The organism is Campylobacter sp. RKI_CA19_01128 (genome assembly GCF_025771175.1).
GTDB lineage: Bacteria > Campylobacterota > Campylobacteria > Campylobacterales > Campylobacteraceae > Campylobacter_D.
In genome coordinates, this window is sequence record NZ_JAKMPU010000005.1 from 1 (window position 1) to 57,671 (window position 57,671).

Consider the following 57,671-nt stretch of genomic DNA (forward strand, 5'->3'; position numbering starts at 1 on the left):
ATTGATTGCTTTTGCCATAGCACCAAGCTCATCATTTGTTTTAACATCTATCATAGCAGAATCTTTAGTTTTATGATTGATGAAGTCAAAGAAAGAACTAAGACCATTTTGTATAGCTTGTAAAGGTGATAACAATCTTGATGAAATAAAATAAACAATAAGACATGATAAAATTAAAATCACAATAGATGTTATAATTTGATCAAATACATCTTCAATAACTAATTTATCTAAATCATCTTGTTTTTGAATTGCACACGCTACATAGTTAACATGAGCATTTGAATTATTAATATTTGCACAAACTCCAAATCTTTTTTCTCTACTATTTATCCCAGTATATTCAAAAGTCTTATAATCACCTACTACTTTATGGTGATTTTTAATCTCATCGATGTTTGGGTATGATTTTAATATTAAAGACTTATCGTTAGATGCAAAAGGTATTGAACTAGTATTGTCAAAAACAAATACACTTCCTGGTAATTTTTCAAATGTTTTTTGTAGAGATGTTAAAAGTAAATCAACACCCAAAACAGCTATAAGTTTTCCATTTTTTTCAATAGGTACAGAATAAGTAAAACTAGGGAATTTTGTTACTGAATCTTCGTACACATCACTTACAAAAACACCTTTATTTTTTAATGCTCCCTTGTACCAATCTCGCGTAGTCGCATTATATTGAGGATCATCATAATAACTTATACCACCACCTCTTTTTCTAAAAGGTATTCCTTTCTTATCTGATTCTGCATCACTAACAAGCATGGTTCCATCAGGAAAACCAAGATATACTGCTAAAGTATTTGAACCGTCTTTAAATACTTTCAAATCCTTAGCAAAATATTCCCCTAATTTATCAAAATTTTCTGTCTGATATTTTGGTAATGAATCTATATATTTTTTTATAGATAATAGAATTTCAACATAACTTTCAATATAAGTTTCCACTTGAGCAGTAGTTACTAATAAATAATCTTTATTTGCATTTTTACTATTTATAATAAGATTTTCTCTACTTGAATAAAAAGCCATTGCCGTTACTATAAACAAAGCTAAAGCAACTATAATCCCTGTAGTATAAGAAAGTTTATTTTTTACACTAATAAAACTATTTTTAAAAAGCATTTATTTTCCTTGAATTTTATTATCATTATATTAATAATTCTATCAAAAAATTATAATAATAATTTTAAAAATTCATAAAAAAACAAAATATTTTTTAAAAATGTAAAATAAAGTGATAGATGTAGAAATTTTTTAGTAAAATAGCAGTGAAGCAAGACTTCACTGCTATAAAATTATAGTTTACTTTCGTTTTTGCTTAGATAATCAGCAACACCTTTAGGGTCAGCTTTCATACCTTCATCACCTTTGTTCCAGCCAGCTGGGCAAACTTCACCATGTTCATTAGTAAATAACATAGTATCAACCATTCTAATCATCTCATCAATGTTTCTTCCAAGTGGTAAGTCATTGATCACTGCATGACGAATTGTTCCATCAGCATCAAGCAAGAAAGAACCTCTTAAAGCAACTGCCTCTTCAAATAAAACATCAAAATTTCTAGCAATTTGTTTAGTTAAATCAGCTACTAAAGGAAATTTAACTTGACCTATACCACCTTGATTTACTGGCATATTTTTCCATGCAAAGTGAGAAAATTCATTATCGCAAGATACGCCGATTACTTCAATACCTCTATCTTTAAAATCTTGATATCTTTTATCAAAAGCAATGATTTCAGATGGGCAAACAAAAGTAAAGTCTTTTGGATAGAAAAATACTACCGCGCCTTTTGGTCCTATATTTTTATAAAGATTAAAATCTTCAACTATTTGGTTATTTCCTAATACAGCTGGCGCTGTAAAATCAATAGCTTTTTTAGTAACTATCATTTTTTATCTCCTAATTAATAAATTTTATTTGTAACAAAATAATATCATTTGTAAATTTAAAAATTTATTAATTGTGTAAAATTATCCATAATTTAATTTTATTATCAAAATTAATAGATTTTAAGAATAAAATTAACACAATTTTGATAATCTTGCATTTAACATTAATATTAAGGAGTAAAAAATGGCAGTTAAAATTACTGATATTTGTATAGCATGTGGTTCTTGTATAGATGAATGCCCAGTAAGTGCGATCGTAGATGATGCAAATAATCCTGAGGGCGAAGACAGATATTATGTTTATGCAGATAAATGTGTTGAGTGTGTAGGACACAATGATCAACCAGCCTGTGCAAGTGCTTGCCCAACTGATGGCTGTATTGTATGGAGTGATGTAGTAGGTGGTCAACCAAGTCGTGATAACATCGGTAGTGATTTAAGAGACGGTTCAACTCCAGTATTTGCTTAATAAATTTAATGTAAGTATCTTGATTTCAAGTTACTTACAAACCCTTCAATAACTCTAAACTTTTATATAAATTTAAAGCATTTTTTGGTATAATTAGCTCTTTTATAAATATAAAACTTATTTAAATTAAGGGGACGATTTTGGAAAAAACACTTTCTATTATTAAACCTGATGCAGTAAAAAAAGGTGTTATTGGTCAAATTTTAACACGCTTTGAAAACAATGGTCTAAGAATAGCAGCAACAAAAAAAATACAGCTTTCAGAAAAAGAAGCGCAAGAATTTTATGCTGTACACAAAGACAGACCTTTTTTTAAAGATTTAGTTGAATTTATGATCAGTGGTCCGGTTGTGGTTTCTGTTTTAGAAGGCGAAAATGCAGTGTTAAAAAACAGAGAATTAATGGGTGCTACAAATCCAAAAGAAGCAGCTCCTGGTACTATTAGAGCAGATTTTGCAGATAGTATTGATGCAAATGCAGTTCATGGAAGTGATAGCTTAGAAAATGCAAAAATTGAAATAGAATTTTTCTTTTCAAAAACTGAAATTTTATAATGAAAATTGCCTTTGCAAAACTTAGCTCTGTGGCTTATCCTTTTAAGCTAGATCTTGATAATATAGTTTTTGAAGGAACTATTACAAAAGTTAATCCAAAATTAGCAAAAATAAAAGCTAATTTCAAAGGATTTACTTATAGAAACTGTGATCGATGTGGCGATGAAATGGAGCTTGAAATCGATCAAAATATAGAGCTTTTTGCAAGCGATGGAATTTTTAAAGATGAAAATAATACTTTAAGTGATACTATGGAGTTTTTTGACTCTCATATAGATTTAATAGAACTTGCCACAAGTGAGTTACAATCTTATTTAAGTGATTATTTTTATTGTAATAAATGTTTAAATTAATAAAGGAGTAAAAAATGGCAGTACCTAAGAGAAGAGTGAGTAAAACTCGTGCAGCAAAACGCAGAACTCATTATAAAGTTACCTTACCTATGCCTATAAAAGACAAAGATGGTAGCTATAAAATGCCTCACCGTGTAAATCCAGTAACTAAGGAATATTAATAACGATGACAAGCATTGCTATTGATGCAATGGGTGGTGATTTTGGGGAAAAACCTATCATAGAAGGTGTGATTCAAGCTCTAAAAGAGCGTGAATTTAAAGCTATCTTGGTAGGGGATCCTCAAAAACTAAAAACCTTGATTCCTCAAGAATTAAACTCATACATAGAATACGAAGAAGCTTTTGATGTGTTTGCTATGGATGAAAATTCCACAGATGCACTAAAAAGAAAAGATAGTACTATTTACAAAGCCATTGATTTAGTAAGAAATCAAAAAGCAAAAGCTGTTGTTTCTGCTGGGCATAGTGGAGCTACTATGAGTTTAGCTACATTAAGGCTTGGAAGATTAGCAAATATTGCTAGACCTGCAATTGCTACTTTAATGCCAAATATCCATTCAAGAACACTTGTACTAGATGTTGGAGCAAATGTTGATTGTAAAAGTGAGCATTTATTTCAATTTGCTATTATGGGCGAAGCCTATGCTAAAGAGATTTTAAAAATTGCTAAACCTAGAGTTGCTTTACTATCAAATGGCGAAGAAGAATGTAAGGGAAATGAGCTTACCAAAGAAACTCATCAACTCTTAAAACAACTTCCAAATTTTGTCGGAAATGCCGAAGGTAGAGATATCTTTAATGGTACTATAGATGTATTAGTATGTGATGGATTTAATGGGAATATTTTGCTTAAAACAGGAGAAGGTGTAGCAAGTGTTATCACAAAGCTTCTAAAACAAGAAATTCAAAAATCTTTTTTAGCAAAACTAGGCTATCTTTTAGCAAAACCAGCTTTTAATGAACTAAAAACTCATATTGACTATGAAGAATACGGTGGAGCTCCGCTTTTGGGTGTAAAAGAATGTGTCATTATAAGTCATGGAAAAAGTGGTCCAAAAGCTATAAAAAATGCTATTTTTCAAGCATTAAATTTCACACAATCAAATATAAATCAAACTATAGAAAAAGAACTTTCTAATTATGAAATCAACTAAAGCTTCCTTAAAAAGTATAGCTTCTTATATCCCTACAAAAACTCTGAGTAATTTTGACTTAGAAAAAATGGTTCAAACTAGTAATGAATGGATATTAAGAAGAACTGGTATAGAACAAAGACACATAGCAAATGATGATGAGAATACAAGCGATCTTGGTACTAAAGCAGCTATTAAAGCCATACAAAGAGCTAATTTAAATCCTCAAGATATAGATGCGATCATCGTAGCTACTTTAAGCCCTGATTATTTTACCATGCCATCAACTGCATGTAAAATCGCTCATAATTTGGGCTTAAAAAATATCACCGCTTTTGATATTTCTGCCGCATGCTCAGGATTTATTTATCTTTTAGAGCTTGCAAAATCTATGGTTGAAAGTGGTGCTAAAAAAAATGTATTAATCATAGGGGCTGAAAAAATTAGTTCTATTATGGATTATACTGATAGAAGCATTTGCGTGCTATTTGGTGATGGAGCTGGGGCTGGAGTTGTGTCATTAGATGATAATTTTCCTATTATAGATACTCATACTGCAAGTGATGGGGAATTTGGAGATTTATTAATGACTCAAAGAGCTCAAAAAAGTAGTATCTGCTCTCCACTTTCCATGCAAATGAAAGGAAATGAGGTATTTAAAATCGCAGTGAATACTCTAAGTAATGATGTTATTGAAATTCTTGCAAAAAACGATATAAAAAGCGAAGAAATTGATCTTTTTATACCTCATCAAGCTAATTTAAGAATTATCAAGGCTGTACAAGAAAAATTAAACTTCAAAGACGAACAATGCGTAGTTACTGTCCAAAAATATGGCAATACCTCAGCCGCTTCAATTCCTATGGCAATGAATGATGCTTACGAACAAGGTCGTTTAAAACAAGGTTCATTAATATTGCTTGATGCTTTTGGTGGAGGCTTTACTTGGGGTTCAGCATTGCTTCGTTTTGGTGGATAAAATAACAAATAAGTAAAAACTTATTTGTTATTAAAAGCCCCAATTTGATCTAATACTGACTTTCTAGTTTGATTATCTGAAGAATCTACGCGGATATAAAATTCAACTCTATTGTTTATTTCATCTTCTTTGTTTGCACTCAAAGGATAATTTTCACCAAAACTAACCACTATAAGTTGAGCTGGATTAATTCCTCTAGCAATCAAATAATCAGCCACAACTTGAGCTCTTTTACTTGCTAAATCAAAATTTCTTTTAGGATCTTTATCACTTGCATCAGTATAACCTCTAAGTTCTATTTGAGCTTGTTTTGGCATTCTTTTTAAAACTTCACTAATACGTTTTAGAAAATCTTGCACATCAGCTGAATCAATTTGTGTACTACCCCTAGCAAATTCAACCCTTGCAGGCAAATTTAAAACTATATTATTTTCTCTTTGATCTAACGCTGCTTTTAATTTTTCTATATTTTCTTGTTGGGTGATACTTAATTTTTTAAGCTTTTCAAGCTCTTCAACATTTGCATTAGATGGCGCACTATATTTATTATGCACTTCACTTTCTTTTTCTAAAGGATTTGAAGCAGTAAATTCAAAAATTTTAACAAATTCAGTTTTTAAAGCCTCAGTTTTAGCGGGGTTACTTTCAGAAATCGCCCAAAGAGCAATAAACAGGGCCAAAAGCAAACTTAAAAAGTCTGCATAAGGCACAGCCCATTTTTCACCTGCTGGACATTCTGGACATTTATGTTTTTTTCCCATTTTTTAACTCTTACTTATCAAATTGAGAAATTCTAGGCTCACCTTGTCCAAGGTAATTAAACAATTTAGCCTCTAAATCTCTAGGGTTAGCTCCCTCTGCAATACTTACTATAGCATGTGAGATAACTATCCTTTCTTTAATGAGCTCATGAGCATTAGCTTTGATTTTATGACCCCAAGGTCCAAATAAAGCATAAGCACCAAAAATCCCAGTTACCGTTGCAGTAAATGCTCCTGCAATACCTGCTGCCATAGCTTGAGGATCATCTAAAAGTTGTAAAGCAAGCATAAGCCCCATAACCGCACCAACAAGTCCCATTGTAGGACAAGTCTCACCAAAACGGATCCAGTATTCTGCCGTTTCTTTGTAATATTCTTCCATTTCCTCTATTTGGATTTCCATACTTTCTTTAATCTCTTCTACGCTCTTACCATCAACCATCATCATCATGGTTTCTTTTAAAAACTCATTATCAATTTCATTAGTTTTTGACTCTAAAGCCAAAAGTCCATCTCTTCTTGCTATGATAGAGTATTCTACAAGTTCAGCTATCCTTTGACTTAAATTTACCCCTGCACCTTTAAAGGCGAGTTTTAATTCTTTATAAGCTGCTTTAACAAATTTTTTATGAGTTGCTGTCATCGCACAAAAAGCCGCAGTTGGAACCACGATCAAAAATGAACTTAAGTGCAAAACATGTAAAGGGTTACCACCCTCTAAAATATCCCCCACAGAAATACTAACAACAGCTAATACCATCCCAAGTATGGTTGAAAGATCCATTAATTATTCTCCTTATTTTAATGCGCCCCAATTTTTGGCAATACTTGATGAAGTTTTTAATTTAACTTTTAATTTTACAATATTTTCCATAATATCACTAGCATTTTTTGCAAATTCCTCACAAAGTTCATCTTTTACTTCAAAAATAAGCTCATCATGGATTTGTAAAATCAAGCGTTTGTTCTCATCTAAATCTTTTGCAATTTCTATCATTGCAAGTTTTATTATATCGGCAGCAGAACCTTGAAGTGTAGAGTTAATACTCTCTCTTTCATACATCGCCACATGCATAGGCTTTGCATTTTCAAAGTCAAAATAACGCTTACGACCTAGCAAAGTCTTTATAAAACCATTTTGCTTAGCTTCATTTTTTACCTTTTCAAAATAAGTTTTTATACTAGTAAAATTCTCAAAATATTTTTCAATATATTCTTTAGCTAACTTTGCTTCTATTTTTAAATTTTGACTCAAAGTCTTATAACCCATACCATAAATAAGACCAAAATTTATGCTTTTAGCAATACTTCTTGTCTCATAATCACTACGGTTAAAAATCATAATAGCAGTTTTTGCATGAATATCCTCATCATTTGAAAATGCTTCTAATAATTTCTCATCTTCACTAAAATGCGCTAGCATTCTAAGCTCAATTTGTGAATAATCAAGCGAGATAAAACTAAATCCTTCTTTTGCTACAAAACAGGATTTATAATCTTTAGCATATTGACCATGTGCAGGGATATTTTGCAAATTTGGATCTTTTGATGAAAGGCGTCCAGTTGCAGTACCAGTTTGTAAAAAGCTAGAATAAATTCTTGAGTTTTCATCTTTTTTAGCTAATTTTAACAAAGGTTCGCAATAAGTAGAAACTAATTTTGCAAGCTCTCTATAAGCTAAAATTTCTTTCACAATCGGATGTTCATCTAAAATAGCATTTAAAACCTTTTCATCAGTAGAATAACCTGTTTTACTTTTTTTACCACTTGGTAGCTTTAGTTTTTCAAATAAAATATCCCCTACTTGTTTAGGAGAATTAATATTAAATTTTTCACCCGCTAAATCATATATTTTTTCACTAAGTATTTTTATATCTTGATTAAAACTTTGCATTAGGCTTTCAAGCTTTTGAGTATCAAGTATAATGCCATTATTTTCCATCATAATAAGCACTTTGATAAATTCAAACTCACTTTTTTGCGCAAGCTCAAACAAAGGCTTTTCTAAATTTTTTAAAAAATACAAATAAAATCTTAAAGTAACATAAGCATCCTCGGCTGCATATTTACAAGCTTTTTCTACATCCACTCCTGCAAAGCTTTCTCCTTTTTTTACCAAGTCTTCAAAATGCAAAGTCTCATAATCAAACAATCTTTTTGCTAAATCATCCATATTTACACGCAAACTTGGCTCTTTAAGCCATGCAAGTATCATAGTATCAGCATAGTTTTTTGGAGGAAGTAAATTAAAATTGTTTTTTATAATCTCAAAATCATATTTAAGATTATGTCCTATAACCGTGCTTTGATAGATTTTTTCTATACCCTTTTTAGCCACTTGCATAGAAATTTGCTTACAAACTCCTAAATAATCATGCGCAAGTGGCACATAAAAGGCTTCACTTTCATGAAAACAAAAACTAAACCCTACTATCTTAGCTTCTTTAGTATCTAAGCCCGTAGTTTCAGTGTCAAAAGCAACAATGCTTTGATCATCAATTTTTTCTAAAATGTCAAATAATTCTTTCTCATCTAAGATTAATCTTGCATTAAATCCTAAATTTTTATCTTTATTAGTAGGATTGGTGCGTAGTTTTTTTAACAAAGCATTTAATTCATAATGCTCCAAAATATCCATAATCTTAAGCAAGGGCTCATCTTTTGGATACTCACAATTTAAAAGCATATCTTTTACATCTAAATTTTCATACAAAGAAGCAAGTTTTTTACTCAAAAAGGCATTTTCTTTGCCCTCAAGCAACAAATTACGACTTCTTTCATTACGCACTAGTGTTAAGTTTTCATAAATTCCCTCAATACTTTCAAACTCATCAAGTAAATTCTTAGCACCCTTAGCACCAATTCCTTTTACCCCTGGGATATTATCTGAACTATCTCCACATAGAGCTAAAAAATCTCTTATCTGGCTAGGTTTTACCCCGTATTTTTCCAAACATCCTGCTTCATTATAATCATTTTTTGAAATAGGACTATAAATACTAACTTTATCATCTTTTATAAGTTGATACAAATCTTTATCTTGAGTAATAATTCTTATAAAAATATCCTTATTTTCACACTCTTTAACCAAAGATGCGATGATATCATCAGCCTCATATCCTTCGCAAGAAAAACTTGAAAAACCCATTTTTTCTATCATTTGAATGCAAATTGGAATTTGAGCTAATAAATCAGGTGGAGGTGGAGTGCGGTTAATTTTATAATTTGGATCAATTTCACTTCTAAAAGTTTTTCCTTTACTATCAAGAGCAAAAATAATCATATCACTAGGATGATCATTTTTCAAACTATAAATAAAATTAGCAAAACCGCTTATCATATTACTAGCTTCGCCTTTTGAATTTTTCAAACCCTTTAAAGCATAAAAAAGTCTAAAGAAAAAGCCAAAAGTATCAATTATGGTTAAAGTTTTCATTTTTTTCCTATATTAAAAAATAATAATAATTATCACCCAAAATTATTTAAAAGTCGGTAAAAAGCATTAAATTTCCATTTTAAGCATTTTAGATAAAATTATCATTTTGAAATTTCAAATAAAGGTTTAATCTTGCAAACAAAATCAATCGCGGATGAAAATTTTCAAACTCCACAAGGAAAAAAGGCTTTTAAAAAGGCTGTGTTTTCATGTTGGCTAGGAACTGCTATGGAATATGCAGATTTTGCACTTTATGGCTTAGCTGCAGCTACTGTTTTTTCAGAAGTTTTCTTTCCTGAGCAAACTCCTGTTATAGCATTATTGCTTAGTTTTGTTACTTATGGTATAGGTTTTATTGCTAGACCTATTGGAGCTTTATTTTTTGGATATTTAGGAGATAAATACGGAAGAAAAAATGTATTGATGAGCACCATTGCATTAATGGGTATTTCAACTACTTTAATTGGTTTTATACCAAGTTATGCAGTAATTGGAATTTGGGCTCCTATATGTTTGGTTATTTTGCGTTTTATGCAAGGCTTTGGCGCAGGCGCTGAGCTTTCAGGTGGAACTGTCATGCTTGGAGAATATGCTCCTAGTAAACATAGAGGTTTAATCTCTTCTATCATCGCTCTTGGATCAAATAGTGGAACCTTACTTGCAGCTTTTGTGTGGCTTTTAGTTACAAGCATGGATGATGCTAGTTTTAAAGAATGGGGATGGAGAATTCCTTTTATAGGAAGTATCTTCATAGCACTTTTTGCTGTTTATATGCGTTTAAATGTAAAAGAAACTCCTGTTTTTGAAAAACAAAAAGAATTAATGCTAAAAATTCGTCATGAAAATGAAGCACATATGAAAAAAGATGAAAGAACTTTTTGGCAAAAAAGTCGTGCATTTTGGACTATGGTGGGCATAAGGATAGGAGAAAATGGACCATCTTATCTTGCACAAGGCTTTATAGTAGGTTATGTAACTAAAATTTTACTTCTTGATAAATCAGTAGCCACAACTGCTGTTGTTATAGCTTCTTTGGTGGGATTTTTGGTTATACCTTTAGCAGGATATTTAAGTGATAAATTTGGAAGACGCATTACCTATAGAACCTTTTGCTTGCTTTTAATGCTTTATGCCTTCCCTGCTTTTATGCTACTTGATAGTAAAAATGAAATTATTGTAATTTTAACTATCATCGTAGGTATGTCTTTGGCATCTTTAGGAATTTTTGGCGTGCAAGCTGCGTGGGGTGTGGAGCTTTTTGGAGCAAAAAATCGTTATACTAAAATGGCGCTAGCAAAAGAATTTGGCTCTATACTTTCAGGAGGAACTGCTCCCATGATAGCTTCAGCTTTGCTTGCTTATTATGGCACTTGGTGGCCAATAGCCTTGTATTTTGTTATCACTGCAGGAATTGGTTTTATCACAACTTTCTTTGCGCCAGAAACTAGAGGCAGGGATTTAAATTTAATAGAAGATGCGATATGATACGCCTTATTTTAGACACTGATATAGGCAATGGCGTAGCAGGAGCTAATACCGATGATGGTTTAGCCCTTGGGCTTATTTTAGCCTCTAAAGAAATCAAACTTGAAATGATTAGCACTTTAAGTGGTAATGTACAAGCTTTAACCGCTTATAGCGTTGCTAAAGATTTATTAAATAAGCTTAATCTAGACATACCTTTGTATCTAGGTGCTCATGAAGCTTTATGTGAAGATAATCATTTTTGGAGACAAAGACTAGATAAAAGCGTAGAAGAGTTTAAGCTTACTCATCTTTGGGATCATATAAAACCTATAAAAATCTTAGAAAACATAAACCCAAATGCTTGTATGAAAATGGGTGAGCTTATTATACAAAACCCAGGTGAAATTTCAATTTGCGCTATAGGACCTTTAACAAATATAGCCATAGCTATGAAGCTTTTTAAAGACTTTGATAAAAATGTGAAAGAAATTTTTATCATGGGTGGAAGTTTTGATATGCCTTATCATATCAAAGATACAAATTTTGGCTTTGATCCTGAAGCTGCTAGTATAGTTTTAAACTCAAGAGCTAAAATCACACTTGTTCCTTATAATGCAACAATGCAAACTATGCTCACACATGAAGATTTAGATGCTTTAGAAAACCAAAATCCTCTTTGTGATTTTTTAGTACAGACTTTAAGAGTTTGGATTGATTATGCAAGCAAAACAAGAGGTACAAATGGCACATGGATACATGATGCATTAACTATTGCTTATATGCTTGATCCTAATTTAGCAAATTTTGATGAGTATTTAGTAAATGTCATTTGTGATAGTGCTTTTGCTAGAGGAAGTACGATAAGGTGTTTTAAAGATGCAAAAATGCCTATGAAAAATCATGAATTAAAAAACACTATAAAAGTTTTAAAAGATATTGATAATGCTAGACTTTTAAATCTTTTAAAATCAAGACTTTTAAATGGAATTTGCTATGAAAATTACAAAAGCATAACGACTTAATTTACCCAAGGCTATAAAAATACTTGCTTTTAAAAAAGAATACTTAGCAAATCCAAGCCCTAGCGCAAAAAGATCTCCCACTATGGGTAAAAAAGTAAAAAAAGCACACAAAGAGCCAAATTTTTTAAAATTTGCATTGATTTTTTCTAATTTACGTAAAGAGTTTTTAAAATATTTTTCTAAAATTTGACTCTCTCCAAAATAAGCTAACGCATAAGTACTTAAACTACCCAAAGTATTCCCCAAACTTGCTACAAATAAAACCATATAAGCATTAAAATCTAATTTTACAAAAGCAAGCACAAAAGCTTCACTTGCCATAGGCAAAAGCGTGCTAGAGAGAAAACATACTACAAAAAGTCCTATATAGCTTATATCATTATATAAAAAATCAAACATTACAAATTTTCTTAGTATTTATTTTCTAAACTATCATTTTAAAGAATTTTTAATAATAATTATCTTAGAATGTAAAGTCATTTGGCAATTTTTTAAAAGGAAAAACTATGGAAAGGAAAAAAATTTCTAAACTAAATTTAGAATACTCATTTAACAAAGCTTCTTTTTCTTGGCGTTAAGCCTACTGCTACATTTTTAATCATTTTTTATTTTACATTTTTAGTTTTAGTTAATCATTTTTGATTTTAAATTATTAATCATTTTAAGGAAATACTATGAAAAAATATTATGGAAAATTTGGTGGACAATTTGTGCCAAATGAAGTAAAAATAGCATTAGATGAAGTAGAAAAAGCTTTTTTAAAACTCAAAAAAGATAAAGATTTTAACACAGAATTAAAAGAACTCTTAGTTAATTATGTAGGAAGACCTACGCCTTTATACCATGCTAAAAATTTAAGCAAGCTTTATAATCATGAAATTTATTTAAAAAGAGAAGACTTAACTCACACAGGAGCTCATAAGATCAACAATGCCATAGCTCAAGCCTTAATGGCAAAGAAAATGAATAAGAAAAAAATTATTGCAGAAACTGGAGCAGGACAACACGGGCTTGCAACCGCTACCGCAGCAGCACTTTTAGGACTTGAGTGTGAGATATTTATGGGGGCTATTGATGTAAAAAGACAAGCCTTAAATGTCTATAAAATGGAGCTTTTAGGAGCAAAAGTTCACGCAGTAGAAAGTGGAAGTAAAACTTTAAGTGATGCGGTAGATGAGGCTTTAAAGTTTTGGGTTAAAAATACCAAAGAAGTATTTTATGTAGTAGGAAGTGCAGTGGGACCTTATCCTTATCCACAAATTGTTACGCATTTTCAAAGTATTATAGGTAAAGAATGTAAAATGCAACTTAGAAAATTAAATAAAAAAGTAGATTACATCATAGCAGCAGCTGGAGGTGGTAGCAATGCTGCTGGAATTTTTCATGCATTTTTAAAAGATGAAAAAGTTAAGCTCATAGGTGTTGAAGCAGCAGGTTTAGGAAAAGATACACCTTATCATGCAGCTACACTTACTAAAGGTAAAGAGGGTATTATCCATGGTATGAAAACTAAGGTTTTACAAGATGATAAAGGCAATATTGCTCATACTTTTAGCATCTCTGCTGGGCTTGATTACCCTGGCATAGGTCCTTTGCACGCATATTTACAAGAAAGTAAAAGAGCAAGTTATCATGCTATTAGTGATGATGAGTGCATTAATGCTTTAAAATTATTATGCAAAGAAGAAGGTATTATACCTGCTATTGAAAGCTCACATGCATTAGCTTATCTAGAAAAACTTTGTCCAACTTTAAAGAAAAAAAGCGTGATAGTTGTAAATCTTTCAGGAAGAGGCGATAAAGATATGCAAAGTATTTATGAGTATAAAAAAGGTGAAATTTATGGTTGAAGGATAACTTCAACCAATTTATTTTTTTGTGCTTTTTAGCTCTAAATTTAGATAATACCCCGTATAAGAACCACTTTTTTCATGATTTTTAACAAGTTCTTCAACGCTACCTTTAGCTATAACCTTACCACCTTTAACTCCACCTTCAGGTCCCATATCGATGATATAATCAGCATTTTTAATCACATCTAAATTATGCTCTATCACAAACACACTATTTCCAAGATCAACTAAATGTTGCAAAACTAAAATAAGTTTATTAACATCTTCAAAATGAAGTCCTGTTGTAGGCTCATCTAAAATATAAAGAGTTTTTCCTGTATCGCTTCTGCTTAATTCTTTGGCTAGCTTAATACGCTGAGCCTCCCCACCACTTAAAGTAGTTGCATTTTGTCCTAAGGTAAGATAATCAAGCCCAACTTTTACCAAAGTATCAAGCTTTTGTTTTATCTTTGGCACAGAAGTAAAAAACTCACTTGCTTCGATAATACTCATATTTAAAACATCAGCTATGCTTTTACCTTTATATTTAATCTCTAAAGTTGCATCATTATATCTTTTACCATTACAAACATCACAAGTTACCATCACATCAGGCAAAAAATGCATTTCGATTTTAATCTCACCATCGCCGCTACACTTTTCACATCTTCCACCTTTAACATTAAAAGAAAAACGCCCTGCTTTATATCCTCGCATTTTAGCTTCTTTGGTGGCTGCAAAAAGATTACGAATTTCATCCATAGCACCTGTATAAGTAGCAGGATTTGAACGTGGGGTTCTTCCTATAGGACTTTGATCAAGATAAATCACCTTATCAAGTTTTTCTAAACCTTCTATTTTAGCCCCACTTAGTTTTTTAACTTTTTTAGCGCGGTTAAGCTCTTCTTTTGCAAATGGAAGCAAAGTTTGTAAAATCAATGAGCTTTTACCACTTCCTGAAACGCCTGTAATTGCCACAAGATTGCGTAATGGAAAATCTACACTTAAATTTTGAATATTATTAATACTCACATCTTTTAAACTAATAAAATCTTTTTGTTCTCTATTTTTTTGATGAGCAATTTGCTTTTTGCCACTCATATAAAGGGCGGTTTGGCTTTTGCTTTTTAACAATTCTTTATAAGTCCCGCTAAATACAACCTCACCACCAAATTTACCAGCATTTGGACCAATATCTACGATAAAATCTGCCTCTTCTATAGTCATTTTATCATGCTCAACCACGATTAAAGTATTACCCTTTTGCTGAAGATTTCTTAAAGTTTTAATGAGTTTTGCCGTATCTCGCTCATGTAAACCAATACTAGGCTCGTCTAAAACATACATCACTCCACTTAAACCACTACCAATTTGAGATGCTATACGAATTCTTTGAGCCTCACCCCCGCTAATGGTTCTTGCATCACGCCCTAAAGATAAATACCCAAGTCCTACATCATAAAGAAAAAACAATCTTTCATTAATTTCTTTAAAAATAGGCTTAGCTATCAATCTTTCTTGTTCACTTAAATACGTAAAATTAACTTCTTTTGAAAAAAATGCAGTGGTATTTTCTATGCTCATATCTAAAATTTCACCCAAATTTTTCTCAGCTACTTTTACAGCTAAACTCTCAGCTCTTAAACGATGACCATTGCAATCTTTGCAAGTTTTTTCGCTCATATACTCGCTTAAATCTTTTTCATCTTTTAGCATTTCATAGGCATATTTAACCGCACCTTCAAATTTACGACTTAAGCGATGTCTTTTCCATAAAAAGTTAATTTCCTTAACATTACCATAAAGCACTAGACGCTTTTCTTCTTCGCTTAGCTCATTATATGGAATTTTTACCCTGATATCATTTTGCTCACAAAAGGCCATTAAAAACTTATAATAATAACTTTTATTAAACCCATATAAAAGCTTTATAGCTCCTGCTTCTAAGCTTAATTCTTCATTGATAAGTTTTTTCATATCTAGCGTATATCTTATACCAAGACCATCACAACTTGGACAAGCACCTTTTGGAGAATTAAAAGAAAAACTCAAAGGCTCAAGCAAAGGAAAAGAAATTTTACAATCAAAACAAGCATTATGCTCACTATAATGAAAATGTTTTGCTATGTTTAATTCTTCATTATTTAAAACTTCAATTTCCACTTCACCAAAGCTCTCGCTAAGCCCTTTTTCTATATCACTTGCAAGTCTTGCTAGCATATCATCTTGCACTTGGAGTCTATCTATTACAAGTTTTATTGTATGTTTTTTGGTTTTAGCAAGCTCAATATCCTCATCAAGACGCGTTAAAACCCCATCAATTTGCGCTCTAACATAGCCTTTTGCGACTAAATTTTCCAAAAGATCTGCAAAAGTTCCTTTTTTTTCTTTAATCAACGGCGCATAAATGATGATTTTAGCTCCTTTTGGAAGCTTTAAGATTTCACCTACGATATCTGCTGCACTCATAGATGAGATTTTTTGGCCACATTGATGACAATGTTGTGAGCCAATCCTTGCATATAAAAGTCTTAAATAATCATAAATTTCAGTAATAGTCCCAACAGTTGATCGAGGATTTTTAGAAGTTGTTTTTTGATCAATAGCAATAGCAGGAGTTAAACCTTCTATTTTATCAACATTTGGTTTACCCACTTTATCTAAAAACTGCCTTGCATAAGCACTTAAACTTTCAATATAGCGACGTTGTCCTTCTGCATAAAGCGTACCAAAAGCTAAAGTGGATTTACCACTTCCACTAAGTCCTGTAAAAACTATGAGTTTATTTTTAGGAATTTCTAGGTTGATATTTTTAAGGTTATTCTCTTTAGCACCAATGATATTTATTTTGTCATTATTCATAAAAATCCTCTTTTTACCTAATCAAGCATATTTTTTAGCAAAATCTTTCATAAATTCACTTAATTTTTGCACCTTTTCAATACTGATAGAATTATAAATACTAGCGCGAATTCCACCTAAAATTTTATGCCCCTTAAGACCTATCATACCATTTTCTTCAGCTTCTTTTACAAAAACTGGTTCTAAGTTTTTATCACAAGCTATGTTAAAACTAACATTCATTAGCGATCTATCTTCTTTTTTGGCATGACCTTTATAAAAACCATTACTCTCATCAATCACATCGTATAAAATTTTAGCCTTTTGTATGTTTTGCTCATTGATTTTATCTAAGCCACCTTGATTTAAAAGCCATTTCATTTCAAGATTAAACATATATATAGCAAAGGTTGCAGGTGTATTAAATAAAGAACTATTTTCAGCATAAACACTGTATTTTAGCATACTAGGTATATTTTTGTTTTTACTACGCTCTACCATATCTTTGCGGATAAATGCACAAGCAAGTCCTGAAATTCCTGCATTTTTTTGCACTCCACCAAAAAGCATAGCAACATTAGAAAAATCTATCTTTTTAGAGAAAAAATCACTAGAAGCATCAATTATCAAAGGACTTTTAGTCTTTGGATAGTTTTTATATTGGGTTCCATAAATGGTATTGTTAGAGCATATATAAGCATAATCTGCATTATCACTAAATTCAAATTGTGGGATATGATCAAACTCACTTTCTTGGCTACTTGCTACTATTTTTGTATTTACTCCTAAAATTTCAGCCTCTTTAATAGCCTTTTTAGTCCAAACTCCCGTATTAGCAAATTCACAAACTCCACCCATATATAAATTCATAGGTATCATAGCAAATTGCAAACTAGCTCCACCTTGCATTAAAAGCACTTCATAATCATCATTTACATCATAAAGTTCTTTTGCCATTTTAATAGCTTCAAAATGCACTTCTTCAAAAACCTTTCCACGATGAGAAACTTCCATAATAGAAAAGCCTTTACCATGATAATCAAACAAATGCTCCTGTGCTTCTTTTAAAACCTCATCAGGCAGATTTGAAGGACCTGCACTAAAATTCATTACTCTCATTTTGTCTCCTTTTTATAGTATTTGGGCTTCTTTACTCTCATTTATTGAGCAAAGTTTTATAATATCTCCTTTTTTTAGTTTTTCAAGAGAGATATTTTTGCCATCTTTTTGTAAATTTATCAAATTTTTACTTTTATCAAAGAAATTTTTATGCTGAGTTAAAAGCTCTTCAAAATTATTAAGTTTGTTTTCATAATTTAATAATTTTAAATTTAAAACGCTCTTTAGTTGACTTTGTAAAAAATCAAGCTTTTGTTTTCTAAGAAAAAAAGCATTTTCTAAAGATTTCGCTTTGGCTAAATTTTGCAAATGATCGATTTTATTTTGATAAAACTTAAGATGATTTAACATTTGGTTTTTAAAACGCATAGCAAGCTCATCAAGTCCTTGTTCTAAGCTGAGTTTATTTGGAAAAATCATATCAATAGCCGCACTTGGAGTTGGTGCTCTTAAATCTGCTACAAAATCACTAATAACATAATCAATCTCATGTCCAATAGCAGAAACAACAGGCGTTTTTAAAGAAAAAATACATCTTGCAAGTTCTTCATCATTAAAACAAAACAAATCTTCTCTACTTCCGCCACCTCTTGCTAAAATAATCGCATCTAAATTAAACTCATCAGCTTTTTTTAAAGCATTTATCAAAGAATTTGGAGCGCTTTGTCCTTGAGTGAGTGCATTAAAAATAGTTATTTTACAAAGATTGTATTTCTTTTGTGAAATTAACTTTAGCATATCTTGCAAAGCAGCTGAAGTAAAAGAAGTGATTATACCTATTTTTTTAGGAAATTTAACAATGCTTTTTTTAGCATTTGTATCAAACAAACCTTCTTTTTCAAGCTTTTCTTTTAGGGCTAAAAATTTAGCTTCTAAATCCCCAAGGCTTGTTTTTTGCATACTTTTAGCGATAAATTGATACCTACCACTTGCTTCATACAAACTCACATAACCTCTTAGATCAAGCATATCACCAACCTTAGGTTTAGCCTGGACAAATTGATTAAAGCCTTTAAACATCACGCAAGCTATGCTTGATTTTTCATCTTTTAAATCAAAATACCAATGTCCTGAACTATGAATGGTAATTTTAGAAATTTCTCCACTAAGCTCTATATCATCAAGATGAAATTCTAATAAGCTTTTAGCTTTTAGATTAAGTTCTGAAACTTTCATTTTTTTCTTGCAATAAACATAGAGCAAACACCAAAACTAAAGCTTTTATACTCTAGCATTTCAAAGTGCACACTCAATTCTTTAATAAATTCTTCTTTACTTAAAAAATCTTCTATAGAATTTGGTAAATACTCATAAGCACTATAATTTTTACTAATAAATCCACCCACTTTTGGCAAAATATTTTTTAAGTAAAAATCTCTACAAGCAGCTATAAAACCACCCTGCTCTCTTTTGGTAAATTCAAGCACAAGTAAAATCCCATCCTTTTTTAACACTCTTGCAAATTCTTTTATAGCTTCTTTCCTATCTACCACATTGCGTATGCCATAACTTATACTTATGATGTCTGCACTTTCATTTTCGAGTGGAAGTTCTTGTGCTTTTGCTTGTACAAAAGTCGCATCAGGAATTTTTTTCCTAGCCACTTCAAGCATGCCCGCACTTGGATCAACCCCTTTTATACTAATGATATTTTTATTTGCTCTTAAGGCTTGATTTTGCCATTCTATAATCATATCGCCCGTACCACAAGCTACATCGATAATATCAAGTTCATTATTAGAAAATTTAAAAACATCCAAACAAGCTTTTTTTCTCCAACTCACATCACTTCCAAAACTTAAAATTCTATTAGCCTTATCATAAGTTGGTGCTATATCATCAAACATTTTAACTATTTTTTCTTGTTTTTGCATGTTTTTCCTAACTATATATTTTTAATTTTTTGATGCTTTTTTCAATTTGTTTTATTATATTTTCATCATAAGAATTTTGGTCTAAATGCCTATATTTAAAATAATTTTTCAACTTTTTAATGCTTTTTTCTTCAAACATAGTTGCAAAATAGCATAATAAAAATTTTATTTTTTCTAATTCTTCTTCAAGATTTGTTTGAGATTTTACAATTTTTTTCTTTAAAAAAACTAATTCTTTTCTTAGTTTAAAAGCTATTAAAGACTTTAAAATTTGATTTTTTCCTTGATAAAATTCATAATCATTTTTTAAAATAAAATCCATATCAAGAAAAATATCATTGATTTTTTCATCACTTAAAATAAAAATATATTTTTCTAATTCAAACTCATGGTATTTTTTCATATTAATTTGATTTATCAAAAATGAAAATTGTTGTTTTAGCTTATTTTGAATATTTTTTTCAAAAAGAGTATCAAAAACATCAAGACAAAAACAAATTTGCTTAAGGCTTATAAAACATTGTTCCAAGTTTTTTTCACTTGATTTTTTTAAAAAATTTAATCTGTCATTTTTTAAGTTTTTTAAAAGAACGAAAAGTAAAATTTTACCAGCTGAAAAACTTTGAATTTGATTTGGAAAATGCAAGTTAATATCTTTTTGTTTATCTAAAATTTTAATACATCTAACACTATCAAAAATTTTAGAAAGATCCCCATATAATGCTAAATTTTTACTATAAAAATTCTCATCATCTGTAATTTCTTTATAATTTTTAAAAAAATGAGGTAAATCAAACCGCTTTGCTTCTTCAACGGTGGAAAAAATCACTTTTAAAATGACTAAATTTTTTAAATTATTTTTAAATTTATAAAGGAAAAATTGGGTATTATCAATCTCAAAACTAATTCTTGTTTTTTTTATTATACTGGTTATAGCATTTTTACTTTTTTGATGTTTAAATTCTTTTTTAGATATTTTATGAGTTTTTTTATCTAAAATATCATGTAATTTATAAAATGTAAATTGATAATAATCTTGATTGATTTTTTTATATTTGATATCACAAAAAGGATTTATACGTGTAAAAAATACACGTATTTTATCCTTAGAATAAGCAAGTTTTTCTTCTTTTAAAATTTTGATAAAATCATCGTTTTCAATTAAAAAGCGTCTTTGTACTTCACAAATCATTTTACTTGCAAAATTTACAACCATTCACATAAGCAAACACGCCAAGATAGTCAATAATATTACCAATCTTTTTCTCAAGATCTTCTTGGTATTTATTAATCCCACTATCTTCATAGCGCACATCTTCTATGTGATTGCATTTACTACAAATTACATGAATATGTGGATATTCATAAATGTCATAACAAGTTTTTTGATTTGGAGTATTAATTTCTACTACCAAACCTTGTTCTTTTAAGGTATTTAAATTTTTATATACCGTAGCTAATGAGATAGAAGGATATTCTTCTTTAATACTTTCATACAAAGATTCTATATTAGGATGCTCGTGGCGTTTTAAAATTTTTAAAATACAAAGTCTTTGTGGAGTAGCTTTTAAATCACAGTTTTTAAGCATTTGAATAAGTTCCATAGTCTATTCTCCAAATATTTTTATTTATAGTATAACTCTTTTTTTATAAAAAAATGATTATATTAAAAGATATTTTTTATCTTTTAATAAATTTTAATTTTTTGACACAATGAATCAATATCAAGCTCTAAAAATTTTTCCACTTCACTTGTTTTGCCATGGGTTATAAATTGATCTTCAAATTCAAAACTTACTAGTTTTATATGATAAAGATTTTCTTTTTGTAAAAAATTTGTAATCAAACTTCCCACTCCACCTATTTTAGCACTATCTGAAAAAACAAACCAAGTTTTTGTATCTTTTGCCAACTCTTTTAAAAGCTCTTCATCTAAAGGCTTTGCAAAAATCAAATCTATTAAGCTCGCATAATCTAATCCAAGTTTATCTAAAGCTAATTTTGCCTTAGCCACACCTTGACCAAAACCTAAAAATACTTTATCGCTTTGTACTTTAGATAAAATTTGAGCTTTAGCAAGTTTTATCTCACATGGATTAAAATCATCATTTAATAAAAAATTACCCCTAGGATAGCGAAAAGCAAAAACGCCTTGATGAAAATATGCATATTCCATAATATTTTCCATCATAGCCTCATCTCTTGGAGCTGCTAGAGTAATATTTGGTATAGCACTTAAAAAGCTAATATCAAAAACACCCTGATGAGTTTCTCCATCTTCTCCTACAATTCCTGCTCTATCCATAGCTATAACTACATTTAAATTCATAATAGCACAATCATGAATTACTTGATCATAAGCTCTTTGCATAAAAGTACTATAAATTGCTATAAAAGGTTTAAAACCTTCTTTTGCCATAGCCGCCATAGAAGTAACTGCATGTTGTTCTGCAATTGCGACATCCCAAAAACGTTCAGGATATTTCTCTATTAATTTATCAAGTCCAGTACCACTTGGCATAGCAGCAGTTACACCCACTATATTTTCATATTTTTGAGCTAAATTCAGTAGGGTATTTGAAAAAATTTCTGTGGCGCTTTTTTTACTTATATTTGCCTTTAAACTCTCCCCGCTACTTCTATCAAAAGCACCTACTCCATGCCATTTAGCATTTTTTCCCTCGGCTAATGTATAACCCTTGCCTTTGATAGTTTGCGCATGCACAACGCAAGGTTTTTTCATAGCTTTTGCTTGATTGAGCGCATTAATAACCTCATTTAAATTATGTCCATCAATGGGACCAATATACTCAAGCCCTAATTCTTCAAATAAAAGTCCAGGTGTGATAAGTCTTAAGCCCTCTTCAAAACGCTTTGCCATATAAGAAGCGCCTTGAGGAAAGTACTCTAAAAGATTTTCTATGCGTTTTTTAAATTTTTGATAAAACTGCGTTGCCATTGCCTGAGAAAGGTATTTTGAAATAGCTCCAATTGGCCTTGAAATACTCATTTCATTATCATTTAAAATGATCACGCAAGGGTATTCTCTATCACCAAGTTCATTTAAAGCTTCATAAGCCATACCTGCACTTAGCGCTCCATCGCCTATTAATACAACAGGCAAACGATCTTCATTTTTTAATCTTATAGCCTTGCAAGCTCCAACTGCTAAAGATATAGAAGTGCTTGAATGTCCTGCTACAAAATAATCTCCCTCATCAGGCTTTGTATAACCACTTAAACCATTAAACTGTCTTAGAGTATGAAAATTATTTATTTTACCACTTAAAAGCTTGTGTGGATAAGATTGGTGTGAAACATCAAAAATAAAAGGATCTTTTTTTACATCAAAAACATAATGCATAGCTATACTAAGCTCAACTACGCCTAAATTTGAACTTAAATGTCCACCATTTTTACTCACTGTGTCTATAATAACTTCACGCAAATTGTTAACTAAATTTTCTAACTCTTTAATTTGCATATTTTTAATATTTAAGTTATTTAAGTCTATCATTCATTAACCATATTTTTGATTTTTTGCAAACGATTATTAAGGTTTGATTCTATATTGCCTGCATCACTTAATATTAAAATACTCCCTTTATTAATCGCATCATCAAGGCTAAATTTGATATTACTTTGCTCTTGTTCTAAATGTGATTTTACATATTCAAAATCATCAGGGCTAAGTTTTAATTCTATTTTAGTAGCATTTTTAAGCTCATTCATAAGCTCTTTTGCTAAATTTAATGCTATAAGTGAGGAATTTTCCTCAAGTTCTTTTGCAATCACTTCTTTTGCGATGATTACAGCTGTATCGGCTAATTCTTTTTCATTTTTAGATAAAAACTCATTTAAATTTTGCACTGTATTTTCAAGTTTTTCTACACTTTTTAAGTATTTTTCTTTTAAAGCTTCTAATTCACTTTCAAAATTTTTTTGAGCTTGCTCATAACCTTCTTTGGTAAATTTTTCTTTTGCATGTTCTAATTCTGTATTTAAGCGATTGTTAAATTCAGCCTCTTGGCTTTCTATTTGCATTTGTAATTTAATAATATTTCCTGACATTTCATCAGTTTTTTTAAGCAAATCTTCTACAAAATCAGGTTGGATTTGTGGTTGTGGAGCTTGTGGGGTAGTTTCTACTGTTTGATTTTCCACTGCTTGCTGAGTAGTATTTTGAGCCAGAGGAGTTTGATTTATAGTTTGAGTTTCTTCTTGTTTTTGCTCTTCATTAGAAGACATTTCACTCATAACTTTAAAATGATATCCCTCAACTACATGAGCAGAAATATTTTCAGGTGAAATTACATTAGTTAATTTAGCCATAATCTTACTCTATCATCTCATCAGCCTCACCCACTTGGATAAGACCTTGTTCTGCAAGTTTTTGCACCACTTCTACAACTTTTCTTTGAGCCTCTTCAACATCTTTTACACGTACAGCACCCAAAAAGCCCATTTCTTCTACAAAAGCTTCAGCAGCACGCGTTGACATATTTGCCATAAATTTTTGTTTTAAATCCTCGCTTGCACCCTTTAAACCTATCATCAAATCGCGTTTATCAGCAGCTTTTAAAACTTCTCTAATCGCATTAGTACTAAGTTGAGAAATATCATCAAAAGTAAACATTAAATCTTTAATGGTTGTAGCAAGTTTTTCATCACTTTGCTCAATATAAGAAAGTGTTGTTTTGGATGCTTTTTGACCCAAGCGATTAAGCACTTCAGCAACCGCTCTTGGACCACCCACTTCAACTTTATAAGAAGTAAGACTTTCAAGTTTACTTTCAAGCACCGCAGATACTCTTTTGATAATTGAAGGTGAAATATCCCCAAGATTTGCCATTCTTATTACAACCTCAGCCCTTAACTCATCGCTAAAATACTCCAAAGTTTCAGCAGCTTGAGTAGTATCCATATGAGCTAAAATCAAAGCTATAGTTTGCGGGTGCTCTTTAATGATAAAGTCAGCAAGCTGTTGTGGTTTGATTTGAGAAAGATAAGCAAAATTTTGATTATTTTCCATACTTTTGGTAAGTTTTTCCAAAATTTTATTGGCAATTTCAGGGCCAAAAGTTCTAAATAAAATTTCTTTTGCATATTCCAAACCGCCACTTTTTAGATATTGGTTTGATTGTAATAAAGTATAAAATTCCTCTAAAACTGCAGTAGCAACTGGTTTGTCAACATTTTTTGCTAAAGCGATATAGCGAGAAATTTCAGTGATGACATTAATATCCATATGAGAAAATAAAACTGTCGTTACATCTTCTCCAAGTTGAATTAAAAAAATTGCGACCTTTTCTGGCATAGAAAGGTCATCATAGACCATTTTTTGTTCTTCACTAAGCTTTATCATCAGATATCCTTCTCACCAAATTCAGCTTCATTTTCAACAAGTTTTTGTAACAATAATGCCACTTCTTCACCTTTTTCATTAGCCACTGCTCTTAATTTTTCGAGCAAGACATCATATTGAAGCGCATCTTCATCAAAATTATCCCCAAAGCCAAGTTGCTCTTCAACTTTCTTACGTGCTGCGTTGAATTTTTCAATAGCATCTTCAGCCTCGTCAATGATTTGCCCGTCTTTTCCTTCCATCTCTTCTTCAAGCTTGATATCTGCAAGCATTTTTTGTGAAAATGGCACAATAACTTTTTTATAAAAGATGAAAAGTAAAATCGCAGCAAAGACATACTTAACAGGTGGGATAAATGGCTCAACAAATCTTGAATAGAAAGTTTGAACCTTATTTTCAACTTTGGCTGTTCTATGAAATTCCAAATTATTTACTTCAACCGCATCACCTCTAGCAAGATTAAAACCTATAGCACCTTTAGTGAGATTTTCAATAGCTTGAATTTCTTTATCGCTCAAAGGAATATATTCATTAGTAATATTCCCCTGATCATCAGTAATTACTTTGTATTTTCCATCTACTACAACGGCTGCAGAAATTCTTTTAACAGTCGCAAATTGCTTAGTGGTATTGGTGATTTTTTTAGAAATTTCATTATTAGTTGTGGTTTGGTTTTTAGTGTAAACCTCGCGTGCATCTTTATCATCTAAACCTTCTACAGGACCGATGTTTGAAACAGCACCTGGTACACCTTGAATTTCTTTATCTTTATAGCCTTCTCTATGCTCTTCCAAGGTTTGCTCACTACGCACAACGGTATTTGGATCATATACTTCACTTTGTGATTCTTCTTTAGAAAAATCATAATCAATACTAACCTTTGCTACTACCCTATCATAACCACCTGCAAATGGAGCAATAGAAGCAACAATTTTTTGCTCTAATTCATATTCTTGATCTCTTTTATATTTAATTTGAGCAGCGATTAAATCACTTTCAAAAGCACCCTCATCATCTAAAGGAATACCTTTTTGATCCATAATTTTTACATTTTCAGGGGTGAGTTTTGTCACTGAAGAAGCAATTAAGTTCTTAATCCCCATAATTTGCTTTTTATTAAGCTTTAAGCCTTCTTTTATCGTCAAAGCTACTGAAGCAGTTGGTGGGACTTGTTGTTGAGTAAAAAGTGTATCTTTAGCAAAAGCAATATGCACTGTGGCGCTATGAATAGGCTCTAAACTTTCAATTGTTCTAGCAAGTTCACCTTCTAATGCTCTTTGGTATTTTACCTTTTGCTCAGCTTCTGTTGCGCCAAATTCTTGTTTATCAAAAAGCTCAAAACCTACTTTATTATCTTTTGGCAATAACCCTGCAGAAGCAATAGCCAAACGCTGTTTATACACTTGTTCATTAGGTACTAAAATAGTTCCCTCATCACGCAAAATATAAGGAACCCCGCTTTTTTCAAGTTGCGTTACTATCATCGCTGAATCACTAGTATTAGCATTTTCAAACAATACTGAATATCCAGCCTCACTAGCTACTGTAGAGCCGCTTCTAAAAAGGGTTAAAAATACTAAAAATCCAACTACAACAACAATAGAAGCAGCAATGATAATACGCTGTCTTAAACTTAAATTTTGATAAAGCTGACCTACTTGGTGCAGTATAGTTTTATAATCCATTTATTTCCTACAAACTAAAAATTTTTAGAAAACTCTTCAAAAAACCTTGAATTTTCATACTCTGTACCTATACTTATACGCACAGCATTTAAACCATAACTTTGTAAATTTCTTATTATTATACCGTTTTTAAGCAGTTTTTTAGATAAATCTGTGCTATTTTTTTCATCAAAAAAATAAGTAATAAAATTTGTATAGCTTGGAATGTATCGAATTTTATAATTTTTAGCAAAATCTTCATAAAGTTTCATTTGTGAAAAATTATTTTCCAAAGTTTTTTGCACAAACTCATCATCATCTAACACGGCAACAGCAGCTTTTAAACTCAAATTAGTCACATTAAAAGGTGCTCTTAATTTATAAAACGCATTGATAATTTCCTTGCAAGCTATACCATAACCTACTCTCATGCCACCCAAACCATAAAGCTTAGAAAAGGTTCCTAGATATACTGTATTTTGAAATTTATGGATTAATTCCTTAGGATTGATATGTTTTTTGCTATCTTTAAATGAAGCAAATTCATTATAAGCTCCATCAATGGCTACCAAACAATCCTCATCAATTTTTTCTAAAAACTCAAAAACCTCACTTGCGTCTAAACACTCACCTAAAGGATTATTAGGCAAGCATAAAAAGATTACTTTGATTTCATTTTTATGCTTTTGATATAACTCATACAACTCATTTAAATCATGGGTTAAGTTTGGGGTTTTATAAACCTTAACTCCTAGTTGTTTTGCATAAATTTCATACATAGCAAAGCTAACCCCGCATTGCAAATAAGCCTTAGAATGATCAAGTTTTGCATGCACTATATATTCTATGATTTGATCACTCCCACTACCTATGATGAGATTTTCTTTTAAAATATCATATTTTTGTGCTAAAGCTTGTTTTAATTCACTCATAGTATCATCAGGATATAAATGAGCTAAATGTGCATTATTTATAATGGCTTCTTTAGCTTTTTTGCTTGTACCATAAGGATTTTCATTACTCGCTAGTTTAATAACTTCTTTTAAACCATATTCTTTAGCAATTAAATCCATATCCTTGCCACTTTCATAAGTTTTAATAGCTTCTAAAAAAGGATTAAATTTCATTACTTTCTCCTGATAAATACGATCCAAGCCATTTTATATGCTCAGCTTTTTTTAATACTCTTTGGACATTTTCATCATCAATATGTCCTTCAAAATCTATATAAAAACTATGTACAAATTCTCTTGTTTTTATAGGGCGTGATTCAAGTTTTGTTAAATTTATCCCCTCTTTTTTAAACTCATATAATAAATCACTAAGCCCACCTGGTTTATGTGCAGCAAGTGCTAAAATAGAAGTTTTACAATGAGGCATTTGAGGTATTTTTATATCACTTAAAATCAAAAACCTAGTGCGATTTGCCAAATTATCCTCAATCGTTTCAAATAATATAGGCACATTATAAAGTTTTGCTGCAATTTTAGAGCAAATCGCAGCTGAAGTAACATCTTGCGAAGCTAAATAAGCTGCATGAGCTGTGGATTTGCTTGCTACAAATTCCACTTCGCTTAAATCATGACTTTCTAAAAAATTTCTACATTGATTATAACCTTGTGGATGAGAATATATGCGTTTAATATCTTTTAAATTTTCACTCATACTTACAAAAGAATGATGAATGTCCATATAAATTTCAGCAAAAATCTTTACATCTTCATATTTTCCAAGACAATCAAGCGTCACACCCACTGCACCTGCTGTATTATTTTCTATAGGCACTACTCCATATTTTGCTTCTTTGTGAGCTAATTCTTTAAAAACATCTTCTATATTTGCAAGTGGAGTATAACGACTCATAGCACCAAAACGCGTTCTTGCTACTTGATGCGTATAGCTTCCCTCAGGTCCTAAATAAGCTATGCTTTGAGGCATTTCTAAATTTCTTGATACAGCAAAAATTTCTTGATAAATTGCTTCGATTGCATTTTGATCTAATAAACCATGATTATAATTTTTAAGTCTATTTATAATAGCTCTTTCACGCTCAGGTCTATAAATACTCCCACCTAAATTTTGCTTAATAACTCCTATATCTTTAACATGAAGCATTCTTTCATTAAGTAAAGCCAAAATTTTATCATCGATAGTATCGATTTTATTGCGTAATTTTTCTATCTCTTTCATTTAAACCTCGATATGTAGTAATCCTTAATACTATCATATACAAAATTAAGTTTAGTTGTATCAAGACCTTGAGTGTTAGAAATTTTACCGCTTAAAACTAAGGCTGTTTGCATGCCAAGCTCATAAGCACCAAGCAAATCGCCTTTAAAATCATCACTAATGATTAAAGTCTTTTCAAAACTTACATTACGATCTTGTTGTTTTAATAAATTTAAAGCACTTTCATAAAAAGCCTTACTAGGTTTTCCTATCACTTTATAATCAAACTCGCATGCATTTTTAAGCATAGACATAATACTTCCAACACCTGGATAAAGCCTTGAGTTTTTCTTATAAATACTACTTTCATGCATTGCTATAGCTTGCACACCATTTTTAAGATACTCTATCATACTAGCAAAATCTTGAAATTTAAAATCATCATAACTTGCTAGTAAAAATGCTTTTGGGTTTTTATAATCAAGCTCATAGCCTAACTCTTGAAGTGAATCTAAAAATTCTTTTGCTCCAAAAGCTGCTATTTTACAAGGCTTTAAATGATCTTTTAAAACACAAAAAGGATCAATATAAACTTTTTCATTAATTTCAAAACCCAAATTTTGCAAATAATTTAAAAAATCTAATTTTTTGGTATTATTGGTAATAATCACATAAGGAATTTTTTCTTTATTTAAAGATTTAATGAGTTCTAAAGCACCATCTATAGGACTTTTATCATGATCTGAAATCAAAGTCCCTTGTACATCTAAAAATAACATTTCAATCCTTTAAAAAATCAAGCTCTAAAGCAATTTGATCCTCATAACTTTCTCTTTTTCTAATCATTCTTACCGTGCCATTTTCACAAGCTAGCTCGCATACTCTATTGCGAGTATTATAATTACTACTCATACTAAAACCATATGCACCTGCACTTTTAACTATGATCAAATCTCCTGCTTTTGTTTTAGCTAATTTTCTATCTTTAGCTAAAAAATCTCCACTCTCACAAATCCCACCAACAATATCACAAAGGCTTTCTTCTTTATTTTCGCTCAAAAGCTTAATTTCATGATAAGCACTATATAAACTTGGACGCAATAAATCATTCATCGCCCCATCAACAATCACAAAACGCTTTTTATCATTAAATTTTTCATATAATACTTTAGTAACAAATTCACCTGCATTTGCCACTAGAAATCTACCAGGTTCCATACCTATACACACATCAAGACCTTGTAAACTTGCTAAAATTCCTTGAGCATAATCATATAAATTTGGTTCTTGTTCATCTTTATAACAAACTCCTAAACCCCCACCTATATCAAAGAATTTAATATTAATTTTTAAAGCCAAAAGTTCTTTTACTAATTTTGCAACAATCGCAGAAGCTTCATGAATACTGCTTATATCAAGAATTTGCGAGCCTATGTGAAAATGCACTCCAACTGGCTCTAAAAATTGTGAGTTTTTAGCATAAAGATACATTTTTTTAGCACTTTCTATATCTACGCCAAATTTATTTTCATGCAAACCTGTAGAAATGTAAGGATGTGTTTTAGCATCTACATTTGGATTTACTCTTATGCTTATACGGGCTGTCTTTTGATTTTCTTTAGCAATTTGTTCCAAAAGAAGCATTTCTTCATAGCTTTCTAAATTTACATAAAGTATGTTTTGTTCTAAAGCATATTTTAACTCATCAGCACTTTTACCTACCCCACTAAAAATAATTTTATAATTTTTAGCTCCTGCTTTTAAAGCTCTATAAATCTCGCCTGCGCTAACACAATCAAACCCACTATCTAAAGAAGCTAAAAGTTTTAAAACACTTAAATTAGAATTTGCTTTAACTGCATAAAAAATTTGTGATTTTCTTGCTTTAAATGCATCTTTTAACATTGTAAAACGTTCTTTGATTTTATCAAAATCATAAATATAAAATGGTGTGTTATATTCTTTTGCTAGTTTTAAATAATCCATAAAAACCTCACTTGTAGTTATTTGTGTTTAAAATAATAAAAACTTCCTATACTCATTAAAATAAATACTGGCAGCATTATACCAAGCTCTGGAAGTAAAATTTCATTTTCACTCAATCTTGTTAATAAAAACAATAAACCCCAAACTAAAAGTATGCACACAAAAAACACAAAAGCTAAAAGTGCAAGATTAAAAAATCTTGCAGTTAAAGGAAAATAATAATACACAATAAGCATCAAAAATGGTGCAAAAAATGGTGTAAGAATTAAAGAATATAAACTTGTTCTAAGTGTATTAGTAGAAATATTTTGTTTTGCAAAAATCACCATACTTTCTAGTGCGTCTAAAATAGAATAAGAAGGATTACTCTCTACTAAAGAAATTCTTTCTAAAATTTTTGGAGAAAAATCTTCTAAACCTTTAATATTTTTAAATTCTTCTATACTTAAACCCTCTTTTGAAACAATCAAATTTTGCGGTACATTAGTAGCTTTAGCATCATTTAAATCCCAAGAATCTCCATTAAATTTAGCAGTTTTTGCATGGATTATGCTTTGAATGTCTAAATTTTTTACATCAAAGATTTTTACATTATATAGGGTTTGAGAACTTGTTTTTTGTATATAAATGAATTTATCATTATATTTAATCAAAACTTCCCCACCCTCTCTATCTACAACGCCACGCTTAAGAATATTACTTTTATATTCATCTGCATAAGCAAAGGAGCTAAAATTAAGTCCTACATAAACACAACAAAAAAACATAGCCCATAAAAAAGGATAAAAAATCACTTGATTTTTACTTAAACCCAAAGCATATAAGCTAACAAATTCATTCGAGCGTATCATATTAAAAATACATAAAACCAAAGCAAGGACTATAGCTAAAGGTAGTATATAAGAAGCTGCTGAGCATGTTAAGAAAAATATATATAAAAGCTCTAAATTTGCACTTTTTGGTAGTCTATTGAAATTGAGCAAAAAATCAATCGCTACAAAGAAAAAAGTCAAAGAAAAAAATAAAATAAAAAATGATTTTAAATACAAAGATGAAATATAGCGAAAAAATATACTCATCGTTTAACTTTTTAAAGAATATTTTGAAGCGATTTTTTCTATATCAGAATTTAAAAGCTCAAATAAGGCTTTTTTACTATGTTCTAAAACCTTAGTTAAGCTTTCTTGCTCTTCTTGTTTAAATTTCCCCAAAACATGAGAAATTACATCTTGTCCTTTTCCTACTCCTATACGTACTCTCTCATAAGCATTACCACAAAGATTATCTATACTTTTAAGTCCATTATGTCCACCACTTGATCCACCTATTTTAAATTTCAATGCACCTAAATTTAAATCTATATCATCATGGATTACAATAATTCTATCACATTTATAGTATTCACTAACAGCTTTTACGCTTTCTCCGGATAAATTCATATAAGTGGAAGGTTTTAAAAAAAGAGTAGAAGAGCTTTTAAAAAGCTCTCCTTTAAATTTAGCATTTGAAAGCTTTGTTGTTTGCAAATCTTTCAAAATTAAGTCAATTAGCATAAACCCTACATTATGACGGGTTTGGGCGTATTGTTCTCCTATATTACCAAGTCCTACGACTAAGGTCATTTTATCTTGCTTTTTCTACGCCAACTACAGCTACTCTATCAGCATCAACCATAGTTACACCCTCAGGTACAACCACATCGCGGATTAAAAGTGCATCACCAACATCAAGTTTAGTTACATCTAATTCAAAATAATTTGGTAAGTTTTCAGCTGCACATTTTACTTTCAATCTTCTTTTTGATTGGATTAAAACACCTTTATTTTTAAGACCCATAGCTGTTCCTACGATCTTTACAGGAACCATATATTTAGAAATAACACCTTTTTGCGCTACTTTTAAATCTACGTGTTTTAATTCTGCAGTTACAGGATCTTTTTGATAATCAACTACCACAACATTTAATACTTTGTCTGCTACTTTTACATCAAAAGCTAAAGTAGTTTTTTTGCGTACTTCTTTAATAAATTCATTTACTTTAAAAGCAGCATTGATGTTTTCTAATCCTTTTCCGTAGATGTTTGCGATTAGATAACCATCTCTTTTTAAAGCTTTAGCAGCTTTTCTACCGATACTCTCTCTAACGATACCTTCTAACATCTGTTTCCTTTCTAAAAAAATAAACGCTAATTATAGCTAAATAAGTTTATAAAGATTTTAAAATATCTTCATAAGCTATGCAAAATTGCTCCAAACCATCATCAAGCAAATCTTTACAAGCTTTACTTAAAGCATCTTTTGAAATATTTGCATTCAGTTTTTTCTCTATACACTCATCTTTCAAAGGCTCTTTAAATACGATTTGCTTACCTTTAAAAGCCTTAATAGCATCTAGTGGTGCAGTATTAATAGCTTTATCATAGAGTAATTCTTTAATATAATAATCTTTTTCTAAATCATCACCCTTAACACCCGTGCTTGCAAACAAGGCTCTAATATTTGCTTCATTTTGTTTAATGATATAATTATAAGCCTTTGTTGCAGTAAGAATTCCTATATAATTTTTATCTAAAACTTGATTATTTAATAATCTATCAAAACGGCTTACAAAAATACTAATAACCGCTTGAGGCTCTTTTTTGGCTGCGGTATTATTTTTTCTAAATTCTTTTAAACCTAAATTTAAAGCTTCAAAGCATTTTTTAGTTTGCTCAAAATCAAAAATCAAAGTAGCATTTACACTAATACCATTTTTCATTAATTCTTGCATTACTTCATAAGAAGCTTCTGTGGCAGGAATTTTCATCATCACATTTTCTTTTGCAATTTGCGTGTATAATCTTTTTGCCTCAGCCAAAGATAAGCTAGTATTATCTTTTAATCTCGGGTCAATTTCAATACTAATAAAACCATCATTATTTTCATAATAATTAATAGCTAATTTATCTGCAGCCTTAGCAATATCTTCTACCGCAAGATACTCATATAAGGCTTTTTTATCTTTGAGATTTGATTTTTTGATTTTTTCTTTATAAATAGCTGAGTTTAAAATCGCATTTTTAAAAATAGCAGGATTTGAAGTAGCACCATTGATTGTTCTTGAGTATATTAAATCCAAAAATTCATGATCTAAAAATTCATTTTCTATAAAATCACACCATAGTGAAAATTTTTTCATTGTATTACCTTTATTATTTCTTTTAAATCTTTTTTATCTATACAAATATCTGCATGAGATCTTAAAATTTCTTTGGCACAAAAAGCTATTTTTAATCCACATTCTTTAAACATAGAAATATCATTAGCTCCATCGCCCACACACATAATTTCTTCTGTTTTTAAATTTAAAAATTTCTTAAGTCTTTGTAGTATAATACCTTTTGAGTTGTTAAACATAATTTCTCCACCAACTTTTCCCGTTAAAACACCATTTTTACTATGCAAAAAGTTAGCAAAACCAAAATCAAAATGAAGTTTATTTTGTATTAAGTCAATTCCCTCATGAAATCCACCACTAAAAACAATAATTTTTATATTTTTATTTTTTAAATACTCGCATAATTCTTTAGCGCCATTCATCAAAGGTAAATTTTCACAGCACTTTCTTACTTGATCAACTGGCATTCCCTCAAGCAAGGCTACTCTAGCACTTAAGCTTTCAAAAAAATCAAGCTCACCATTCATTGCTTTATCGGTGATACTTTTAACAGCATCACCGACATTATACTCTTGTGCTAAAATGTCGATGGTTTCTCCATCCATTAGCGTAGAGTCAAAGTCAAAGGCACAAAGCTTTATCATTAAAATTCACGCTTTAATAAAGCTTCGGCTTTTAATATAGTTAAAATATTTTCCTCTCTTTTACCTATACCAAAAATCATACCTTTTTCTTTTAGTAAAGTTTCAGGTGGCGGATCAATTCTGCTTCTGTGAATTTTGATAGCCTCTGTTAATCTATCTATCACAAAACCCGCATTACCTGCAGGAGTTTGATTTCCATTTGCTACGCCTTTTAAAACAATATATCTAGTTTGAGGTGTCATTTTAGAACTACCTTGATTAAATCTTTTTGCAAGATCTATCAAAGGCATAACATTACCCCTCATATTAAACACACCTAAAACATAATCAGGTACACTTGGAACCCTAGTATATTCTATAGGTTTAATAATTTCTTGAATATTAAGAATAGGAATAGCATATTCCTCATCTCCTACTACAAAACCAACAAGCTGAATAATATCCTCTTCTTTATCCACATCTGGTTCTGCAATTTGCGCTTGTTGTTTTTGCAAAACCTGGCTTAATTTATCATTCATCTTCTTATCCTAGTTTTAAATTTTTTCTAACTACATTTTCTAAGTACTCTGGAGAGTAAGGCTTAGTAATATACTCAGTCATTCCTACTTCCACACCTCTTAGACGGTCTGATTTACTAGTTCTTGAAGTTACCGCAACAAGTGGAAGGTTTTTGTATTTAGAATATTTTCTAATTTCACCTGCTAGGGTATAACCATCCATTCTTGGCATTTCAATATCAATCAGCACTGCATCAATATCATGCTCACCTGATTTAATTGTATTTAATGCCTCAACACCGTTAGTTGCTTCTATAATACTCACACCTAGTGGTTCTAGTGATTTTTGCATGATATTTCTATCCATCTTAGAATCATCCACTATAAGTACTGTATAATCACTTGGTTTTTCTTTCACAACTTTTTTAGCTTGCGCTTCAATTTGTGCTTTAATATCTACTTTGATCTCTTTAGCTATATCCATCATAGCAGCAACATCAATAATCAAAGTAACTCTACCATCACCACGAATCGTCGCTCCTGCTATACCTTGGATGTTTTGTAAATATTCACCCATAGACTTAATAACGATTTCTTCTTGACCTACTAAAGTATCTACTATAATACCAAGCTTACTTTCTGCTACACCTATAACAACTACATAAGTTTGATCAGTATTTTCAAGCACTTGTTTTACACCAAATACATCTGAAAGTCTTACTAAAGATAAAACCTCATCTCTTAAGCGAAGTACGTTTTTACCTTCAATGGTATAAATATCATCAATTGGCACCCTAACTGTCTCAAGAACACTTGCAAGAGGAATAGCATAAAACTCTTCTTGTGTACCTACAAGCAATGATTGAATAATTGCTAAAGTAAGTGGGATTTTAAGCTTCATCACAGTGCCTTTACCAAGTTCACTGTCAATCTCAATCACACCATTTAGTTTTTCAATATTAGTTTTAACAACGTCCATTCCAACGCCACGACCTGAAACATTAGTAATTTTAGCAGCAGTTGAAAAACCTGGTTTGAAAATCAATGCAAACGCTTCTTTATCGCTCATTTGATCAGCTTCGCGCTCTGTGATTAAGTTTTTCTCTATAGCTTTTGATTTTAAAGCATCCGCATCAAGTCCTTTACCATCATCAGCAATTTCCACTACAATGTGGTTTCCTTCATTGTATGCTTTAAGATTAACGGTTCCTTTTTCTGGTTTACCATTAGCCACACGTGTTGCTGGATCTTCTATACCATGATCACACGAGTTTCTAATCATATGCATAATAGGATCACCAATTTCTTCCACAATAGACTTATCAAGTTCAGTTTCTTCCCCTGAAATTTCAAGCTCCATTTGCTTGCCAAGTTCACGACCCAAATCACGTACAACTCTTGGGAATTTGTTGAAAACTTTTGCAATAGGTTGCATTCTTGTTTTCATAACTGCTAATTGAATATCTGTAGTAACAATGCTAAGTTGCGATACTACTTGGTTTAATTCTTCTAAGAATTTTTCCCCATCATATCTTTCTTCAACATCATCATAAATTTTTAATAAGCGGTTTTTACCAAGAACAAGCTCACCAATTAAGTTCATCAAATGATCAAGTCTTTTTACTTCAACCCTGATGGTTTGATCCATATTTGCACCACTGCTTCCACCACCTGCTGCAGGAACTTTTTTCTCAGCAGTTGCATTTTGTGCTTGAGCGGCTGGTTTACTTGGAGCTGGATTAGCTTCTTGTGTTTTTTTCTTTTCAGCACGTCTTGCTTGGTCTTCAGCTTTTCTTACTTTTAAAAGTCTTTCAATTTCAGCCTCAACCTCATCATCACTGAGTTTATTTACATCAACTTCAGGTTCTTCAGCCTTTGGCTCTTCTTTTACTTCTTCTTTTGGCTCTTCAGTTTTAGCCGGTGCAACAGACTCTAAACTTTCACCCTCTGAAATAGCGGTTAATCTTGTACAAATTGGAGCTATATCAAGTCCTATCGCTGTATCATTTCCATTATCTCTAATAGAATTTAATAAAGTTTTCATCATATCAATAGACTCTAAAACCACATCCATTACTTCAGGAGTAATTTTAAGCTCATTGTGTCTTGCTTTATTTAAAACATCTTCCATGTGATGAGTAAGTTTTGTTAAAACATCAAAATTTAAAAAGCTTGACGAACCTTTAACAGTATGTGCAACACGGAAAATTCTATTTAATAGTTCTAAGTCTTCAGGATTTGCTTCTAATTCAACCAAATCATGGTCAATTTGCTCAACTAGTTCAAAGGCTTCAACTAAAAAATCCTCAAGTATTTCTTGAATATCTTCCATTTTTACTCCTCACCTTTTTCATGTTTTTTAATAACACGAGAAATTTCAGCAAAGAAATCACTTGCGTTAAATTTAACCAAATACCCCTCACCACCTGCTTCTTTAACACCTTTATCACTCATAAACTCATTTGATAAAGAAGAGTTAAACACGATAGGAATATTTTTAAATCTCTCATCTTCTCTTACTTTAGCTGCAAAGTGGAAACCATCCATTTGAGGCATTTCAACATCACTTACGATGATTTTTAGATGTTTATTTAAATCATCACCATATGCCCCATATAGTTCTTGAAGTTTTTGTAAACCTTCAACCCCATCTTTTGCTTCTACAACTTTTAAGCCGATTTTATTAAGTAAATCTTTAACAAGTTTTCTTGCAGTAGAACTATCATCAAGTGCTAAAGCTATACCTTCAATTTTTTGAATCTTATCATCTTCAATATCAGTTTGTGGAGTATAAATTCCAAGCTCTTGCACTATACTTTCTAAATCTAGGATAAGTAAAACCTCATCACCCTCGATTCTAGTTACACCTGTTATTTTACTTTTATCCAAACTACCTGCACTTGTAGCAAAATTAGCTGGCTCGATATTTTTCCAATTAATTCTACGAATTCTTTTTGCCTCATGTACGATAAAACCGATTAATACATTACTAAATTCAGTAATGATAACTCTAGGTTTTATATTTGTCATTTCTGGCTCTTGAATTTGCATCCATTTAGCTAGATTAATCACAGGAATTACCACACCACGAAGATCAAAAATACCTTCAACATACTCAGGCACCCCTGGAATTTCAGTCAAAAAAGGAATTTTTATGATTTCTCTAACCTTAGAAACATTTACACCATAAATTCCCTCATAGACTTTATCTTGGCCTTGCTTAAAGATGCGAAAATCAACAAGCTCCATTTCATTTGAACCTGTTTTAACGACATTCTCATCAAACATTATGCCTCCTTAAGTTCTATTTTGTGAAATCTGATTTCTGGTTCATATTTTACTACAAAAAAACTTTCCTTGTATGCAAAAGTAGGTAAATTTAAATATTTTGTATCCTCAAATTCTAAAAATACATCTTGATGATAATGTCCTTCTATTATAAATTTTACATTGTAGTGTTTTATACGCTCTTTTACTAAAGTAGCAAATTGAGGAATTTTTCTAATAAGTTGTTTTTTATTTTGATTTGTTAAAATTTTTTGAGTAATTTTTTCTTTACTAGTAACATTTAAAAAATTTAAAAAAAGTAGTAAATAATGATTTCTCAAACTTTTTAAGCAAAATTGCAAAAAAGGTTTTAAAAAAATATCCCCATGGGCTAATTTTACTAAGGTTTTATCTTGAAATTCGCAAAGCAAAGGCTGTTGTTTTATACTAAAAACCTTCACTTTTTTAAAAAATTTAGCCAAATTAAAATCGTGATTACCTTCTAAATAAATGATTTCAATCTCATTAGCAAGTTCTTCAAGTAAGTCTATATAAGCTTTTGCAAAATCATGCGTGGCTTTTACCTCATAAATTAAAAGATCAAAAATATCACCCATTAAAAAAAGCTGTGGAGTTTGAATTTTTTTATTTTTTAAAGCTTGCAAAAAATCCCAAAAACCACGCCTATTTTCATTTTCATGCGCATCAGCAATGAAAATAGCATTTTCTTTTATACAAATCAATATCTTGCTTTCTCGTATTTTAACACTTTATCATAATCTACTTCGCCATTAAAAATTCTAATCCTATTAGAATTAAATTCATCACTTAACACATCTCTAGCGGGATCATAATCCTCGACTTTAATGCCACCAATGGTTGTCATCGTATGAATCAAATCGTCTATCATAAATGGTCTATTTTTAGCTTTTATTATCCTATCTACTAATTCAGGATTGTTTTGTTTGAATTTATCACTAACTATAAAAAAGAATGGAATTTCAGCAGTGAATCTTGAGGTTACAAAATGTTCCGCTCTATCTCTATATTCATAGACACTTTCTCCATGATCACTAATATAAACAATAATCGCCTCTTTATCTTTGAAAAAACTAAATACTTCGTTGACAAAATAATCATTATAGAGCACCGCATTTGCATAGTTAGCAATATTTACTTTAAATTTCTCATCTAAATTTCTTTTTATATCTTTACTTGTAAATTTAGCAAACTGTTTCTCGTATCTTCTGTCATATCTAAAGTGAGTTCCCATCAATTGTAAGACAAAAAAATTCTTTTCATTAATTCTATCTTTAATAAGTGGCAACATTTCAGTATCAAATGCTTTGGTAAAAATTTTATCATCTGTTGCAAATTTATTTAAAAAAATAGTTTCTTTGGCACGATTTGCTACAGCAGTAGTAATACTCGTATGACCACTCATCGGTTCATGGTTTGATATAAAAGCAGTGTTATATCCTGCCAACTCAAATAAATCAATAATATTTAGTCTATCATACCAATTTTCCTCATTTTCTATATTTGAAAAATTCATAATCCTTCTTAATGAAGCTTGAGTGCTTGCAAAAGGCGATATCGTGTCGCTAAATTTAATCAAGTTTCCATTTTTTTCTAAAATATCTAAATTTGGAGTAGTTTTTAAATCATAACCATATAAACTCATATAGTTTCTTTGAGTACTTTCACCTACAATAAAAACCACATAAGGGATTCTTTTTTCAATATTTATCTTCTCTTTATAAGAATTAGCAACATTTTGATAATTATTCAAATAAAAAACATAATTTGCCCACAATCCAGTATCGCCATAATAACCTCTAATTTGCAAAGGCAAATCAAAAAAAAAGGTAAAATTAATTTTATCTAAAGAATTTATTCCCTGTTTTTTAATAAAATAACGATTAGCACAGTCTAATAATAATCCTACAATAACAAAAATATAAATAGCGCAAAAAGATATTAGTATTTTTTTATTTGGTAAATATAAATATTTTTGTATTTTACTAAAAAAATAAATCCATAAAAAAATAAAAAGCAAAAACAATATAAAAATACTGATCAATTTGATATCAATATAAAATTCAAAAAATTCGTAAATTTCGCCTAAATTTGTTTGCAAGAAAAAATCTATAAACATAGGGTTAAATTTAGCAGAATAATTTACCAGCAAATAGGTTTGCAATATAAAAGCAATGACAGCATAAACTGCTAAAAAATATACAATATACCTAGCTCTTTCTTTAAAAAAAAGAAAAAATATATGAATGATAAAAATTTCTAGTATAAACACTATAAATACATTTTTTACAGCTTTAAACAATATCCATTCATAAATTTCCCTTTCAAAGGTTAAATAACTCCACCACAATGAAATACTTACATCTAAAACAAAAATTAAAGATATATATGGAAAATATTTAATAATAAAATCAAAGTATCTTTCTTTTTGCATTAAAATTCCAAAGCTTTGTATTCTATAGAAATGATTTCAAATTCACTCTCGCCTTTTGGCAAACGCACTTTAAAATCATCGCCTTCTTTTTTACCAAGCATTGCTTTAGCAATAGGCGAACTAATGGAAATATAGCCTTTTTCTAAATTTCCCTCATTTACCCCTACCAAAGTATAAGTGCTTTGTTTTTCACTTTCTAAATCCTCTACAACAACAGTTGAGCCAAATTTCACACTATCATGCTCGTAAGAAGATGGATCGATGATTTGCGCTCTTGAGATCAAATCCCCGAGTTCAGCTATCTTTCCTTCTATAAAAGCTTGTTTTTCTCTAGCTGCGTGATATTCTGCATTTTCTTTTAAATCTCCATGACTTCTTGCTATGTCTATTTCTTCTACTACTTTTGGGCGTTCAACTTTCTTTAAATGTTCTAATTCTTTTTCTAATTTCTCATAGCCGTATTTACTCATAGGTTCTTTTTGCATGATTTATCCTTATTTGATTTCATAAAGTATTTTAGCTAAATTTTTTGCACTTGCAAATTGCAAATATTCTTTTAAAAAATCTACTTTATCAAAAAATGCCTTATAATCGTATTTAAGATAAGCTTGATATAAATTTTCCACATTCACTTGCTCTTGTAAAAATTCAGGATTAAGCTCGCTTTTTCCTGCAAAATCTAAAAAAATATTTGCAAGGCCTATGTGTTTAAGTTTTACAAAACATCTTGCGATAAATACATCAATAGCTTTAGCTTTATAAGCAAGCACAAAAGGCATGCCGACCAAAGCTGCTTCAAGTGTAGCTGTGCCACTACAAATAAAAGCAAAATCAGCATTTTTTAGCACTTTTGGGGTATTGCTTTGAATTTCAAAATTACTCACATCTCCATAAAGATCTAATCTTTTTAGATTAAACTCGGGCACACAAAGGATTTTTTTACCTTTAAATTTAGTGCTTAATTCTCTAAAAATAGGCATTAAACGCTTTATTTCACTTTTTCTTGAGCCTGGCAAGAAAGCGATTGCTTTCTCATCATCATTTTTTGAAAGTATAGAATTTATATCTTCTTGATTTTTAAATTCTTTTATCTCATCTAAAAGTGGATGACCCACATAAGTGCTTTTGCTAAAAAACTCACTATCAAAAGGTAAAATAGAAGCTAGCACATCAAAATGACTTTCTATGATGGGTATGCGACCTTTTTTCCACGCCCAAACTTGAGGCAAGATATAATAAATTCTTTTTGCTTTGGAATTTGCTTTTTTTAAAGCCTTTGCAAAAGGTATGTTAAAAGCAGGTGAATCTATACATAAAATCGCATCAATTTTTTGAGTAAGACTTAAATTTACTAGCTCTTTTATAGCTTTTTTGGCTTTTAAAATGAGTGGCAAAACCTCTATAAAACCCATAGCGCTAAACTCATGTGAGCTATAAAGTGGCTTGGAATTTAGACTAAATTCTTTACATAAACTCTCATCATAAATTCCTACTAAATCAAATTCTTTATACTCATTTTTATAAACTTTTAAAACTTCTTTTAAATGCAAATTTGCTGAAGGCTCTAAGGCACAAACTAAAAAGGTTTTCATTAACCTACCTTATATCAATTTTAAAAGACATTTTAACAAATTTTAACTTAGAGTTTAAACCCGCAAAGCGGGTTTAGTTTAATAAAGCGGAGTTGCTTCAACGATAGCAGGGGCAAAGAAAAATAATTCTTTTAATTCTATAGGTACAGAAGGATTTACGGTACAATCATCTAAACCAAAGCGATTTTCTATAGGCACGCGTGCTTCATAAAAAGTACTCATACATTTTACCCCACCATGCGTTAAAGATCTAATTTGCACAGCAGAACTTGTAGTAGGCATGATAGAAAAAACCGTTTGCATTTGTCCATCTTGTAAATCTTGCTTACAAGATTTTGTTCCAAAAGTTTTTTCATCTAAAACAGCCAAACACACATCAGCACCTCTAGGATTTATAAACTGCACATAACCAAAAGGGCGTTGCACAGCATACCTGTCCTTTTCTTTTAACTCATCGCTAAGTATTATTTCTTTTAAAAACCAATTTTGCTCTTCTAGTATTTCAGAGCTATACCTAAAAGGACTTAGTGAAATTCCTGTTTCTAAAGATCTTATGGCAAACATAGGTGTAAAATCTTCTAATTCATCTAAACTAACCTCAGCTCTTAAAAAACTCAAAACCATAAAAAATAAAATACAAATTTTTTTCATCATTTACTCCTAAGGTCTTCTAAAATTCACAGGAAAATGATCAGAAGCTAAAAAAGTCCTAAGTCCTGCTACAGCTAAAAGAGCAATGATTGGCGGTGGATTATACAAAGAAGCTGTATTGGAATTTCCTGTGATAGCATAGTCAATAATCCTTCCGCTAGTTTGAGTATTAGTATTTGGAGGGATCACTCGTGTACGTGCTCTTAAATCTGGATCAAGTAAAGAAACCAAAGATCCTGCTTCTCTATTAAAATCACCCAAAATCATCCAATTAATCTCTGGTCTATTTCTAAAAAAACTATCCACAGCACTCACAATAGCTCCACCATCATTACCTCCACTTGCTAAAGCATGTATGCTAAAAAACGCATCATTTCCTATGCGAATTCCTATAATAGGTCTTGAAGCAACGGTTGGAGGTGGTAAAACAAAAACCTCATCAGCTTGCACTCTACTTACTATAGCCATATTTACACGGTTTGCTCCAACATCAACTCTTGAATAATATATAAAAACAGAATTTGGACGGCTTGATGAGCCCAAATTCCACTCATACTCATGAATAGGAATTCCAACTCCCACAGGTTGAACTTGTCTTGGAGTCATTATAGCTGTGCTTGGTAAAACCCCTGCTTCTTGAACAGCTAATATATCCATAGGATTAGCACCCGTTACAAGCTGTCTTATACTAATATTCCATTTGCTTTCAGTAGAAGCTGATGAGCCTTGTAAATTCCAAGTTCCGCTATTATAATTTTCTAAAGCTCCAAATAATAAATTAAAACTAAAAATTAAAAATATTATCTTTCTCATTATTACTCTCCTGTATAAGCATAAGGTGATCTTGTTTGAAAAGCAGGTGCGCTTATACTCCATTGTCTATCTAAATTTTTTTCTTTTGGTTTCAAACAAGGCGTCAAATAAATACTATAATAGTTAAAATAAAATTCCTCCATTACATTTCCAACTGTTGTTTGTATACATTGTTGGGTAGCATAATTTTGAATTTGATAAGCGCCATTACTCATAGGAAAGAGTCTCCAATACTGAGCAAAATTGCTTTGATCACAAGGATAATGCACAATGCCATTTCCATAGGCATTTAAACAAGTTAAAGTTTTTGCATTTTTAATCATTACTTTATTATTTGGAAATTCAATGAGCTGCCAAACTCTTGCATCACCAAAAGGCTTGCTATCAAATAAATTATAACCCCATATCCAATTCCCTGGATTTAATGCCCAAACAGTTAATGCAGCACCATTTGGATTCATAATGGTTACAAAATCACTTGCAATACCTGAATTTTCATACAAAGCGTTTGAAGTAAATTTATTATCCGAAGTTAACCTTGGCAATGGTCCTTTTATGGGATTATCTCCTTTAAAAGTATTTGTAGTAATTACTGGTGGCACAAGCGGTATAGCAGGAAAATGTTTCCCTTCTACTAAAGCTGGTGTTTTTTGCTTAGCAGGTGGTGTTGGATTTTTACCTATTTTTAAAGGATCAATATCATTTACACCGCCCAAAGAACGCGCCAAAGGATTAAATTGCTCTTTAGAAGAACATCCGATAAAAAAAGCTACAAATACACTAAATATCATTATGAATTTAATTTTTTGCATTTTTCCTCCTTGAATATTTAAATTTAAATATATTATCATAATTATAAATAAATTGTAATACAAAACACCATTAATAATTTTTCTTTATTTAAAAAAATATTTTATCACTTATGTTAAAATTTAAAAAAAGGAAAAATATGAAAGAAATTTTAATAACAAACGATGATGGCTATGAAAGTGAAGGTTTAAAAAAACTTATTAAAATGCTAAGAAAGCATTTTAAAGCTAAAATCACCATAGTAGCTCCTGCTAGTGAAAAGTCAGCATGCTCACACTCCATAACACTAACCAAACCTTTAAGATTTCACAAGGTTGGCAAAAGATTTTATAAACTTGATGATGGCACGCCTGCAGATTGTGTTTATCTTGCTTTGCATGCTTTATATAAAAAGCGTTTGCCTGATCTTGTCATAAGTGGGATTAACAAAGGTGCTAATGTAGGCGAGGATATAACCTACTCAGGAACTTGTGCAGGAGCAATGGAAGCAGTACTTCATGGAATTCCTGCTATAGCTTTATCACAATTTTATAAAGATAGCCAAAAAGAGCTTGATTATAAACTTGCTTTAAAACTTACTAAAAAAATAGTCAAAAATATCTTTGAAAAGGGCTTTCCTTTAGATAAAAAAGAATTTTTAAATATCAACTTTCCTTCTAGTAAAACAGCCTTTCAAGGCTTAAAAATTTGCAAAGCAGGTAAAAGAATTTATAGTTATGAAGCACACTCAAATACAAATCCAAGAGGTGTAGAATACTACTGGCTAGCTGCTGCTAATCTTGATCATGAAAATGAAAAAGACTCAGACATAGCACTTTTAAAACAAGGCTATGCCACAATAACACCTATAATGCTTGATCTAACAGCTTATAATCAAATGAAAAATCTCAAAAAATGGATGAAAAATGGATAGATACACGCGTATAAAATGGCTTGTTAATGAAGAAAATTTTATTAAATTTCAAAATACCAAAGTTTTAGTTTGCGGACTTGGTGGAGTTGGTGGAATTTGTGTTGATGCGCTTTTTAGAAGTGGCTTTAGCAATCTAACTTTAATCGATGCAGATAAATTTGAAACTACTAATCAAAACCGCCAACTTCATAGTGAAAATATAGGCGTAGAAAAAGCTAAGGTTTTTGAACGCATTTACAATGCCAAAGGTATAGTTAGCAAAATCGATGATGAGTTTTTAAAAAGTTTTGATTTGAGCGAGTTTGATTTAATCATCGATGCGATTGATGATATACCTGCTAAGGTTGCTTTGGCTAATTTAGTTGATTTAAAAAAGCAAATTTTTATCTCATCAACTGGTGGAGCTAGAAAGCTTGATCCGACGCGTATTAAAACGACAAGTATATTTAAAACACATGGCGATGCCCTAGCTAAAAAATTCCGTTATGAGCTTAGAAAATCAGGCTTTAAAGGGGATTTTGATGTGGTATTTTCAGATGAAGAAGCTCATTGTAAAGATCTTGGCTCATTTATGGGTGTGACAGCCTCTTTTGGACTTGCTTTAGCTTCTTTGGCTTTAAGGAAAGTGCTTGATAAGAAAGCTTGATATAAAAGACTTAACTTCTTGCATCAAGCTTTTTAAGCAAAGCGTATCCACTCTTTGTAAAAATGATTACACAAAAGAACAAATTCATGCATGGATTAATATAGACCAAAAAGCTTGGGAAAGAAAATTTCAAAATCAACTAGGTTTTGTTTATGAAGAAAAAGGCCAAATCATATCTTTTATAAGTATAAATTTAGAAGAAAAAACACTCGATCTTTGCTTTACTCATGCAAACTATGCTCATCAAGGTTATGGCAAAGCTTTATTGGAATTTGCTCTTAAAAACTATCCTTATAGTGAAATTTATACTTTTGCTAGCCTTAGTGCTAAAAATTTCTTTTTAAAAGCAGGATTTAAAATCATCAAAGAAAACATTGCTATAAGAGATCAACAAGAATTGAAAAATTTTTTAATGAAAAAGGAAATAAATTGAAAAAATTACTTTTACTTTTTAGTCTTTTTTGCTCTTTTGCTTTGGCAAATGAAAATTTAAAAGATCTTTTTAAAGATTACAATGAAAGTGGAGTTTTTATAGCTTATGATGGCAAAAATTATTATAGTAATGATTTTAAAAAAGCAAACAAGCGCATTTTACCTGTCTCTACTTTTAAAATTTTCAATTCCCTAATCGCACTTAATGAAGGTATTGTGAAAGATACTAATGAAATTTTTTATCACTACAAAGGTGAAAAAGTATTTTTATCCTCTTGGAAAAATGACGCAAATTTAGCCCTAGCTATGCAAAGATCACAACTACCTGCTTATAAAGAACTAGCTAGAAAAATAGGCTTAGAAAAAATGCAAAAAAACTTAAATAAACTTAATTATGGCAACCAAAAAATAAGTAAAATCGACGAATTTTGGATAGATGATTCTTTGCAAATTAGTCCTAAAGAGCAATCTGTTTTACTTTTTAAACTTGCAAATTTAGCACTAGATTATCCTAAAAATATACAAAAAGAAGTTATAAATATAATAAAACTTAGCGAAAATAGCCATTATGAGTTTTTTGCAAAAACAGGCTGGGGTAAAGAAAAATACGGACAAATCGTAGGTTTTATAAAAGATAAAAAAACTCATCAAATTTATGCTTTTGCTTTATGTATGGATATAAGTGATTTTAACAAGCTTTATCTAAGAGAAGAATTAGCAAAAAAATATCTATCAAATTTAATAAACTTGACACATAAAAAATAAAGGATGGTAAGTCAAGGTATTTTGAAATTCTTTTTCATAGTTTTTTAAAAATGCCTTGCTTATGAAAAATTTTTCACTCAAAGCATTTACCCCGCTTAATTTCAAATGTCTAAAAAGCTCTAAAGTATCATCAAATTTTAGCTCTTTTAACTCTTCTTTTGCCTTGATAATCTTAAATTTTTTAGAAAGCTTTTGTGTAATTTGCTCTAAAGTTAAATACTCTAGTGATAAATTAGTGCTTTGCTTTATTTGAGTGAAATTTTTTTCTCCAAAAGTAGAAAAAAGTAAAATCCCATTTTTATTTAACATATTTGCAAGATTTTCTAAAAGCTCATCTATCTTTAGCCACTGCATGCAAGCATTGGAAGCTATAAGATCAAATTTTTTCGTATAAAAATGATGATTTTTAAGTTCATTCATATCAAAAACACCAAATTCATCAAATTTACAAGGATTTTCAAAAGCATAAATATCATTTAAAAAATAATGCTTAAATTTAATACACTCTTGCAAAGCCTTGCTAAAAACCCCTACCCCACAGCCAAATTCAAACACCGCTTCAAAATCTCTAAAATCACTCTCAACAAGCATTTTACAAAGCTCTTTAGCCATGTCTTTTTGCACAGGTGTATTTGCGCTATAAGTGTCTTTTGCTCTTATGAAAGTTTGCAAAGCTCTTCCCAAGTGTGGTATTTAAAAAATGCAAAATGTGGCTCATCAATAAACATTGCCTTTTCTTTGAAAAAATTAAAAGCATGTTTTGGTGGAAAGATTTTATCCTCTTTGCTAATTATGGCTTTATCCCAAGTGAAATTTTCGTTTAAATCTTTAGTGCAAAACTCATATAAGCTTAAAAGTTCTACTTTTAAATGCTCGTTTTTTTCAAAATAAAATCCATCGCTTAAACTCATTCTTTTTTCAAGTAAATTTGCTTTAAAATCTTCCAAAGCAAATCTTTTCATCGTAAGTTTAAAAATGGCTTTTTTGATCCCAAATTCATCATCTATAGGTAAATTTGTACCATTTATGGCTATTTTTTTATCAAATTTTATATCTTTTAAAATTTTACTCGCTACACAAACTCCCATAGAAAAGCCAACAAGAGTGATTTTTTCAAATTTATGAAGATCAAATTCCCAACCAAAACTCGTATAATCATACACCATTAAAACATTTACATCACTGTTTAAATGTGCAAAATGTCTAAAATGTGAGCAAAATCCAGAAAAAAATAAAATCAACTCAGATGAATTTGCATTTTCATGTAAAAAATGAGTTTTCAAAGTACCTCCAAAACCTTTTCTAAGTCTTTTTTCACTAAACCAGCATGCAAAGAAAAGCGAATTCTAGCTGTATTTTTAGCCACGGTTGGCTCTTTAATAGCAGGTGCGAACATACCATTTTCTAAAAGCTTTTTAGAAATTTCACTAGCTAGTGCATTTTGCCCTAAAATAAAAGATATCACATAAGCCTCACCTAAAACTACACCTTTACTTGCCAAAGCATTTTTAAACCAAGCACTTAACTCTAAAAGCTTTTTTCTTTGAGCGCTAAATTCATGCAAATGCTTAAAAACATGCAAAGTCCAAGCTACATTGATAGGCGCAATGGCAGTTGAGTATATAAAGGCTCTTGCTTTGTTGATAAAAAAATCTTTTTCATCACTTATCATGCAAGCTCCCATGGAAGCTATAGCCTTACCAAAGGTAAAAACTAAAAAATCCACTTCCTTTTCTAAGCCCAAAAATCTCACATAACCCAAACCATCATCATTAAAACACCCTATGCTATGAGCTTCATCGATGTAAATTTTGATATTTTTAAACTCTTTTTTTAGGCTTACAAAATCTTTTATAGGCGCAAAATCTCCATCCATGCTAAATAAAGCTTCACTTATGATGATAATATTTTCAAATTCTTTATAATGCTTTTGCACTAAGCTTTGCAAATGCTTTATATCATTATGTTTAAACCTTATAAATTTAGCCCCGCCAAGCCTTAAACCATCGATAATACTTGCATGTACTTGCTTATCTGCTAAAAACAAAGTATTTTTAATGCTTGCTAAAGCTTGCAAACAGCTAACATTTAAGGCATAGCCATTGTTAAAGTGTAAGATTTTTCTACCTAACTTAGCTTCTAAAAAGCTTTCAAATTCATCAAAAATCGCATAATTTCCACTCAAGCTTCTTGAACTTGAACTAGAAAATTCAAATTCTTTTAAATGCGTTAAAAAATCTTGCTTCAATGCTTTTTCATTACTTAAATTTAGATAATCATTACTCGCTAAATTTAGTAATTTTTGCCCATTATAAATAACATATTTTCCCTCATGTTTTAATGAGCGTAGAATTCTAAAATTATCTTGTTGTTTTAACTCATCTAAAATTTGTGTAATTTGCATTATCGTTTAAGCCTTGCATAGTTTTCACAACCCTCATCGCTTTTTACATCACAAGCCTTGCCAAAATATTCTAAAGCTTTAGAAAGATCCTTTCTAACACCAGATCCATTTACATACATAATCCCGAGATTATTGCAACTACTTCCATTATTCAAATCGCAAGCTTTTTGATGAAACTCAACTGCTTTCAAATTATCCTTTTTTACACCTTGTCCATTTGCATACATGAAACCAAGATTAGAACAACCTAAACCATTTTCTAAGTCACATGCTTTTTGATATAATTCTACTGCTTTGAAATTATCTTTTCTTACACCTTTTCCATTTTCATACATAGCTCCAATACCAAAACAACCGATTCCAATATTTAAATCACAAGATTTTTTATAAAACTCAACTGCTTTAAAATTATTTTTTTTAACACCTTCCCCTCTTTCATACAAAGCTCCAATACCAAAACAACCGATTCCAATATTTAAATCACAAGCTTGTTTGTAATACTTCATAGCATTTATATAATCACCACTTTCATAGGCTTTAATCCCTTTTTCAACCAAATCCTCTTGTGAGTATGCAAAATTTAAAAATAAAATTGTTAGAACAACTAATATTTTTTTCATTATTTTTCCTTTTGAAATTTTAAAATAAAAAAACTAATTATATAAATATTTTCTAAATAATCCTTTTTCATTTTAAAGTATAAATTTGAGTAAAAATTGTAGTATCATTAGTAATAAAAATCAAAGAAGTAAAAATGAATTTAAAAGAACTAGACTTAAAACACATTTGGCACCCTTGCACGCAAATGAGTGATCATGAGTTTTTACCTTTAATACCTATAAAAAAGGCTAAGGGGGTGTATTTGTATGATTTTGATGAAAAATCCTACATAGACTGCATTAGCTCTTGGTGGGTAAATATCTTTGGCCATTGCAATGAATATATCAATGAAAAAATCAAAGATCAGCTTCAAAATTTAGAGCATGTCTTGCTTGCTGGTTTTTCACATGAGCCTATCATAAAGCTTTCGCAAAGACTTTGCAAGCTTTTGCCTTTTGATAAATGCTTTTTTGCAGACAATGGTAGTTCAGCCATAGAAGTGGCTTTAAAAATGAGTTTTCAATACCACTTAAACAATGGCTCTAAAAAGGATAAATTCCTATCACTTAGCAATTCTTACCACGGAGAAACCCTAGGCGCATTAAGCGTTGGTGATGTAGCACTTTATAAAAAAACCTACGAGCCTTTACTTTTAAAAAGTATCACAACACCTGTGCCAACTAGCAAGGACTATACAAAAGAACTCGAAATTCTAGAAAGCATTTTAAAAAATCATCATCATGAAATTTGTGCTTTTATACTTGAGCCTTTACTTCAATGTGCAGGCAATATGCACATGTATGAGCTTGGGTATTTAGATGAGGCAGTTAAACTTGCTAAAGATTATGGTGTGCAAGTGATATTTGATGAGATAGCTACAGGTTTTGGACGCACGGGAGAGATGTTTGCACTTGATTATTGCTCGCAAAGTATTGATTATATATGTCTTTCTAAAGCTATCACGGGTGGGTATTTACCCCTTTCAGTGGTGCTTACTAAAGATGAAATATATGAGAAATTTTATGATAGCTATGAAAGCCAAAAGGCCTTTTTACACTCTCATTCTTATACGGGTAATGCCCTAGCTTGTGCGGCGGCTAATGCGACTTTGGATATTTTTGAAAAAGAAAACATCATCGCAAAAAATAAAATCAAAAGTGCTTTTATAAAAACACAATGGGAAAGTTTAAAAGAATTTGATTTTTTAGGAAATTTTAGAAATTTAGGCATGGTAAGCGCATTTGATATACAAAAAAGCAAATACCAAAGAGCAGGGCTTGAAGTCTTTCAAAGAGCCTTAGAAAAAGGCTTGCTTTTAAGACCACTTGGAAATACAATTTATTTCATGCCACCATATGTTATAAATGAAGATGAGATTGCTTATGTAGTGCAGTCTTTAAGAGAGATTTTCAAGGATTTTTGAAAGCTTTTCGCACACTTTATCATCAAATTCTATGATAGGAATTTTAGCATAATTGCTTATAAAATCCTTGCTAAAATTATCTTGGGTTTTTAAGATTAAAGCAAGGATTTTAATATCTCTTTGTTTTAGTGCTTCTATGCTTAAAAGAGTGTGATTGATACTTCCTAAATAGTCTTTTGCGACTAAAATCGTAGGGTGCTTAAACGCACTCATATAATCAATCATTGTTTTTTCATCATCAAGAGGAGAAAAAAGCCCACCAGCTAACTCGATGATGAGTTTGTCACTTTGTGGAATTTGTATATCAAAGGCTTTATAGCTTAAATTCTCTAAAATCCTGCCTTTGTGCGGGGAAGCAGGAGTTTGTAAAAACACACCTTCTTTAAAAATCTTAGTTTTTGGACTAAACTCAGCTACTACCTCACTATCTTTTGGCGTGCCTGCTTGGATAAGCTTAAAATAATCAAAACCCAATTCCTTACAAATTCTAGCACTTAGATAAGTTTTGCCAACATCTGTGTCTATGCCGCTAATATATATTTTCATTTTAAACCTATGAAAGTATTTTTAAACCCACAGTACAAGCAATGATAAGAGCAATTAAAAAAAGCTTTAAAAAGCTTTTACTTTCTTTATAAAAAAGCACTCCGATGATAACCCCGCCTGCAGTTCCAGCTCCTGTCCATATAGAATAAGCCACACTCATAGCAATGCTTTGCATACTAAGGCTTAAAAACCCAAACGAAAAACCAAAACACACTATCAAAGCTAAAAGATAAAGCTTATTTTTAGTGCTTACAAGTTGCTTCATGATAATCACACCAAAAATTTCAAAAGCAGTCGCTAAAAACAAAAAGAACCATTCCATTATTTAGCTTCCTTGCTAATGATTTTAAGGCCTATGATACTTAAAAGTAAAATAGCTATTAAAGTAAGTTTGGTAATAGAACTTGGCTCATTGAAAATAAACATCTCATTAAGCACCACCCCAACCGTGCCAATACCTACAAAAACACTATAAGCAATACTTACTTCAAGTCTTTCGCAAGCTTTTAAAAAACATGTAAAAGATATGCAAACCCCAATGGCTGTTAAAGCATAATGCCAAATTTCAGTTGAGTATTTTAAACCACTCACCCAAAAACACTCAACCAAACCACCTAAAATCACCATAAACCAACCAAAATTAGAGCTTATTTTTGTTCTTTCTATCATAATCTACCTTTTTTTCAAAAGCGCAAATTATAGCTAAAATTACAAAAATAAAACTTTAATCAAAAACTAAACATATAATAATAAAAAATATCATTATTATAAATATTTTTATAATATTAATTTATATTTAATTTTTATTATTATAGAATCAAAAGCTTGTAACAAGGAGATAAAAATGAGTTTTTTAACAAATAGTAAAAAGGCTTTATTAATATTAGCTAGTTTAGCATTTTTAACAAGTAATAATACTTTTGCAAAAGATTTTGAACCTATCATCGTGATACACGGTGGTACAAGTGGCTTAGGACTTACTAAAGAAGAATTTGCTAAAAGAGAAAAGGTAATGAAAGAATCTTTAAAAGCGGGCCAAAGCATACTTGAAAAAGGTGGAAGCTCTGTTGATGCAATTATAGCTGCCATTAAAGTAATGGAAGATAGTCCTGAATTTAACGCTGGAAAAGGTGCTGTTTTTACTTCTGATGGATTTAACGAACTTGATGCATCTATAATGGATGGAAAAAATTTAAGAGCAGGTGCAATTGCTATGGCTAGGACGATTAAAAATCCTATAGAGGCGGCAAGACTTGTTATGGAAAAAACACCTCATACTTTAATAGCAGGAGAAGGTGCTGATAAATTAGCCAAAAAACATGGTTTAGAAATAGTAGGACAAAAATATTTTTTCACAGAGCACAGATACAAACAACTTCAAGAAGCTAAAAAAAGCAAAGAAGTATTACTAGATAGCGATAAAGCAAAGGCTCATCTTGGTGTAAGTACTGAGCCATATTTAGGCACAGTAGGTGCGATAGCTTTAGATAAAAATGGCAACCTAGCAGCGGGCACAAGCACAGGTGGTACTACAAATAAAATGACAGGACGCATTGGAGATTCTCCTATCATAGGGGCAGGAAATTATGCAAATAATGACTCAGTTGCGATTTCTTGCACAGGAACAGGTGATATTTATATAAGAGTGGCTGTGGCTCATGAAGTTGCGTCTTTATATAAATATAAAAAACTTTCAGTACAAAAAGCAGCCGAAGAAACTATCAAACAAGTAGCTAAACTTGGTGGCACGGGTGGAATCATCTCTATAGATAAAAATGGAAAAGTTGGCTATGCTTGGACTAAAGATAAACTTGGAATGTATCATGGACAAGCAAAAATCGGTGAAGAACCAAAAGTATTTTGGCCGCTTGGAAAATAAATTAGCGCAACTTAACTTTTTTAACGCCTCGAAGTTTAAAAATCTTTGAGGCTCCACTTTCAAAAAACTTTTCATCTACTATTTTATCTGCATTTTGCATAGCCCAATTTAAATCAAATTTTTTTCCATGAAGATTTGCAGAAGTAGAATAAAGCCAATCAAACTCTTTTAAAAATTCCTCATGGGCACAATCTTTCACGACGCGTATTGCTTTAGAATTAGGATATAAAAAAGTAGTTTTTTTGGATTTTCTAATAGTGTTTTTAAAATGATTTGGCACTCTTGTAAGTTTTTTAAGCTCACTAAATTTAGCTGTGGTAATCAAACAATCTTGACTTAAAGGCCTTTTTTTTAAAGTATTAAGGGCTTTTAAGTCCTTGCTTAAAAACCCCGCTGTTGTATCAGTTTGAGCAAGATAAATCATGCTTTTAAGTATTCTTGCAAGCTCTTTACTTCAAGGCATGATTTATTTTGTATAGCTTTAATCGCTTTAGCACCTGCATACGCTGCTCTTAGGTTTGTAAAATATGGGGTTTTAAAGCGTAAAATATTTGCTCTAATTTTTTTAGTATCACCTTTAAAACTATGCTCATCGCTAGTATTAATAGCAAGTTGAATTTGAGAATTTTTTAACTTATCCTCTACATTTGGGCGTCCTTCAGAAATTTTATGCACAAACTCACACTCTAAACCTGCTTCTTGTAAAATTTTATAAGTACCGCTTGTAGCAATGATTTTAAATCCTAGCTTAATGTATTCATTAGCTAAATCTACTGCGTATTTTTTATCTTGTTCTCTTAGTGATAAAAATACATTGCCACTTTCTGGTAAGAAATTTGAAGAAGCAAGTTGGCTTTTTGCATAAGAGTTTTCAAAGTCTTTGCTTACACCCATAACTTCACCTGTTGAGCGCATTTCAGGCCCAAGCTCAAGGTCACTTCCGCTAAGTTTAGCAAAAGGAAATACCACTGATTTTACACTAATGTGTTTTGGTTTTTTAGCTTTTAAAATTCCATTTTTTTCTTCTACCACTTTAAAGGTATCATAAAATTTCAAACTTTCTCTTAAATTTCCTTGCCACATCACGCGCGTTGCAACCTTAGCTAAAGGAATTCCTGTAGCCTTACTTACAAAAGGCACAGTTCTACTAGCTCTTGGATTTACTTCTATCATATAAAGTTTATTATCATGGATAGCAAATTGTATATTTAAAAGCCCTACTACACCTAAATTTAAAGCAATATCTTTTGTTTTTTGTTCAATCATTTCAAGCATAGCTTCATCAATATTTACAGCAGGTAAAGAGCAAGCACTATCGCCTGAGTGAATTCCTGCCTCTTCAATATGCTCCATAATGCCTGCTACATAAACTTCTTTTCCATCACTTATCGCATCTACATCAAGTTCAGTTGCATTGTCTAAAAATTGATCGATTAATACCGGAGATTTATCACTCACATCTACGGCTTCTTGCATATAAAGTCTAAGCTCGCTCTCATCATGCACCACACGCATTGCACGACCACCCAAAACATAGCTTGGTCTAACAAGCACAGGATAACCTATCTCATTTGCTTTTATAATCGCTTCTTCAACGCTTATAGCTGTGCCATTTTTAGGTTGATTTATGCCTAAATCTTCGATAAATTTAGCAAATTTCTTTCTATCTTCAGCTAAATCTATCACCCTTGCACTTGTTCCTATGATCTTTGCTCCAAAAGCACTAAGGCGTTTTGCAAATTTAAGCGGAGTTTGACCACCAAAATGCACTATCACTCCATCGGGTCTTTCTCTATCAATAACTGCTCTTAAATGCTCAAAATCAATTGGCTCAAAATACAAAATATCGCTTGTATCATAATCTGTTGAAACCGTTTCTGGATTACAATTATACATTATAGTTTTTACGCCCATATCTTTTAGAGCAAAAGAAGCGTGCACGCAAGCATAATCAAACTCAATGCCTTGTCCTATGCGGTTTGGTCCACCACCTATAATCATCACTTTTTTATCTTTTTTATCTTTACTTTCTTTTACTTGCGTAGCTTCATTTGTATTAATACTTGAGTATAAATAAGGGGTCAGTGCTTCAAATTCTCCTGCACAAGTATCTACTTCACTATATTGAGCGATGATTTTGTGTTTAATTCTTGCATAATAAATATCATTTTGGCTTAACTCAAGATTATCTTTTTGATTAATCAAACTAGCGATTTTTTTATCTGAAAAACCTAAGGTTTTAGCTTTTCTTAATAGTTGTTTGTTGCTTAAAATATCCATATCAATTTGATTTTCAAATTCCACTATTTCTTTGATTTGATTTAAAAACCAAGGATCTATTTTGCAAAGCTCAAAAAGCTCTTGTGTGCTAAAACCTTCTCTAAAAGCTTGTGCTATATAAAGCAAGCGTTTTTCATTAGCTTGGCGAATTTTTGTCAAAAGCTCATTTTTATCACATTCTATAGTATCAAACCCACTTAAATTTCTCTCAAGTGAGCAAAGTGCTTTTTGAATGCTTTCTTTAAAAGTTCTCCCTATAGCCATAACCTCACCCACGCTTTTCATAGCAGTGCCAAGTTCTGTGCTTGCATTTGGGAATTTTTCAAAAGTAAAACGAGGAATTTTAGTTACAATATAATCAATTACCGGTTCAAATGAAGCAGGAGTTCCTGTGATATCATTTTTAATCTCATCTAAACTAAATCCAACTGCTAAAAGCGTAGCTACCTTAGCTATAGGATAACCCGTAGCTTTACTAGCTAGGGCTGAAGATCTTGAAACCCTAGGATTCATTTCAATAACTATCATTCTACCATTAGTTGGATTGATAGCAAATTGCACATTTGATCCGCCTGTATCCACTCCAATTTCTCTTAAAATAGCAAAAGAGGCATTACGCATTGCTTGATATTCTTTATCAGTCAAAGTTAAAGCAGGAGCTATAGTAATAGAATCACCCGTATGAACCCCCATAGGATCAACATTTTCAATAGAGCAAACGATAATACAATTATCATTTTTATCTCTAATGACTTCCATTTCGTATTCTTTCCAACCAAGCAAGCTTTCTTCGATTAAAATTTCATGGATAGGACTTAACGCCAAAGCAGTATTTGCAAGTTCTGCAAACTCATCCATATTATACACCACGCCACTTCCTGCACCACCTAAGGTAAAAGAAGCTCTAATCATCAAAGGAAAACCAATCTCATCAACAGCTTTTAAAGCCTCTTCA

The 57,671-nt window shown here is 30.9% G+C and carries 59 protein-coding genes (1 of these 59 running past the window's edge); 15 read left to right on the forward strand and 44 right to left on the reverse strand.

The features are described 5' to 3' along the window. Together L8U98_RS04490 and L8U98_RS04495 are read right to left on the reverse strand one after the other, a co-directional pair. Positions 1 to 1,128 (reverse strand): cache domain-containing protein (locus L8U98_RS04490; protein ID WP_263737849.1); only part of this gene is annotated, 1,128 nt, incomplete at its 3' end. Between the two features lie 173 nt (positions 1,129 to 1,301). Next, the gene (locus L8U98_RS04495; protein ID WP_263725135.1) at positions 1,302 to 1,898 is read right to left on the reverse strand and encodes a peroxiredoxin; all 597 of its coding nucleotides are present in this window, start codon (positions 1,896 to 1,898) and stop codon (positions 1,302 to 1,304) included. Between the two features lie 184 nt (positions 1,899 to 2,082). Here L8U98_RS04495 and L8U98_RS04500 point away from each other — a divergent pair, with 184 nt between their 5' ends. The 6 genes from L8U98_RS04500 (at position 2,083) to L8U98_RS04525 (ending at position 5,388) form a co-directional block, all read left to right on the forward strand. Continuing rightward, the gene (locus L8U98_RS04500; protein WP_173786825.1) at positions 2,083 to 2,367 is read left to right on the forward strand and encodes a DUF362 domain-containing protein; all 285 of its coding nucleotides are present in this window, start codon (positions 2,083 to 2,085) and stop codon (positions 2,365 to 2,367) included. 140 nt (positions 2,368 to 2,507) lie between these two features. Further along, a complete protein-coding gene (gene ndk, locus L8U98_RS04505; RefSeq protein WP_173786824.1) occupies positions 2,508 to 2,921 on the forward strand; it encodes a nucleoside-diphosphate kinase in 414 nt (137 codons plus the stop codon). Continuing rightward, complete coding sequence (locus L8U98_RS04510) at positions 2,921 to 3,274, forward strand: hypothetical protein (RefSeq protein WP_173786823.1); 354 nt, start codon at positions 2,921 to 2,923, stop codon at positions 3,272 to 3,274. Before ndk ends, L8U98_RS04510 begins: the two co-directional genes overlap by 1 nt. A 14-nt stretch (positions 3,275 to 3,288) precedes the next feature. Further along, positions 3,289 to 3,435, forward strand: a complete 147-nt coding sequence (gene rpmF, locus L8U98_RS04515) for a 50S ribosomal protein L32 (protein WP_012662034.1) — start codon at positions 3,289 to 3,291, stop codon at positions 3,433 to 3,435. Positions 3,436 to 3,440: 5 nt separating this feature from the next. Continuing rightward, positions 3,441 to 4,430, forward strand: coding sequence for a phosphate acyltransferase PlsX (gene plsX, locus L8U98_RS04520; protein WP_263663938.1), 990 nt, complete (start codon positions 3,441 to 3,443; stop codon positions 4,428 to 4,430). After that, positions 4,417 to 5,388, forward strand: coding sequence for a beta-ketoacyl-ACP synthase III (locus tag L8U98_RS04525; RefSeq protein WP_263725136.1), 972 nt, complete (start codon positions 4,417 to 4,419; stop codon positions 5,386 to 5,388). Before plsX ends, L8U98_RS04525 begins: the two co-directional genes overlap by 14 nt. A 20-nt stretch (positions 5,389 to 5,408) precedes the next feature. On the opposite strand, the gene motB is transcribed toward L8U98_RS04525, so the two are convergent. Genes motB through polA form a run of 3 tightly spaced genes read right to left on the reverse strand, consistent with a single transcriptional unit; the run spans position 5,409 to position 9,585 of the window. Further along, positions 5,409 to 6,149: a flagellar motor protein MotB gene (gene motB, locus L8U98_RS04530; RefSeq protein WP_263679464.1), complete on the reverse strand. Its 741-nt coding sequence runs from the start codon at positions 6,147 to 6,149 to the stop codon at positions 5,409 to 5,411. A gap of 10 nt (positions 6,150 to 6,159) precedes the next feature. After that, positions 6,160 to 6,933, reverse strand: a complete 774-nt coding sequence (motA, locus tag L8U98_RS04535) for a flagellar motor stator protein MotA (protein ID WP_039619177.1) — start codon at positions 6,931 to 6,933, stop codon at positions 6,160 to 6,162. A 12-nt stretch (positions 6,934 to 6,945) separates the two neighbouring features. Beyond that, positions 6,946 to 9,585: a DNA polymerase I gene (gene polA / locus L8U98_RS04540; protein ID WP_263725137.1), complete on the reverse strand. Its 2,640-nt coding sequence runs from the start codon at positions 9,583 to 9,585 to the stop codon at positions 6,946 to 6,948. Between the two features lie 129 nt (positions 9,586 to 9,714). Here polA and L8U98_RS04545 point away from each other — a divergent pair, with 129 nt between their 5' ends. Then, on the forward strand, positions 9,715 to 11,070 hold the full coding sequence (locus tag L8U98_RS04545; protein WP_263684051.1) for an MFS transporter: 1,356 nt from the start codon (positions 9,715 to 9,717) through the stop codon (positions 11,068 to 11,070). Beyond that, a complete protein-coding gene (locus L8U98_RS04550; protein WP_263725196.1) occupies positions 11,070 to 12,074 on the forward strand; it encodes a nucleoside hydrolase in 1,005 nt (334 codons plus the stop codon). Before L8U98_RS04545 ends, L8U98_RS04550 begins: the two co-directional genes overlap by 1 nt. Here L8U98_RS04550 and L8U98_RS04555 read toward each other — a convergent pair. Beyond that, complete coding sequence (locus L8U98_RS04555) at positions 12,030 to 12,473, reverse strand: YqaA family protein (protein WP_263725138.1); 444 nt, start codon at positions 12,471 to 12,473, stop codon at positions 12,030 to 12,032. The genes L8U98_RS04550 and L8U98_RS04555 overlap by 45 nt on opposite strands. A gap of 275 nt (positions 12,474 to 12,748) precedes the next feature. On the opposite strand from L8U98_RS04555, the gene trpB reads away from it, so the two are divergent. Continuing rightward, positions 12,749 to 13,924 carry a tryptophan synthase subunit beta gene (trpB, locus tag L8U98_RS04560; protein WP_263725139.1) on the forward strand — a complete coding sequence of 392 codons (1,176 nt, stop codon included), beginning with the start codon at positions 12,749 to 12,751 and terminating at the stop codon, positions 13,922 to 13,924. Positions 13,925 to 13,942: 18 nt separating this feature from the next. Here the strand turns inward: trpB and uvrA are convergent, their stop codons facing one another. From uvrA to L8U98_RS04705, 29 genes are all read right to left on the reverse strand, one after another. Beyond that, complete coding sequence (gene uvrA, locus L8U98_RS04565) at positions 13,943 to 16,768, reverse strand: excinuclease ABC subunit UvrA (protein ID WP_263725140.1); 2,826 nt, start codon at positions 16,766 to 16,768, stop codon at positions 13,943 to 13,945. A gap of 21 nt (positions 16,769 to 16,789) precedes the next feature. Beyond that, on the reverse strand, positions 16,790 to 17,866 hold the full coding sequence (gene serC / locus L8U98_RS04570; protein WP_263725141.1) for a phosphoserine transaminase: 1,077 nt from the start codon (positions 17,864 to 17,866) through the stop codon (positions 16,790 to 16,792). 12 nt (positions 17,867 to 17,878) lie between these two features. Then, entirely contained in the window at positions 17,879 to 19,042 is a 1,164-nt protein-coding gene (gene xseA, locus L8U98_RS04575) for an exodeoxyribonuclease VII large subunit (RefSeq protein ID WP_263725142.1), read from the reverse strand. After that, positions 19,039 to 19,740, reverse strand: a complete 702-nt coding sequence (ubiE, locus tag L8U98_RS04580) for a bifunctional demethylmenaquinone methyltransferase/2-methoxy-6-polyprenyl-1,4-benzoquinol methylase UbiE (protein WP_263679471.1) — start codon at positions 19,738 to 19,740, stop codon at positions 19,039 to 19,041. Before ubiE ends, xseA begins: the two co-directional genes overlap by 4 nt. Before the next feature lie 7 nt (positions 19,741 to 19,747). Then, complete coding sequence (locus L8U98_RS04585; protein ID WP_263737850.1) at positions 19,748 to 20,932, reverse strand: hypothetical protein; 1,185 nt, start codon at positions 20,930 to 20,932, stop codon at positions 19,748 to 19,750. 1 nt (position 20,933) lies between these two features. After that, positions 20,934 to 21,344: a peroxide-responsive transcriptional repressor PerR gene (gene perR / locus L8U98_RS04590; RefSeq protein ID WP_263663926.1), complete on the reverse strand. Its 411-nt coding sequence runs from the start codon at positions 21,342 to 21,344 to the stop codon at positions 20,934 to 20,936. A gap of 83 nt (positions 21,345 to 21,427) precedes the next feature. Next, positions 21,428 to 23,224, reverse strand: coding sequence for a 1-deoxy-D-xylulose-5-phosphate synthase (dxs, locus tag L8U98_RS04595; protein WP_412175044.1), 1,797 nt, complete (start codon positions 23,222 to 23,224; stop codon positions 21,428 to 21,430). A 29-nt stretch (positions 23,225 to 23,253) separates the two neighbouring features. Then, positions 23,254 to 24,072 carry a flagellar assembly protein FliH gene (fliH, locus tag L8U98_RS04600; RefSeq protein WP_263706706.1) on the reverse strand — a complete coding sequence of 273 codons (819 nt, stop codon included), beginning with the start codon at positions 24,070 to 24,072 and terminating at the stop codon, positions 23,254 to 23,256. Between the two features lie 4 nt (positions 24,073 to 24,076). Continuing rightward, on the reverse strand, positions 24,077 to 25,105 hold the full coding sequence (gene fliG, locus L8U98_RS04605) for a flagellar motor switch protein FliG (protein WP_012662055.1): 1,029 nt from the start codon (positions 25,103 to 25,105) through the stop codon (positions 24,077 to 24,079). Continuing rightward, complete coding sequence (gene fliF / locus L8U98_RS04610; protein WP_263725145.1) at positions 25,105 to 26,790, reverse strand: flagellar basal-body MS-ring/collar protein FliF; 1,686 nt, start codon at positions 26,788 to 26,790, stop codon at positions 25,105 to 25,107. The genes fliG and fliF overlap by 1 nt, the downstream gene beginning before the upstream one ends. Before the next feature lie 14 nt (positions 26,791 to 26,804). Beyond that, complete coding sequence (gene hisC / locus L8U98_RS04615; protein WP_263725146.1) at positions 26,805 to 27,896, reverse strand: histidinol-phosphate transaminase; 1,092 nt, start codon at positions 27,894 to 27,896, stop codon at positions 26,805 to 26,807. Continuing rightward, entirely contained in the window at positions 27,886 to 28,959 is a 1,074-nt protein-coding gene (gene pheA / locus L8U98_RS04620) for a prephenate dehydratase (RefSeq protein WP_070255253.1), read from the reverse strand. The genes hisC and pheA overlap by 11 nt, the downstream gene beginning before the upstream one ends. Further along, positions 28,956 to 29,717: an HAD-IIA family hydrolase gene (locus L8U98_RS04625; RefSeq protein WP_263725147.1), complete on the reverse strand. Its 762-nt coding sequence runs from the start codon at positions 29,715 to 29,717 to the stop codon at positions 28,956 to 28,958. The genes pheA and L8U98_RS04625 overlap by 4 nt, the downstream gene beginning before the upstream one ends. 1 nt (position 29,718) lies before the next feature. Continuing rightward, the gene (gene lysA / locus L8U98_RS04630; protein ID WP_263725148.1) at positions 29,719 to 30,924 is read right to left on the reverse strand and encodes a diaminopimelate decarboxylase; all 1,206 of its coding nucleotides are present in this window, start codon (positions 30,922 to 30,924) and stop codon (positions 29,719 to 29,721) included. 17 nt (positions 30,925 to 30,941) lie between these two features. Then, positions 30,942 to 32,003, reverse strand: a complete 1,062-nt coding sequence (locus L8U98_RS04635) for an LptF/LptG family permease (RefSeq protein WP_039642280.1) — start codon at positions 32,001 to 32,003, stop codon at positions 30,942 to 30,944. A 3-nt stretch (positions 32,004 to 32,006) separates the two neighbouring features. Next, positions 32,007 to 32,546, reverse strand: a complete 540-nt coding sequence (pth, locus tag L8U98_RS04640) for an aminoacyl-tRNA hydrolase (RefSeq protein WP_263677313.1) — start codon at positions 32,544 to 32,546, stop codon at positions 32,007 to 32,009. Between the two features lies 1 nt (position 32,547). Next, positions 32,548 to 33,084 (reverse strand): 50S ribosomal protein L25/general stress protein Ctc, encoded by a 537-nt coding sequence (locus tag L8U98_RS04645; protein WP_133319540.1) that lies wholly within the window; start codon positions 33,082 to 33,084, stop codon positions 32,548 to 32,550. A 46-nt stretch (positions 33,085 to 33,130) separates the two neighbouring features. Continuing rightward, positions 33,131 to 34,102 (reverse strand): transaldolase, encoded by a 972-nt coding sequence (locus L8U98_RS04650; RefSeq protein ID WP_263725149.1) that lies wholly within the window; start codon positions 34,100 to 34,102, stop codon positions 33,131 to 33,133. Beyond that, entirely contained in the window at positions 34,099 to 34,725 is a 627-nt protein-coding gene (gene serB / locus L8U98_RS04655; protein WP_263679481.1) for a phosphoserine phosphatase SerB, read from the reverse strand. Before serB ends, L8U98_RS04650 begins: the two co-directional genes overlap by 4 nt. Further along, complete coding sequence (locus L8U98_RS04660) at positions 34,725 to 35,243, reverse strand: chemotaxis protein CheW (RefSeq protein ID WP_039668837.1); 519 nt, start codon at positions 35,241 to 35,243, stop codon at positions 34,725 to 34,727. Before L8U98_RS04660 ends, serB begins: the two co-directional genes overlap by 1 nt. Positions 35,244 to 35,247: 4 nt before the next feature. Next, positions 35,248 to 37,554 carry a chemotaxis protein CheW gene (locus L8U98_RS04665; RefSeq protein ID WP_263663914.1) on the reverse strand — a complete coding sequence of 769 codons (2,307 nt, stop codon included), beginning with the start codon at positions 37,552 to 37,554 and terminating at the stop codon, positions 35,248 to 35,250. A 2-nt stretch (positions 37,555 to 37,556) separates the two neighbouring features. Continuing rightward, on the reverse strand, positions 37,557 to 38,510 hold the full coding sequence (locus L8U98_RS04670; RefSeq protein ID WP_263663913.1) for a chemotaxis protein: 954 nt from the start codon (positions 38,508 to 38,510) through the stop codon (positions 37,557 to 37,559). Next, on the reverse strand, positions 38,510 to 39,232 hold the full coding sequence (locus tag L8U98_RS04675) for a UDP-2,3-diacylglucosamine diphosphatase (RefSeq protein WP_263725150.1): 723 nt from the start codon (positions 39,230 to 39,232) through the stop codon (positions 38,510 to 38,512). The genes L8U98_RS04670 and L8U98_RS04675 overlap by 1 nt, the downstream gene beginning before the upstream one ends. Next, positions 39,229 to 40,962, reverse strand: coding sequence for a phosphoethanolamine transferase (locus L8U98_RS04680; RefSeq protein ID WP_263725151.1), 1,734 nt, complete (start codon positions 40,960 to 40,962; stop codon positions 39,229 to 39,231). The genes L8U98_RS04675 and L8U98_RS04680 overlap by 4 nt, the downstream gene beginning before the upstream one ends. After that, a complete protein-coding gene (greA, locus tag L8U98_RS04685) occupies positions 40,962 to 41,447 on the reverse strand; it encodes a transcription elongation factor GreA (protein ID WP_039619215.1) in 486 nt (161 codons plus the stop codon). The genes L8U98_RS04680 and greA overlap by 1 nt, the downstream gene beginning before the upstream one ends. A 9-nt stretch (positions 41,448 to 41,456) precedes the next feature. Then, positions 41,457 to 42,554, reverse strand: coding sequence for a lipid-A-disaccharide synthase (gene lpxB / locus L8U98_RS04690; RefSeq protein ID WP_263725152.1), 1,098 nt, complete (start codon positions 42,552 to 42,554; stop codon positions 41,457 to 41,459). 78 nt (positions 42,555 to 42,632) lie between these two features. Next, positions 42,633 to 43,205 (reverse strand): cytolethal distending toxin subunit A, encoded by a 573-nt coding sequence (locus L8U98_RS04695; RefSeq protein WP_263663910.1) that lies wholly within the window; start codon positions 43,203 to 43,205, stop codon positions 42,633 to 42,635. A gap of 9 nt (positions 43,206 to 43,214) precedes the next feature. After that, the gene (locus tag L8U98_RS04700) at positions 43,215 to 44,018 is read right to left on the reverse strand and encodes a cytolethal distending toxin subunit B family protein (RefSeq protein WP_263663909.1); all 804 of its coding nucleotides are present in this window, start codon (positions 44,016 to 44,018) and stop codon (positions 43,215 to 43,217) included. Between the two features lie 2 nt (positions 44,019 to 44,020). After that, complete coding sequence (locus tag L8U98_RS04705; protein ID WP_263725154.1) at positions 44,021 to 44,830, reverse strand: RICIN domain-containing protein; 810 nt, start codon at positions 44,828 to 44,830, stop codon at positions 44,021 to 44,023. Positions 44,831 to 44,967: 137 nt separating this feature from the next. Here L8U98_RS04705 and surE point away from each other — a divergent pair, with 137 nt between their 5' ends. Genes surE through blaOXA form a run of 4 tightly spaced genes read left to right on the forward strand, consistent with a single transcriptional unit; the run spans position 44,968 to position 47,584 of the window. Continuing rightward, positions 44,968 to 45,741 carry a 5'/3'-nucleotidase SurE gene (surE, locus tag L8U98_RS04710; RefSeq protein WP_047208632.1) on the forward strand — a complete coding sequence of 258 codons (774 nt, stop codon included), beginning with the start codon at positions 44,968 to 44,970 and terminating at the stop codon, positions 45,739 to 45,741. Then, positions 45,734 to 46,387 (forward strand): ThiF family adenylyltransferase, encoded by a 654-nt coding sequence (locus L8U98_RS04715; protein ID WP_214099256.1) that lies wholly within the window; start codon positions 45,734 to 45,736, stop codon positions 46,385 to 46,387. Before surE ends, L8U98_RS04715 begins: the two co-directional genes overlap by 8 nt. Next, on the forward strand, positions 46,371 to 46,820 hold the full coding sequence (locus L8U98_RS04720; RefSeq protein ID WP_263725155.1) for a GNAT family N-acetyltransferase: 450 nt from the start codon (positions 46,371 to 46,373) through the stop codon (positions 46,818 to 46,820). The genes L8U98_RS04715 and L8U98_RS04720 overlap by 17 nt, the downstream gene beginning before the upstream one ends. Then, positions 46,817 to 47,584, forward strand: coding sequence for an OXA-493 family class D beta-lactamase (gene blaOXA, locus L8U98_RS04725; RefSeq protein WP_263725156.1), 768 nt, complete (start codon positions 46,817 to 46,819; stop codon positions 47,582 to 47,584). The genes L8U98_RS04720 and blaOXA overlap by 4 nt, the downstream gene beginning before the upstream one ends. Here the strand turns inward: blaOXA and bioC are convergent. The 4 genes from bioC to L8U98_RS04745 are packed head-to-tail and all read right to left on the reverse strand — an operon-like array spanning position 47,558 to position 50,608. Continuing rightward, positions 47,558 to 48,256, reverse strand: a complete 699-nt coding sequence (gene bioC, locus L8U98_RS04730) for a malonyl-ACP O-methyltransferase BioC (RefSeq protein WP_263725157.1) — start codon at positions 48,254 to 48,256, stop codon at positions 47,558 to 47,560. The two genes, blaOXA and bioC, sit on opposite strands and share 27 nt — an antisense overlap. Further along, on the reverse strand, positions 48,241 to 48,867 hold the full coding sequence (locus L8U98_RS04735) for a pimeloyl-ACP methyl esterase BioG family protein (protein ID WP_263725158.1): 627 nt from the start codon (positions 48,865 to 48,867) through the stop codon (positions 48,241 to 48,243). The genes bioC and L8U98_RS04735 overlap by 16 nt, the downstream gene beginning before the upstream one ends. After that, positions 48,864 to 49,988, reverse strand: coding sequence for an aminotransferase class I/II-fold pyridoxal phosphate-dependent enzyme (locus L8U98_RS04740; protein WP_263725159.1), 1,125 nt, complete (start codon positions 49,986 to 49,988; stop codon positions 48,864 to 48,866). Before L8U98_RS04740 ends, L8U98_RS04735 begins: the two co-directional genes overlap by 4 nt. Then, a complete protein-coding gene (locus L8U98_RS04745) occupies positions 49,988 to 50,608 on the reverse strand; it encodes a tetratricopeptide repeat protein (protein ID WP_263725160.1) in 621 nt (206 codons plus the stop codon). Before L8U98_RS04745 ends, L8U98_RS04740 begins: the two co-directional genes overlap by 1 nt. A 134-nt stretch (positions 50,609 to 50,742) precedes the next feature. Here L8U98_RS04745 and L8U98_RS04750 point away from each other — a divergent pair, with 134 nt between their 5' ends. After that, positions 50,743 to 52,011, forward strand: a complete 1,269-nt coding sequence (locus tag L8U98_RS04750) for an adenosylmethionine--8-amino-7-oxononanoate transaminase (RefSeq protein WP_263725161.1) — start codon at positions 50,743 to 50,745, stop codon at positions 52,009 to 52,011. Here L8U98_RS04750 and bioD read toward each other — a convergent pair. From bioD to L8U98_RS04765, 3 genes are read right to left on the reverse strand one after another with little or no spacing between them, the layout of a single operon-like run. Further along, on the reverse strand, positions 51,985 to 52,557 hold the full coding sequence (gene bioD / locus L8U98_RS04755) for a dethiobiotin synthase (RefSeq protein ID WP_263725162.1): 573 nt from the start codon (positions 52,555 to 52,557) through the stop codon (positions 51,985 to 51,987). The two genes, L8U98_RS04750 and bioD, sit on opposite strands and share 27 nt — an antisense overlap. A 7-nt stretch (positions 52,558 to 52,564) precedes the next feature. Next, entirely contained in the window at positions 52,565 to 52,879 is a 315-nt protein-coding gene (locus tag L8U98_RS04760) for a DMT family transporter (RefSeq protein WP_039619256.1), read from the reverse strand. Continuing rightward, a complete protein-coding gene (locus L8U98_RS04765) occupies positions 52,879 to 53,226 on the reverse strand; it encodes a DMT family transporter (RefSeq protein ID WP_087699708.1) in 348 nt (115 codons plus the stop codon). Before L8U98_RS04765 ends, L8U98_RS04760 begins: the two co-directional genes overlap by 1 nt. Positions 53,227 to 53,401: 175 nt before the next feature. Here L8U98_RS04765 and L8U98_RS04770 point away from each other — a divergent pair, with 175 nt between their 5' ends. Continuing rightward, positions 53,402 to 54,436, forward strand: coding sequence for an isoaspartyl peptidase/L-asparaginase family protein (locus L8U98_RS04770; protein ID WP_263725163.1), 1,035 nt, complete (start codon positions 53,402 to 53,404; stop codon positions 54,434 to 54,436). Position 54,437: 1 nt separating this feature from the next. Here the strand turns inward: L8U98_RS04770 and L8U98_RS04775 are convergent, their stop codons facing one another. Both L8U98_RS04775 and carB read right to left on the reverse strand, forming a co-directional pair. Beyond that, a complete protein-coding gene (locus L8U98_RS04775; RefSeq protein ID WP_263706741.1) occupies positions 54,438 to 54,860 on the reverse strand; it encodes a Sua5 YciO YrdC YwlC family protein in 423 nt (140 codons plus the stop codon). After that, positions 54,857 to 57,671, reverse strand: partial view of a carbamoyl-phosphate synthase large subunit gene (gene carB / locus L8U98_RS04780; protein ID WP_263725164.1) — the 3' portion only. Its footprint extends 449 nt past the window's final position; the window shows 2,815 of its 3,264 coding nt (coding positions 450-3,264); its start codon lies beyond the right edge, outside the window; its stop codon occupies positions 54,857 to 54,859. Before carB ends, L8U98_RS04775 begins: the two co-directional genes overlap by 4 nt.

Bases quoted from the DNA above. Each gene is read 5' to 3' on its own strand.
- L8U98_RS04495 (WP_263725135.1), bottom strand. From the start codon at position 1,898: ATGATAGTTACTAAAAAAGCTATTGATTTTACAGCGCCAGCTGTATTA.
- L8U98_RS04500 (WP_173786825.1), top strand. From the start codon at position 2,083: ATGGCAGTTAAAATTACTGATATTTGTATAGCATGTGGTTCTTGTATA.
- L8U98_RS04510 (WP_173786823.1), top strand. From the start codon at position 2,921: ATGAAAATTGCCTTTGCAAAACTTAGCTCTGTGGCTTATCCTTTTAAG.
- rpmF (WP_012662034.1), top strand. From the start codon at position 3,289: ATGGCAGTACCTAAGAGAAGAGTGAGTAAAACTCGTGCAGCAAAACGC.
- plsX (WP_263663938.1), top strand. From the start codon at position 3,441: ATGACAAGCATTGCTATTGATGCAATGGGTGGTGATTTTGGGGAAAAA.
- L8U98_RS04525 (WP_263725136.1), top strand. From the start codon at position 4,417: ATGAAATCAACTAAAGCTTCCTTAAAAAGTATAGCTTCTTATATCCCT.
- motB (WP_263679464.1), bottom strand. From the start codon at position 6,149: ATGGGAAAAAAACATAAATGTCCAGAATGTCCAGCAGGTGAAAAATGG.
- motA (WP_039619177.1), bottom strand. From the start codon at position 6,933: ATGGATCTTTCAACCATACTTGGGATGGTATTAGCTGTTGTTAGTATT.
- polA (WP_263725137.1), bottom strand. From the start codon at position 9,585: ATGAAAACTTTAACCATAATTGATACTTTTGGCTTTTTCTTTAGACTT.
- L8U98_RS04555 (WP_263725138.1), bottom strand. From the start codon at position 12,473: ATGTTTGATTTTTTATATAATGATATAAGCTATATAGGACTTTTTGTA.
- trpB (WP_263725139.1), top strand. From the start codon at position 12,749: ATGAAAAAATATTATGGAAAATTTGGTGGACAATTTGTGCCAAATGAA.
- uvrA (WP_263725140.1), bottom strand. From the start codon at position 16,768: ATGAATAATGACAAAATAAATATCATTGGTGCTAAAGAGAATAACCTT.
- serC (WP_263725141.1), bottom strand. From the start codon at position 17,866: ATGAGAGTAATGAATTTTAGTGCAGGTCCTTCAAATCTGCCTGATGAG.
- xseA (WP_263725142.1), bottom strand. From the start codon at position 19,042: ATGAAAGTTTCAGAACTTAATCTAAAAGCTAAAAGCTTATTAGAATTT.
- ubiE (WP_263679471.1), bottom strand. From the start codon at position 19,740: ATGCAAAAACAAGAAAAAATAGTTAAAATGTTTGATGATATAGCACCA.
- L8U98_RS04585 (WP_263737850.1), bottom strand. From the start codon at position 20,932: ATGATTTGTGAAGTACAAAGACGCTTTTTAATTGAAAACGATGATTTT.
- perR (WP_263663926.1), bottom strand. From the start codon at position 21,344: ATGGAACTTATTCAAATGCTTAAAAACTGTGATTTAAAAGCTACTCCA.
- dxs (WP_412175044.1), bottom strand. From the start codon at position 23,224: ATGCAAATTAAAGAGTTAGAAAATTTAGTTAACAATTTGCGTGAAGTT.
- fliH (WP_263706706.1), bottom strand. From the start codon at position 24,072: ATGGCTAAATTAACTAATGTAATTTCACCTGAAAATATTTCTGCTCAT.
- fliG (WP_012662055.1), bottom strand. From the start codon at position 25,105: ATGATAAAGCTTAGTGAAGAACAAAAAATGGTCTATGATGACCTTTCT.
- fliF (WP_263725145.1), bottom strand. From the start codon at position 26,790: ATGGATTATAAAACTATACTGCACCAAGTAGGTCAGCTTTATCAAAAT.
- hisC (WP_263725146.1), bottom strand. From the start codon at position 27,896: ATGAAATTTAATCCTTTTTTAGAAGCTATTAAAACTTATGAAAGTGGC.
- pheA (WP_070255253.1), bottom strand. From the start codon at position 28,959: ATGAAAGAGATAGAAAAATTACGCAATAAAATCGATACTATCGATGAT.
- L8U98_RS04625 (WP_263725147.1), bottom strand. From the start codon at position 29,717: ATGTTATTTTTAGATGTACAAGGGACTTTGATTTCAGATCATGATAAA.
- lysA (WP_263725148.1), bottom strand. From the start codon at position 30,924: ATGGATTATTTAAAACTAGCAAAAGAATATAACACACCATTTTATATT.
- L8U98_RS04635 (WP_039642280.1), bottom strand. From the start codon at position 32,003: ATGAGTATATTTTTTCGCTATATTTCATCTTTGTATTTAAAATCATTT.
- pth (WP_263677313.1), bottom strand. From the start codon at position 32,546: ATGACCTTAGTCGTAGGACTTGGTAATATAGGAGAACAATACGCCCAA.
- L8U98_RS04645 (WP_133319540.1), bottom strand. From the start codon at position 33,084: ATGTTAGAAGGTATCGTTAGAGAGAGTATCGGTAGAAAAGCTGCTAAA.
- L8U98_RS04650 (WP_263725149.1), bottom strand. From the start codon at position 34,102: ATGAAAAAATTTTCACTATGGTGTGATTTTATAGAAAATGAATTTTTA.
- serB (WP_263679481.1), bottom strand. From the start codon at position 34,725: ATGATAAAGCTTTGTGCCTTTGACTTTGACTCTACGCTAATGGATGGA.
- L8U98_RS04660 (WP_039668837.1), bottom strand. From the start codon at position 35,243: ATGAATGATAAATTAAGCCAGGTTTTGCAAAAACAACAAGCGCAAATT.
- L8U98_RS04665 (WP_263663914.1), bottom strand. From the start codon at position 37,554: ATGGAAGATATTCAAGAAATACTTGAGGATTTTTTAGTTGAAGCCTTT.
- L8U98_RS04670 (WP_263663913.1), bottom strand. From the start codon at position 38,510: ATGTTTGATGAGAATGTCGTTAAAACAGGTTCAAATGAAATGGAGCTT.
- L8U98_RS04680 (WP_263725151.1), bottom strand. From the start codon at position 40,962: ATGCAAAAAGAAAGATACTTTGATTTTATTATTAAATATTTTCCATAT.
- greA (WP_039619215.1), bottom strand. From the start codon at position 41,447: ATGCAAAAAGAACCTATGAGTAAATACGGCTATGAGAAATTAGAAAAA.
- lpxB (WP_263725152.1), bottom strand. From the start codon at position 42,554: ATGAAAACCTTTTTAGTTTGTGCCTTAGAGCCTTCAGCAAATTTGCAT.
- L8U98_RS04695 (WP_263663910.1), bottom strand. From the start codon at position 43,205: ATGAAAAAAATTTGTATTTTATTTTTTATGGTTTTGAGTTTTTTAAGA.
- L8U98_RS04700 (WP_263663909.1), bottom strand. From the start codon at position 44,018: ATGAGAAAGATAATATTTTTAATTTTTAGTTTTAATTTATTATTTGGA.
- L8U98_RS04705 (WP_263725154.1), bottom strand. From the start codon at position 44,830: ATGCAAAAAATTAAATTCATAATGATATTTAGTGTATTTGTAGCTTTT.
- surE (WP_047208632.1), top strand. From the start codon at position 44,968: ATGAAAGAAATTTTAATAACAAACGATGATGGCTATGAAAGTGAAGGT.
- L8U98_RS04715 (WP_214099256.1), top strand. From the start codon at position 45,734: ATGGATAGATACACGCGTATAAAATGGCTTGTTAATGAAGAAAATTTT.
- L8U98_RS04740 (WP_263725159.1), bottom strand. From the start codon at position 49,988: ATGCAAATTACACAAATTTTAGATGAGTTAAAACAACAAGATAATTTT.
- L8U98_RS04745 (WP_263725160.1), bottom strand. From the start codon at position 50,608: ATGAAAAAAATATTAGTTGTTCTAACAATTTTATTTTTAAATTTTGCA.
- L8U98_RS04750 (WP_263725161.1), top strand. From the start codon at position 50,743: ATGAATTTAAAAGAACTAGACTTAAAACACATTTGGCACCCTTGCACG.
- bioD (WP_263725162.1), bottom strand. From the start codon at position 52,557: ATGAAAATATATATTAGCGGCATAGACACAGATGTTGGCAAAACTTAT.
- L8U98_RS04760 (WP_039619256.1), bottom strand. From the start codon at position 52,879: ATGGAATGGTTCTTTTTGTTTTTAGCGACTGCTTTTGAAATTTTTGGT.
- L8U98_RS04765 (WP_087699708.1), bottom strand. From the start codon at position 53,226: ATGATAGAAAGAACAAAAATAAGCTCTAATTTTGGTTGGTTTATGGTG.
- L8U98_RS04770 (WP_263725163.1), top strand. From the start codon at position 53,402: ATGAGTTTTTTAACAAATAGTAAAAAGGCTTTATTAATATTAGCTAGT.
- L8U98_RS04775 (WP_263706741.1), bottom strand. From the start codon at position 54,860: ATGATTTATCTTGCTCAAACTGATACAACAGCGGGGTTTTTAAGCAAG.